At 69.0% G+C, this 55,203-nt stretch carries 57 protein-coding genes (1 of these 57 only partly in view); 32 read left to right on the forward strand and 25 right to left on the reverse strand.

The window, feature by feature from the left end; all coding sequences use genetic code 11:
• The first annotated feature begins 244 nt into the window (after positions 1-244).
• Positions 245-853, forward strand: coding sequence for a nucleotidyltransferase family protein (locus AC1DW3_RS20235; RefSeq protein WP_477934229.1), 609 nt, complete (start codon positions 245-247; stop codon positions 851-853).
• A 1-nt stretch (position 854) separates the two neighbouring features.
• Here AC1DW3_RS20235 and AC1DW3_RS20240 read toward each other — a convergent pair whose 3' ends face one another.
• Positions 855-1,478, reverse strand: a complete 624-nt coding sequence (locus tag AC1DW3_RS20240) for a gamma-glutamylcyclotransferase (RefSeq protein ID WP_477934231.1) — start codon at positions 1,476-1,478, stop codon at positions 855-857.
• Between the two features lie 128 nt (positions 1,479-1,606).
• On the opposite strand from AC1DW3_RS20240, the gene edd reads away from it, so the two are divergent.
• The 3 genes from edd to AC1DW3_RS20255 all read left to right on the forward strand — a co-directional run bounded on the left by edd (position 1,607) and on the right by AC1DW3_RS20255 (position 4,770).
• Positions 1,607-3,436 (forward strand): phosphogluconate dehydratase, encoded by a 1,830-nt coding sequence (gene edd, locus AC1DW3_RS20245; protein WP_477934233.1) that lies wholly within the window; start codon positions 1,607-1,609, stop codon positions 3,434-3,436.
• Positions 3,437-3,604: 168 nt separating this feature from the next.
• Entirely contained in the window at positions 3,605-4,228 is a 624-nt protein-coding gene (gene eda, locus AC1DW3_RS20250) for a bifunctional 4-hydroxy-2-oxoglutarate aldolase/2-dehydro-3-deoxy-phosphogluconate aldolase (protein WP_477934234.1), read from the forward strand.
• On the forward strand, positions 4,225-4,770 hold the full coding sequence (locus AC1DW3_RS20255) for an MOSC domain-containing protein (protein WP_477934236.1): 546 nt from the start codon (positions 4,225-4,227) through the stop codon (positions 4,768-4,770). The genes eda and AC1DW3_RS20255 overlap by 4 nt, the downstream gene beginning before the upstream one ends.
• Here AC1DW3_RS20255 and AC1DW3_RS20260 read toward each other — a convergent pair.
• Positions 4,767-5,321 (reverse strand): PaaI family thioesterase, encoded by a 555-nt coding sequence (locus AC1DW3_RS20260; RefSeq protein ID WP_477934238.1) that lies wholly within the window; start codon positions 5,319-5,321, stop codon positions 4,767-4,769. The two genes, AC1DW3_RS20255 and AC1DW3_RS20260, sit on opposite strands and share 4 nt — an antisense overlap.
• Before the next feature lie 68 nt (positions 5,322-5,389).
• Positions 5,390-5,806 carry a hypothetical protein gene (locus AC1DW3_RS20265; protein WP_477934240.1) on the reverse strand — a complete coding sequence of 139 codons (417 nt, stop codon included), beginning with the start codon at positions 5,804-5,806 and terminating at the stop codon, positions 5,390-5,392.
• Positions 5,807-5,893: 87 nt separating this feature from the next.
• Here AC1DW3_RS20265 and AC1DW3_RS20270 point away from each other — a divergent pair, with 87 nt between their 5' ends.
• The 4 genes from AC1DW3_RS20270 (at position 5,894) to AC1DW3_RS20285 (ending at position 8,200) form a co-directional block, all read left to right on the forward strand.
• A complete protein-coding gene (locus tag AC1DW3_RS20270) occupies positions 5,894-6,622 on the forward strand; it encodes a helix-turn-helix transcriptional regulator (protein WP_477934242.1) in 729 nt (242 codons plus the stop codon).
• Between the two features lie 188 nt (positions 6,623-6,810).
• Positions 6,811-7,164 (forward strand): hypothetical protein, encoded by a 354-nt coding sequence (locus AC1DW3_RS20275; RefSeq protein WP_477934244.1) that lies wholly within the window; start codon positions 6,811-6,813, stop codon positions 7,162-7,164.
• 119 nt (positions 7,165-7,283) lie between these two features.
• The gene (locus tag AC1DW3_RS20280; RefSeq protein WP_477934245.1) at positions 7,284-7,931 is read left to right on the forward strand and encodes a CatA-like O-acetyltransferase; all 648 of its coding nucleotides are present in this window, start codon (positions 7,284-7,286) and stop codon (positions 7,929-7,931) included.
• A gap of 59 nt (positions 7,932-7,990) precedes the next feature.
• Positions 7,991-8,200, forward strand: coding sequence for a DUF4287 domain-containing protein (locus tag AC1DW3_RS20285; protein ID WP_477934247.1), 210 nt, complete (start codon positions 7,991-7,993; stop codon positions 8,198-8,200).
• 9 nt (positions 8,201-8,209) lie between these two features.
• On the opposite strand, the gene xth is transcribed toward AC1DW3_RS20285, so the two are convergent.
• Both xth and AC1DW3_RS20295 read right to left on the reverse strand, forming a co-directional pair.
• Positions 8,210-8,980, reverse strand: a complete 771-nt coding sequence (xth, locus tag AC1DW3_RS20290) for an exodeoxyribonuclease III (RefSeq protein ID WP_477934249.1) — start codon at positions 8,978-8,980, stop codon at positions 8,210-8,212.
• A 10-nt stretch (positions 8,981-8,990) separates the two neighbouring features.
• Positions 8,991-9,893 carry a LysR family transcriptional regulator gene (locus AC1DW3_RS20295; protein WP_477934251.1) on the reverse strand — a complete coding sequence of 301 codons (903 nt, stop codon included), beginning with the start codon at positions 9,891-9,893 and terminating at the stop codon, positions 8,991-8,993.
• 78 nt (positions 9,894-9,971) lie between these two features.
• On the opposite strand from AC1DW3_RS20295, the gene AC1DW3_RS20300 reads away from it, so the two are divergent.
• Positions 9,972-10,982, forward strand: a complete 1,011-nt coding sequence (locus tag AC1DW3_RS20300; protein WP_477934253.1) for a zinc-dependent alcohol dehydrogenase family protein — start codon at positions 9,972-9,974, stop codon at positions 10,980-10,982.
• A gap of 3 nt (positions 10,983-10,985) precedes the next feature.
• Here the strand turns inward: AC1DW3_RS20300 and AC1DW3_RS20305 are convergent, their stop codons facing one another.
• The 8 genes from AC1DW3_RS20305 to AC1DW3_RS20340 form a co-directional block, all read right to left on the reverse strand.
• A complete protein-coding gene (locus AC1DW3_RS20305) occupies positions 10,986-11,753 on the reverse strand; it encodes an SDR family NAD(P)-dependent oxidoreductase (protein WP_477934255.1) in 768 nt (255 codons plus the stop codon).
• Between the two features lie 74 nt (positions 11,754-11,827).
• Positions 11,828-13,249 carry a dihydrolipoyl dehydrogenase gene (locus tag AC1DW3_RS20310; RefSeq protein ID WP_477934257.1) on the reverse strand — a complete coding sequence of 474 codons (1,422 nt, stop codon included), beginning with the start codon at positions 13,247-13,249 and terminating at the stop codon, positions 11,828-11,830.
• Positions 13,246-13,461 (reverse strand): helix-turn-helix domain-containing protein, encoded by a 216-nt coding sequence (locus tag AC1DW3_RS20315; protein ID WP_477934259.1) that lies wholly within the window; start codon positions 13,459-13,461, stop codon positions 13,246-13,248. The genes AC1DW3_RS20310 and AC1DW3_RS20315 overlap by 4 nt, the downstream gene beginning before the upstream one ends.
• Before the next feature lie 332 nt (positions 13,462-13,793).
• Positions 13,794-14,843, reverse strand: a complete 1,050-nt coding sequence (locus AC1DW3_RS20320; RefSeq protein WP_477934261.1) for an NAD(P)-dependent alcohol dehydrogenase — start codon at positions 14,841-14,843, stop codon at positions 13,794-13,796.
• A 1-nt stretch (position 14,844) separates the two neighbouring features.
• A complete protein-coding gene (locus AC1DW3_RS20325) occupies positions 14,845-15,882 on the reverse strand; it encodes an amidohydrolase family protein (protein ID WP_477934263.1) in 1,038 nt (345 codons plus the stop codon).
• Positions 15,883-15,901: 19 nt separating this feature from the next.
• Complete coding sequence (locus AC1DW3_RS20330; RefSeq protein WP_477934265.1) at positions 15,902-16,597, reverse strand: type 1 glutamine amidotransferase domain-containing protein; 696 nt, start codon at positions 16,595-16,597, stop codon at positions 15,902-15,904.
• Positions 16,598-16,612: 15 nt separating this feature from the next.
• Positions 16,613-17,524: an alpha/beta hydrolase gene (locus AC1DW3_RS20335; protein WP_477934267.1), complete on the reverse strand. Its 912-nt coding sequence runs from the start codon at positions 17,522-17,524 to the stop codon at positions 16,613-16,615.
• A 31-nt stretch (positions 17,525-17,555) separates the two neighbouring features.
• Positions 17,556-17,855, reverse strand: a complete 300-nt coding sequence (locus tag AC1DW3_RS20340; RefSeq protein WP_477934269.1) for a superoxide dismutase — start codon at positions 17,853-17,855, stop codon at positions 17,556-17,558.
• 136 nt (positions 17,856-17,991) lie between these two features.
• Between AC1DW3_RS20340 and AC1DW3_RS20345 the strand changes: the two genes are divergently transcribed.
• From AC1DW3_RS20345 to AC1DW3_RS20360, 4 genes are all read left to right on the forward strand, one after another.
• Positions 17,992-18,900: a LysR family transcriptional regulator gene (locus AC1DW3_RS20345; protein WP_477934270.1), complete on the forward strand. Its 909-nt coding sequence runs from the start codon at positions 17,992-17,994 to the stop codon at positions 18,898-18,900.
• Between the two features lie 126 nt (positions 18,901-19,026).
• Positions 19,027-20,301 carry a low temperature requirement protein A gene (locus tag AC1DW3_RS20350; RefSeq protein ID WP_477934272.1) on the forward strand — a complete coding sequence of 425 codons (1,275 nt, stop codon included), beginning with the start codon at positions 19,027-19,029 and terminating at the stop codon, positions 20,299-20,301.
• 37 nt (positions 20,302-20,338) lie between these two features.
• A complete protein-coding gene (locus AC1DW3_RS20355; RefSeq protein ID WP_477934274.1) occupies positions 20,339-20,755 on the forward strand; it encodes a putative quinol monooxygenase in 417 nt (138 codons plus the stop codon).
• A 243-nt stretch (positions 20,756-20,998) separates the two neighbouring features.
• The gene (locus tag AC1DW3_RS20360; RefSeq protein WP_477934276.1) at positions 20,999-21,445 is read left to right on the forward strand and encodes a GntR family transcriptional regulator; all 447 of its coding nucleotides are present in this window, start codon (positions 20,999-21,001) and stop codon (positions 21,443-21,445) included.
• Between the two features lie 113 nt (positions 21,446-21,558).
• Here the strand turns inward: AC1DW3_RS20360 and AC1DW3_RS20365 are convergent, their stop codons facing one another.
• The 12 genes from AC1DW3_RS20365 to AC1DW3_RS20420 form a co-directional block, all read right to left on the reverse strand.
• A complete protein-coding gene (locus AC1DW3_RS20365) occupies positions 21,559-22,512 on the reverse strand; it encodes a LysR family transcriptional regulator (RefSeq protein ID WP_477934278.1) in 954 nt (317 codons plus the stop codon).
• The gene (locus AC1DW3_RS20370; RefSeq protein ID WP_477934280.1) at positions 22,509-23,279 is read right to left on the reverse strand and encodes an SDR family oxidoreductase; all 771 of its coding nucleotides are present in this window, start codon (positions 23,277-23,279) and stop codon (positions 22,509-22,511) included. Before AC1DW3_RS20370 ends, AC1DW3_RS20365 begins: the two co-directional genes overlap by 4 nt.
• A complete protein-coding gene (locus AC1DW3_RS20375; protein ID WP_477934282.1) occupies positions 23,276-24,436 on the reverse strand; it encodes a glycosyl hydrolase 53 family protein in 1,161 nt (386 codons plus the stop codon). Before AC1DW3_RS20375 ends, AC1DW3_RS20370 begins: the two co-directional genes overlap by 4 nt.
• Positions 24,429-25,409: an L-arabinose ABC transporter permease AraH gene (araH, locus tag AC1DW3_RS20380; protein WP_477934284.1), complete on the reverse strand. Its 981-nt coding sequence runs from the start codon at positions 25,407-25,409 to the stop codon at positions 24,429-24,431. The genes AC1DW3_RS20375 and araH overlap by 8 nt, the downstream gene beginning before the upstream one ends.
• A gap of 2 nt (positions 25,410-25,411) precedes the next feature.
• A complete protein-coding gene (gene araG, locus AC1DW3_RS20385; RefSeq protein ID WP_477934286.1) occupies positions 25,412-26,926 on the reverse strand; it encodes an L-arabinose ABC transporter ATP-binding protein AraG in 1,515 nt (504 codons plus the stop codon).
• Positions 26,923-27,897: an arabinose ABC transporter substrate-binding protein gene (locus AC1DW3_RS20390; protein ID WP_477934368.1), complete on the reverse strand. Its 975-nt coding sequence runs from the start codon at positions 27,895-27,897 to the stop codon at positions 26,923-26,925. Before AC1DW3_RS20390 ends, araG begins: the two co-directional genes overlap by 4 nt.
• Positions 27,898-27,917: 20 nt before the next feature.
• Entirely contained in the window at positions 27,918-28,808 is an 891-nt protein-coding gene (locus tag AC1DW3_RS20395) for an SMP-30/gluconolactonase/LRE family protein (RefSeq protein WP_477934288.1), read from the reverse strand.
• A complete protein-coding gene (locus AC1DW3_RS20400) occupies positions 28,805-31,201 on the reverse strand; it encodes a beta-galactosidase (RefSeq protein WP_477934290.1) in 2,397 nt (798 codons plus the stop codon). The genes AC1DW3_RS20395 and AC1DW3_RS20400 overlap by 4 nt, the downstream gene beginning before the upstream one ends.
• A gap of 42 nt (positions 31,202-31,243) precedes the next feature.
• A complete protein-coding gene (locus AC1DW3_RS20405) occupies positions 31,244-31,861 on the reverse strand; it encodes a 2-dehydro-3-deoxy-6-phosphogalactonate aldolase (RefSeq protein WP_477934370.1) in 618 nt (205 codons plus the stop codon).
• Position 31,862: 1 nt separating this feature from the next.
• Positions 31,863-32,762: a 2-dehydro-3-deoxygalactonokinase gene (locus tag AC1DW3_RS20410; protein ID WP_477934292.1), complete on the reverse strand. Its 900-nt coding sequence runs from the start codon at positions 32,760-32,762 to the stop codon at positions 31,863-31,865.
• Positions 32,756-33,904 (reverse strand): galactonate dehydratase, encoded by a 1,149-nt coding sequence (gene dgoD, locus AC1DW3_RS20415; RefSeq protein WP_477934294.1) that lies wholly within the window; start codon positions 33,902-33,904, stop codon positions 32,756-32,758. The genes AC1DW3_RS20410 and dgoD overlap by 7 nt, the downstream gene beginning before the upstream one ends.
• Positions 33,905-34,299: 395 nt before the next feature.
• Positions 34,300-35,676 (reverse strand): hypothetical protein, encoded by a 1,377-nt coding sequence (locus tag AC1DW3_RS20420; RefSeq protein WP_477934296.1) that lies wholly within the window; start codon positions 35,674-35,676, stop codon positions 34,300-34,302.
• A 573-nt stretch (positions 35,677-36,249) separates the two neighbouring features.
• Between AC1DW3_RS20420 and AC1DW3_RS20425 the strand changes: the two genes are divergently transcribed.
• The 19 genes from AC1DW3_RS20425 to AC1DW3_RS20515 all read left to right on the forward strand — a co-directional run.
• Positions 36,250-36,540, forward strand: a complete 291-nt coding sequence (locus AC1DW3_RS20425) for a hypothetical protein (RefSeq protein WP_477934298.1) — start codon at positions 36,250-36,252, stop codon at positions 36,538-36,540.
• Between the two features lie 27 nt (positions 36,541-36,567).
• On the forward strand, positions 36,568-37,662 hold the full coding sequence (locus AC1DW3_RS20430; protein WP_477934300.1) for an OmpA family protein: 1,095 nt from the start codon (positions 36,568-36,570) through the stop codon (positions 37,660-37,662).
• Between the two features lie 220 nt (positions 37,663-37,882).
• Positions 37,883-38,887 (forward strand): sigma-54 interaction domain-containing protein, encoded by a 1,005-nt coding sequence (locus AC1DW3_RS20435; protein WP_477934302.1) that lies wholly within the window; start codon positions 37,883-37,885, stop codon positions 38,885-38,887.
• 161 nt (positions 38,888-39,048) lie between these two features.
• Positions 39,049-39,360, forward strand: a complete 312-nt coding sequence (locus AC1DW3_RS20440; RefSeq protein ID WP_477934304.1) for a DUF3467 domain-containing protein — start codon at positions 39,049-39,051, stop codon at positions 39,358-39,360.
• Position 39,361: 1 nt separating this feature from the next.
• The gene (locus tag AC1DW3_RS20445) at positions 39,362-39,952 is read left to right on the forward strand and encodes a Pvc16 family protein (RefSeq protein WP_477934306.1); all 591 of its coding nucleotides are present in this window, start codon (positions 39,362-39,364) and stop codon (positions 39,950-39,952) included.
• Positions 39,949-40,719 (forward strand): hypothetical protein, encoded by a 771-nt coding sequence (locus AC1DW3_RS20450; protein WP_477934308.1) that lies wholly within the window; start codon positions 39,949-39,951, stop codon positions 40,717-40,719. Before AC1DW3_RS20445 ends, AC1DW3_RS20450 begins: the two co-directional genes overlap by 4 nt.
• A 31-nt stretch (positions 40,720-40,750) precedes the next feature.
• Entirely contained in the window at positions 40,751-42,619 is a 1,869-nt protein-coding gene (locus tag AC1DW3_RS20455; RefSeq protein WP_477934310.1) for a phage tail sheath family protein, read from the forward strand.
• A gap of 20 nt (positions 42,620-42,639) precedes the next feature.
• On the forward strand, positions 42,640-43,083 hold the full coding sequence (locus AC1DW3_RS20460; RefSeq protein ID WP_056197049.1) for a phage tail protein: 444 nt from the start codon (positions 42,640-42,642) through the stop codon (positions 43,081-43,083).
• A gap of 13 nt (positions 43,084-43,096) precedes the next feature.
• On the forward strand, positions 43,097-44,590 hold the full coding sequence (locus AC1DW3_RS20465) for a hypothetical protein (protein ID WP_477934312.1): 1,494 nt from the start codon (positions 43,097-43,099) through the stop codon (positions 44,588-44,590).
• The gene (locus AC1DW3_RS20470) at positions 44,587-45,066 is read left to right on the forward strand and encodes a phage tail protein (RefSeq protein WP_056197047.1); all 480 of its coding nucleotides are present in this window, start codon (positions 44,587-44,589) and stop codon (positions 45,064-45,066) included. Before AC1DW3_RS20465 ends, AC1DW3_RS20470 begins: the two co-directional genes overlap by 4 nt.
• Positions 45,063-46,007: a CIS tube protein gene (locus AC1DW3_RS20475; protein ID WP_477934315.1), complete on the forward strand. Its 945-nt coding sequence runs from the start codon at positions 45,063-45,065 to the stop codon at positions 46,005-46,007. Before AC1DW3_RS20470 ends, AC1DW3_RS20475 begins: the two co-directional genes overlap by 4 nt.
• A gap of 14 nt (positions 46,008-46,021) precedes the next feature.
• On the forward strand, positions 46,022-46,213 hold the full coding sequence (locus tag AC1DW3_RS20480) for a hypothetical protein (RefSeq protein WP_457322840.1): 192 nt from the start codon (positions 46,022-46,024) through the stop codon (positions 46,211-46,213).
• Between the two features lie 12 nt (positions 46,214-46,225).
• Entirely contained in the window at positions 46,226-47,320 is a 1,095-nt protein-coding gene (locus tag AC1DW3_RS20485) for a phage late control D family protein (protein WP_477934317.1), read from the forward strand.
• Between the two features lies 1 nt (position 47,321).
• The gene (locus tag AC1DW3_RS20490; RefSeq protein WP_477934319.1) at positions 47,322-48,035 is read left to right on the forward strand and encodes a phage baseplate assembly protein V; all 714 of its coding nucleotides are present in this window, start codon (positions 47,322-47,324) and stop codon (positions 48,033-48,035) included.
• A gap of 20 nt (positions 48,036-48,055) precedes the next feature.
• Positions 48,056-49,651, forward strand: a complete 1,596-nt coding sequence (locus AC1DW3_RS20495; protein ID WP_477934321.1) for a hypothetical protein — start codon at positions 48,056-48,058, stop codon at positions 49,649-49,651.
• 9 nt (positions 49,652-49,660) lie between these two features.
• Entirely contained in the window at positions 49,661-50,065 is a 405-nt protein-coding gene (locus AC1DW3_RS20500) for a GPW/gp25 family protein (RefSeq protein ID WP_477934323.1), read from the forward strand.
• Positions 50,066-50,070: 5 nt separating this feature from the next.
• Positions 50,071-52,344 carry a putative baseplate assembly protein gene (locus tag AC1DW3_RS20505; protein ID WP_477934325.1) on the forward strand — a complete coding sequence of 758 codons (2,274 nt, stop codon included), beginning with the start codon at positions 50,071-50,073 and terminating at the stop codon, positions 52,342-52,344.
• A gap of 83 nt (positions 52,345-52,427) precedes the next feature.
• Positions 52,428-54,977: a phage tail protein gene (locus AC1DW3_RS20510; protein WP_477934327.1), complete on the forward strand. Its 2,550-nt coding sequence runs from the start codon at positions 52,428-52,430 to the stop codon at positions 54,975-54,977.
• 20 nt (positions 54,978-54,997) lie between these two features.
• A protein-coding gene (locus AC1DW3_RS20515) for a hypothetical protein (protein ID WP_477934329.1) crosses the window boundary here: on the forward strand, positions 54,998-55,203 show its 5' portion. The gene runs 106 nt beyond the window's last position; 206 of the gene's 312 nt are visible here — the first part of the coding sequence; its start codon is at positions 54,998-55,000; the stop codon falls past the right edge of the window.

Consider the following 55,203-nt stretch of genomic DNA (forward strand, 5'->3'; position numbering starts at 1 on the left):
GGGTGATTCGTCGTTGCCTGCTCGTTGTGTAGGCCCGCCACACGCCTCGCAGGCGCCTTGCCTCACCCCGCAACTCGCCCCGGCGCGGGCCAAACGCCAGGCCTGAAGACCTCCCTACGTATGCAGACCTTCCCTTAAGTGAACGTCCCAGTTTCAAGCGCGGTGCCACTGGGCATGCTTGTGGCACTGCAGCAAACGGCACAGACCGTTGCGCGGCGAGTGGGTTTGGAAGGACAAATAGCAAATGACAAAGCGACGCCCCGCCGTCGTCGTGCTGGCCGCAGGTCGCGGCTCACGCTTCCGCGGTTCGGGCCACAAGCTCGAGCAGCATCTGGGCAACACGCCCGGCGGAGATACCTTGCTGGCGCGCAGCCTTCGCCACGCCATCGCGACGCAACTGCCAGTCGTGGTCGTGACGACGACGGCGCTGGCGCCCGCCGTTCACAAGCTGATCGCGGCGCGTGACGTCGTGACCCTGCCGGATCGCGATGCCCAGGGCCGGCCCCAGCCCATAGGCATGGGCCATTCCATCGTCGCCGGCGTCAGTGCGACGGGCGATGCCGATGGCTGGCTCATCCTGCCGGCCGACATGCCGCTGGTGCAGCCGGCCACCATCATGGCCGTGGCCCAAGGCCTGGAGCGCTACCCCGTCTGCTACGCCCAGTACCGCGGCATCCAGGGCCACCCGGTCGGCTTCGGCACCGAGCTCTATTCCGAACTGATGGCCCTGCAGGGCGACGAAGGCGCGCGGCGCATCGTCGCGCGCTATGCGGCGCAGCCGATCGCCGTCGACGACCCCGGCGTGCATGTCGACGTCGACACCGAGGAAGACCTCGCCCGGCTGCGCGGCTGATTCAAAGCGGCGCGCACAAGCCGTGCTGAGCCGCCAGGTGGGCTTGGCGTTCCAGCTCCATGTCCCGGATGCCGTGCTCGCGCAAACCCTGAACGGTGCGCAGCAGATAGTCCAGCGTCGTGCCATAGCGGCCGCTGGCGTGCTGAAAAATGTGCAGCAGCTCGGGCTCATGCAGCGGCCCGGTCCAGTTCGGGCTCTGGCGCGACAGCGTGAAGGCCAGCGCGCGCAAGCGGCCGGAGGGCGTGTCGCAGTTCAGCCAGCGCGGTTCGTAGACACCGTTGGGCATCTCGCGTGCCCACAGCCGTGGCAGCACCTCCTCGCCCACCGCCCGTGGGATGCGGTAGACCAGGCCGCGGCAGCTGCCGCCCGAGATCAAGGCCAGCACCAGGCCGGGCTCCTGAGGCGAGCCCCGGTTCACCCGCGAGCGCATGCGCAGCACGCGATGAAAGCCGAGCACCCGTGCCGCCAGCGCCTCGGCATACTCGAACTCGGGGCGCCAGATCAGCGAGCCGTAGGCGAACAGCAGCAGGTCCTCGCCGCTGGCCCGCCACTCGGCCGTCGTCCGCTGCAGCAAATGGGCGCTGCGCGCCGGGCCATGGGGAATATGGATTGCCTGTGACGCCATTGCCTCCATCTTGTCACGGCGAGACTTGTTTCACTGGTACCCAGCCCGTAACCCGCGCGGCCCTGGAGACAAGTAATATGGTTACCTAAATTCCCAAGGGCCGGTTACGAGAGCCGCAGGAGACCCGCATGCACGACACACTCATCCAAGTTACAGAACGAATCCGCGAACGCAGCGCCAAGCTGCGAGGCGACTACCTGGCCCGCATCGCCAAGATGAGCGGCCGCCAGCGCGGCTTCGAGCGCATGGGCTGCGCCAACGTCGCCCACGCGGTCGCGGCGCTGCCGTCCAACGACAAGCTGCGCATCGTCGCCGAGAAGGCGCCCCACCTGGGCGTCGTCACGGCCTACAACGACATGCTGTCGGCTCACCAGCCCTATGAGGGCTATCCGGAGCAGATTCGCGCCGAGGCGCACCGCCTGGGCGCCACGGTGCAGGTCGCCGGCGGCGTGCCGGCGATGTGCGACGGCGTCACGCAAGGCCTGCCGGGCATGGAGCTGAGCCTGTTCTCGCGCGACACCATCGCGATGAGCACGGCCATCGCGCTGACCCACGATGTCTTCGACGCGGCCCTGCTGCTGGGCATCTGCGACAAGATCGTGCCGGGCCTGCTGATCGGTGCGCTGCACTTCGGCCATCTGCCCTGCGTCTTCGTGCCGGCCGGCCCGATGAGCTCCGGCATCTCCAACAGCGACAAGGCCAAGGTCCGCGAGCTCTACGCCCAGGGCAAGGTCGGCCGCGACGAGCTGCTGAAGAGCGAGCAGGCCGCCTATCACGGCGCCGGCACCTGCACCTTCTACGGCACCGCCAACAGCAACCAGATGCTGCTCGAAGCCATGGGCCTGCACACGCCCGGCAGCGCCTTCGTGCATCCGCACGACGACCTGCGCACGGCGCTGACGCGCGAGGCCGTCGGCACGGCACTGAACATCAGCGGACGCATTCAAGGTCACGCCGCCAAGCCTATCGGCCATGTCGTCGACGAACGCTGCATCGTCAATGCGATGGCAGCCTTGCTGGCCACCGGCGGCTCGACCAACCACCTGATCCACTGGGTCGCCGTGGCCCGCTCGGCAGGCATCCTGATCAACTGGACCGACTTCTCCGACCTGTCCGCCGTCGTGCCCCTGCTGGCCCGCGTCTACCCCAACGGCAGTGCCGACGTGAACCAGTTCCAGGCCGCAGGTGGCCCCGGCTTCGTCATCCGCGAGCTGATGGACGCCGGCCTGATGCACGAGGACGTGCTGAGCGTCGCCGGCGACAGCCTGCGCCCCTATGCCTTCGTGCCGCGCGCGGTGGGGCAGGGCGGCGAAGTCGTGCGCGAGGCGCTGCCGGCCGCGAGTGGCGACGACGCTGTCGTGCGCACGGCCGAGGCGCCCTTCAGCGCGACCGGCGGCCTCAAGCTGCTGGACGGCAACCTGGGTCGCGCCGTCATCAAGGTCTCGGCCGTGCCCGAGGACCGCCACACGGTCGAGGCGCCTTGCCGCATCTTCACGACGCAGGAGGCCATGCTGACCGCGTTCAAGAACGGTGAACTGGAGMGCGACGTCATCGTCGTCGTGCGCTTCCAGGGCCCGCACGCCAACGGCATGCCCGAGCTGCACAAGCTGACGCCGCCGCTGGCCGTGCTGCAGGGCAAGGGCTTCAAGGTCGCACTCGTCACCGACGGCCGCATGAGCGGTGCCTCGGGCAAGGTGCCCGCGGCCATCCACGTCAGCCCCGAGGCGCTGGCCGGTGGCCCGCTGGCCAGGCTGCGCGACGGCGACGTCGTGCGCGTCTGCGCGCTGACCGGCACGCTGGCCGCCCTGGTCAGTGATGCCGACTGGGCGGCCCGCAAGGTCGCTACCCTGGATCCCGACGAGGCCGACGTCAACGCCCATGGCCTGGGCCGCGAACTCTTCGCCGGCCTGCGCCGCAATGTTCTGAGCGCCGAAGAGGGCGCTGTCACCTGGTTGTGAGAATGAGGCCCCTCGCCCAGTCTTGCGGCGCTGAACGCGCGCCAACCTGGTCGGTCCCCCGAGGGGACGCCGAAGCTTCCGGCATTGAGCCGCAAGCTTCGCCAAGCGGGCCGGCTCGGGAGCGGCCCAGCGCTCGGCCCAAATACCCCGGTCTCATGGAGAACTCAAATGATTGACACGCTCAGCCTGGCCAGCCACGGCCCCGTCATTCCCGTCATCGTCATCCAGCGCCTGGAAGACGCCGTGCCGCTGGCCGAAGCCCTGGTGGCCGGCGGCGTGCGCGTGCTCGAAGTGACGCTGCGCACCCCCGTTGCCCTGCAGGCCATGGAAGCCATGGCCAGGGTGCCTGGCGCCATCGTCGGCGCCGGCACGCTGCGCAGCCCGATCGACGTGACCAACGCGAAGAACGCCGGCTGCCAGTTCGGCGTCAGCCCGGGCTATACCGATGCGCTGGCTGCCGCCTGCAAGGCCGCGGGCCTGCCGCTGCTGCCCGGCGTGTCGACGGCCTCCGAAGTCATGCAGGCCAATGCTGCCGGCTTCGGTTTCCTGAAGCTCTTCCCGGCCGTCGCCGTCGGCGGCGTCAACCTGCTGAAGTCGCTGGCCGGGCCCTTCCCGGATGTGGCCTTCTGCCCGACCGGCGGCATCTCGCTGGAGACGGCGCCGCAGTTCCTGAAGCTGCCCAACGTCAAGGTCTGCGGCGGGTCGTGGTTGACGCCGCAGGACGCGGTGGACGCCAAGGACTGGGCGCGCATCACCAGGCTGGCTTCGGAAGCCGCGGCGCTGCGCGCATGACGGCCGCTGTCGTCGCCTCGGTCTGGGCCAGCGCGACGCACAGTTTTTCCAAGTTCGAGCAGGCTGAACTGCGCGTCGTCCAAGGTCAGGGCGTCGAAGACGATGCCCACTGCGGCGTGACCGTCAAGCACCGCTCGCGCGTAGCCGTGGACCCGACCCAGCCCAATCTGCGCCAGGTCCACCTGATCCAGGGCGAGCTCTTCGACGAGCTGGCGGCTCAGAGCTTCGGTGTTCAGCCCGGCCAGTTGGGCGAGAACATCACGACGCGCGGCATCGACCTGCTTGCACTGCCGCGCGACACCGAACTGCGCATCGGCGCCGATGTCGTGCTGCGCGTGACCGGCCTGCGCAACCCCTGCCCGCAGATCGAGAACTTCGAGACCGGCCTGCTGAAGGCTGTCGTCGGCAAGGATGCCGACGGCGAGGTCGTGCGCAAGGCCGGTGTCATGAGCATCGTGCTGGCCGGCGGCCTCGTGAAGCCAGGCGACGGCATCGCGGTGCGGCTGCCGCCGCTGCCGCATGTCAGGCTGGAACGCGTCTAGGCCGACGGCAGATCGAACAGCAGGCAGGTCGTCGACGCATGCGCGTAGAGCTTGCCGTCATGGCCGACGAGCTCGGCCTCGGCCGTCGTCACCTGACGACCGCGGTGCACCACATGGCCGATGGCCCGCACCAGCGGCACCTTGTCGCTCAAGGCCCGCACCAGGTTGACCTTGAACTCCAGCGTCGTGTAGCCACGGCCCACCGGCAGGGTCGTGTGCACCGAGCAGCCCAGAGCCGAGTCCAGCAGCGTCGCGAACCACCCGCCATGCACACCGCCCAGCGGGTTGTAGTGCTTGAACTGCGGCCGCCCCTGGAAAACGGCCTCGCCATCGGCCACCGAGATCAGCAGGAAATCCAGCGTGCGGCTGATCGGCGGCGGCGGCCCCTCGCCGGCCAGCATGGCCTGCATCTGCTGCAAGCCCGTCTTGCCGGCCAGCATCGCGCGTGATGCAAGGCCGGGCTCCTGCTGCTGGCGGGCCCGCGCGGCGGCCTCGTCGGCCTGCCATCTTTCAAGGATGGCAAGGCTGTCATCGGGGGAGGGAGAACTCATGGCGGCGGTTTCAAGCGATGAAGCCGCCCATTCTGCGCAAAGGCCTTGCCCTGCGCTGTCACCGGTGTTCAGGCTGCCAGGCGCTGGGCGGGTGCGGCGCCGCGGCGGGCCGGCTCGTCGAGCCTCAGCGTGTCCAGCACCGGCCCCTGCCAGGGCAGCAGATAGACCAGGGTCGCCAGCGTCGCGCGGCGGCGCGACGACAGCAGCGGGCGGCCGCGTTCGTTCAGCAGCAGCACATTGGAGCGCACGTTGAGCGGGTCGGCCTGCGCGATGGTGCCTTCGCTGATCTCGACCCAGTCCCATTCCACCCACGCACAGACGTCGGCATAGCAGCGCTCCCAGCGCGTCGAACCGCTGAGGCGGCACTCGCCGCCGCGCTGGCGATGCACCTGGGTCCGGGCATGACGCACGTCCTGGGCGGCGCTGGACAGGGCGCCCACGGGCCAGCAGACACTGCCTTCGGGCAACTGGATCAGGGTTGACATAGACGGCTCCTCTCTGTCGTGTGATTCGAACGGGAGCGCAGTCTCTGGTCAGCGTCGGTGCCGAACAAGCTGGCAGACTTGGCAGGTATGGGCAAGCCCGAAATCAACTATCAGCAGCTGATTGACGTCGGTCTCAGTCAGGACTTCGCGAGCTTCGAGCGGCGTCTTGTCGAGACGGCGGATGCCATGGGGTTTCCCATCATCTCGGGCATGCTGATGCGTGGCGTCCTGAAGGACGACACCATGCAGATCACCACCTATGGCAACACGCCTGCGGGCCATCTGGAAGCCGCCAAGGACAAGAACGACGCCCTCAGGGACCCCGTGGTGGAGCACCTGATGACGCAAACCGTGCCGGTGGTCTACGACCAGGCCACCTATGTCTCGGCGGGCGTCGGCGAGCTGTGGGAGATGCAGGCGCCCTACGGCTACAGGACCGGCATTGCCGTCAAGCTGCACCTGCCCGGCGACAAGCACTTCGTGCTCGGCGTGGACAGGGACGAAGCCTTGCCCAAGGCCGGGGGGCAGTTGATGCAGATGGTTGCCGGTTTGCAACTGCTGGCAACACACGCGCTGACTGCAGCGGACCGACTGCTGGGCCCCAAGCTCAGCACGGCGGATCTGCCCAAGCTGACCAAGCGCGAACTGGACGTGCTGAGCTGGACGGCGCAGGGCAAGACGGCCTGGGAAGTCAGCGTCATCCTGGGCATGAGCGAGAAGACGGTGAACTTCCATCTCGGCAACGCGATGCGCAAGCTGGGCGTGACATCCAAGCACCAGGCGGTGCTCAAGTGCGTGGCCGCCGGTGTGCTGTGACGGGTACAACCTAGCAAACTTGCTAGGTTTCTAGGGGGATGAAAACGGAGACAGTCCGGGTCAGCGAATTGCTGACCTCATCTCACCGGAGTACCCATGGAAATCATCGACTTCATTCTTGACATCCTGGGTGTGCCCCGCTTCGGCGGCTGAGCGGAAACCCGCACTGCACCGGCCGCATCGAGACGATGAATTACCAGGGCGACCAGCTCCAGAATCCGAGCTCCGCGCCCTTGGTCAATCCGGCAAAGTCCCTGCGTTCCAACCCAGTGCCCACCACCCCAGTCAGCGTGTCGATCTCCGCCGAAACCTATGCCCGGTTGCTGAGCCTGGCCGACCAGGCCCCGCTCGAATGCCTGCCGCTGACGTCGCGCACGCTGGCATGCGCCAAGACGCTGGGCTACAACCAGATCGGCCAGATCCGCAGCGCACCCAACAGCCGTCTTTTCGCCGATCTCGGCGAAGACCGCGCCGAGGAGCTCCGGCGCGCCCTCTATGACTTCGGCATGCGTCCGTCCCAGTTGGGTGAACTGAGCGACTGACGCGCCCCCCGATCAACTCCTTCGAGCCCGCCTGCTTCGGCAGACCGGGCTCATTTTTTCGCCTCGAAGTTCGAGGGCGGGCGGCCCCCGGCATGCGAGCATGTCGGCCGAGGCAAATCATGCAAGACCGCGACATCCCGCTCGACTCCTGGCCGCGCCGCGCCGCGCTGGCGCATTTCCGCACCATGGCCCAGCCGGCCTTCAGCATCACCGCACCGGTCGACGTGACCGGCCTGCGCGAACGCGCCGCCCGGCACGGCGCCACGCCCTGGCTGGCCTATCACCATGCCGCGCTGGAGGCCGCCAACGGCATCGATGCGATGCGCCAGACCCTCATCGACGAGGGCCGCGGCGTCCGCGAGTTCGGCGTCATCCATGCCAGCACGACGGTGCTGCGTGACGATGGCAGCTTCGGCTTCCTCACGTTGCCGCGCGATGCCTCGCTGGCGGCGTTCGCGGCCCGGGCCAGGCCGAACCTGGAGCGTGTGCGTCAGGCCAGCGGCGACCTGTTCGCGGCCGACGATCCGGGCGACGTGCGCGAAGAGACGCTGGTGCACATGACCGCGCTGCCCTGGATGGCCTTCACCGCCTTCACCCATGCGCGCGGTGTGGGCGACGACAGGCCCAAGGTGGCCTTTGGCCGTTTCAAGGAGGAGGGTGGCCGGCTGCTGATGCCCGTCGCCATCGACGTGCACCACGCGCTGTGCGATGGCGTGCATGTGGGCCGCTTCTTCGAGCGGCTGCAGGCCAGCCTGGACGCGATCTGACGACGTTGTCGAATCCGCGTCCCGTCGATCGTCGTCTGAGAGGCAACGAAAGGAACCCCATGCCCGCCGAAGAGAAAGTCAAAGGCCCAGCGTCCTACTCCCCGTCCATCGAGAAGAAGTACGGCCAGCCCATCGCCCACTGGGAGCAGGTCATCGCCAAGGCGGGGCCGCTCAAGCACATGGAGCTGGTCAACAAGCTCAAGGCCGAGCACGAGATGGGCCACGGCCACGCCAACGCGTTGGTGGCCTACTTCCTGGCCAAGAAGTAACGCGCCGGCTCAGCCGTCGATCGTCACGATCACCGGCGCGTGATCGCTGGGCCGCTCGTTCTTGCGCGGCAGCTTGTCGATCTCGCAGGCCGTCACGCGGCCTTTGAGTGCCTCGCTGACGAGGATGTGGTCGATGCGCAGTCCCTGGTTCTTGCGGAAGGCCAGGTTGCGGTAATCCCACCAGCTCCAGCTCTTGGGCGGCTGCTCGAAGAGGCGGAAGGCGTCGGTCAGGCCGAGATTGATGAGCTGCTGGAAGTGCTCGCGCTCTTGCGGCGTGCAGTGGATCTGGCCGGCCCAGGCGATGGGATCGTAGACGTCGCGGTCCTCGGGGGCGATGTTGAAGTCGCCCATCAGCACCAGCTCGGGGTGCTGCTTCATCTCCTCGATCAGCCAGCCGCGCAGGCCTGTCAGCCAGTTCATCTTGTAGGTGAACTTGTCGCTGTCCGGGGCCTGGCCGTTGGGGAAATAACCGCCGATGACGCGCACGCCACCCACCGTGCCGGCGATGACGCGGGCCTGCTCGTCGGCAAAGCCGGTGATGTTCTTGACGACGTCGTCAGCGCGTTCGCGGCTGATCAGCGCGACACCGTTGTAGGTCTTCTGGCCGAACCATTGCACCTGCCAGCCGGCCTCGCCGATTTCCATGGTCGGGAACTTGTCGTCGGTGAGCTTGGTTTCCTGCAGCACCAGCGCATCGACGGGGTGGGCGGCCAGCCAGTCCAGCACCTGGGGCAGGCGGACGGCGAGGGAGTTGACGTTCCAGGTGGCGAACTTCTTCATCGCGAGGGTCTCAGGGCTTGGGGTTGGCGGGCATTGTGACCGGCGCAAGCTGGGCCACGACATGGGCGACAAGCTGTTGCAGGCGCCCGAGCCGACGCAGATCGCGGTGATAGCCGAGATAGACCTCGCGGCTGGGCGGTGCCTCGGGCAGGGTGGCGCGCACCAGGCCCGGGTGGGCGTCGCCGAGAGGGCAGGGCAGTACCGTCCAACCGCGGCCGGCGGCGCACAGCGCGGCCTGCACCTCCCGGTTGTTGCTGCGCATGGCGACGCGGGCCTGCGGCAGCACGCGCTGCAGCCATTGCACATCGGGCATCTCGGCAAAGGCGGCGTCCATCGTGATCAGTTCGGTGCCGCTGCCATCGCCCCAAATCGGTGGCGTCTCGCCCGCGGCGCCGTAGAGCGCGTAGTCGAGCGTCATCAGCCGCCGTTGCACGACCTCGGCGCCCTCGAAGGGCCGGATGCGGAACACCAGGTCGGCCTCGCGGCGGGCGAGGTTGAAGAGGCGCGAGTCGGTGATCAGCTCGATGACGACCCGCGGATGGCGCGCCTGGAAACTCGCGAGCACCGGCGCCAGCACATGCACGCCGAACCAGTCGGACGACGACACGCGGATCAGGCCTTCCAGCTCGGCCTCCTGGCCCGCCAGCCGGCGCTCGAAAGCCAGGGCCTCGTCCTCCATGCGCTCGGCATGGGCCAGCACCTCGGCGCCGGCATCGGTCGTCACGAAACCCGCCGGGCCGCGCTGGAACAGCGGCGTGCCCAGCCTCCCCTCGAAGGCCTTGAGCCGCCGGCCCATGGTGGGCTGGGATTGGCCCAGCGCCCGCGCCGCACCGCCCAGCGAGCCGGCGCGTGCGACAGCGAGAAAGACCTTGATGTCATCCCAGTCCATGCCGGTGAGCATACGAAATTGCATGACCGACCTGCAGACTCGTTGGTTTTCATTCGTTGTCGCATGAACAAAACTCCTCTCATCAACCACCCAGGAGTCCTCATGAACCGACTTGCCCCCGCGATGCGCGCCCTGCGCGTGAACCAAGCCGGCGGCGATTTCGTCGCCGTCGACATGCCGCTGCCGGAGCCCGCCGCAGGCCAGGTGCTGGTGCGCATCCATGCCAGCGGCGTCAACCCGCTGGACACCAAGATCCGCGCCGGCCAGGCCGCCCATGCGCGCCAGCCGCTGCCGGCGGTGCTCGGCATCGACATGGCCGGTGTCATCGAAAAGGTGGGCTCGGGCGTGACGGGCTGGCAGCCGGGCGACGCGGTCTACGCCATGGCCGGTGGCATCGGTGGCTTGCAGGGGACCTTGGCCGAGTTCATCGCTGTCGACGCCCGCCTGCTGGCGCGCAAGCCCACACGGCTGTCGATGCGCGAGGCTGCCGCGCTGCCGCTGGCCATCATCACGGCCTGGGAAGGGCTGGTGGACCGCGCCCAGGTGCAGGCCGGCCAGAAGGTGCTGGTGCAGGGCGGCGCCGGCGGCGTCGGCCATGCGGCCGTGCAACTGGCGCACGCGCGTGGCGCCGAGGTGTTCGCAACCGTCGCGGCCGAGGACTTCGAGCTTGTGCGTTCCTGGGGCGCCACGCCCATCGACTTCCGCAGCGAGACGGTGGCGGACTATGTCGGCCAGCACACAGCCGGCCGGGGCTTCGACGTCGTCTTCGATGCCGTCGGCGGCGCGGTGCTGGACGCGTCATTCAGCGCCGCGCGGCACTATGGCGGCCATGTTGTCAGCATCCTGGGCTGGGGCACGCACAGCCTGGCGCCGCTGTCCTTCCGGGCGGCGACCTACTCGGGCGTGTTCACGCTGCTGCCGCTGTTGAGCGGCGAGGGCCGCGAGGCACACGGCCGCATCCTGGCCGAGGCCGCGGCACTGGTGGACGCCGGCCTGCTGACGCCGCGCGTGGATGCGCGCCGCTTCACGCTGGCCTCGGCCGGCGAGGCCCATGGCCTCGTCGCGACCGGGCAGGCGCGGGGCAAGGTCGTCGTCGACGTGCTGGCGGGCTGAGCCTCAGCGGCAGGTGTAGCCGCCGTCCACGACCAGTTCGCTGCCGGTGACGAACTTGCTTTCGTCGCTGGCCAGGTAGACACAGGCCCAGCCGATGTCGTCGGCATCGCCCATATGGCCCAGCGGGTGCAGGGCGGCCGTTGCGGCCTTGGCGGCGGCCGGGTCCACCTGGGTCTTCAGGAAACCGTCGACCATGGGCGTCCAGATGAAGCCGGGGTGGACGCTGTTCACGCGGATGCGGTCGGCGGCGTAGAGCAGGGCGTCGGTCTTGGTCATCATGCGCACGGCGCCCTTGCTGGCGTGGTAGGGCGGCACGTCCGGCGCGCTGACGAGGCCGTAGATGCTGGACAGGTTGACGATGCTGCCGCCGCCCGCCTCGCGCATCTGCGCGATGACATGCTTGGTGCCGAGGAAGACGCCGCGCACATTGACCGCCATCACGCGCTCGAACTCCTCCACGCTGAGCTCGTGCGTGGGCTTGTTGGGCCCGGCGATGCCGGCGTTGTTGACGAGCACCGAGATCGGCCCGAAGCGCTGCCCCACCGCGCCAAAGACGCGCCTGACCTGGGCCTCGTCGCTGACGTCCAGATGCCAGTAGGCGGCCTGGCCACCGCGGGCCAGTATCGCCACGGCGACCGCCTCGCCGCGCTCGTCATCGAGGTCGGTGACCGCCACCCTGGCGCCCTCGGCCGCCATCAACCGGCRGATCGCCTCGCCAATGCCCATCGCGCCGCCGGTCACGACCACCACCTTGCCCTTGAGCCTGTCCATGCCGATCTCCTGAAGCTTGCCCTTCAATGTCGCGCCGCAAGCCAGCGCGAGGCTTGAGATCGATCAAGTCAGGTTCAGTTGCCCACCTCGGCCGAGGTGTCGCAGTCCAGGCAGTCCTCGATGGGCGGCGGCGGCAGGTGCAGGTCACTGCTGAGCTGGCGCAGCGCGGTGCGCAGGCCTTCCTCGACGACCGGGTGATAGAAGGGGCAGTCCAGCATGTCCTGCACCGTATCGCCGCGCTGCACGCTCCAGGCCAGCAAATGGCCGAGGTGTTCCGCTGCCGGGCCGATCATCTCCGCACCCAGCAGCCGGCCCGTGCCGCGCTCGGCGTAGACGTGCAGGCCGCCACGGTTGACGAGCATGACGCGGCTGCGGCCCTGGTCGGCAAAGCTGACGCGGCCGGTGTCGAACTCGCGGCCCGTGGCCAGCAGCTCGGCGTGGCTGGCACCGGCAATGGCGATCTGCGGCTCGCTGAAGACGATGGCCAGCGGTGCGCGGCGCGGGCGGCGGTGCACATCGGGCCAGCGCGCCGCGTTGTCGCCGGCGATGCGACCGGCGTCGGCAGCCTCGTGCAGCAGCGGCCGGTCGTTGGTCACGTCGCCGGCGATGAAGACCGGCATGCCGCCCCATTGGCTGGTGTGGCGGTCGATCTCAGGATGGCCTTCGGCGTCGCGCGGCAGGTTCAGCGTCTCCAGCCCCAGGTCGTCGAGATTGGCCTGGCGCCCGGCCGTGCAGAGCAGGGCCTCGAAGCGCTCGCCGCCGATGAGGACCTGGTCGCCTTCCAGCACCGGGTCCAGGTTGGCGGCATTCAGCGTCAGCGGCAGGTCTGCGGCAAACAGTTGCTGGGCCAGGGCCTGCAGTTCGGGGTCGGTCAGCGGGCCGACGCGGTTGCCGCGCGCGAACAGGCGCACGCGCACGCCCAGCTTGTGCAGGGCCAGGGCCAGCTCCAGGCCGATGACGCCGGCACCGACGACGGCGAGCGACTTCGGCAGATCGACCCAGTCGAACACGTCGTCATTGACGAGGAGTTTGGCGCCCAGGCGCTCGCGCCAGCCCGCCGGGACAAAGGGCCGCGAACCGGTCGCGATGACGACACGCTTGGCCGTGACACGCTGGCCGTCGACGTCCAGGGTGTTCGGCCCCATGAAGCGCGCTCGACCGAACAGCCGCGTCGCCTCGGGCCAGCCATTGATGGTCTCCAGCACAAAGCCGACGAAGCGGTCGCGCTCGCTGCGCACGCGCTGCATGACGGCACGGCCATCGATGCGCGGCGCCTCGGCCTGCACGCCGAAGCGGTGCGCCTCGCGCACGGTCTGCGCCGCCTCGGCCGCGGCGATCAGCAGCTTGCTCGGCATGCAACCGACCCGGGCGCAGGTCGTGCCGTAGTGGGCCGCCTCGATGAGCAGCACCTTGTCGGTGTGCACGCGTGCCGCGCGGTAGGCGGCCATGCCGGCCGTGCCGGCGCCGATGATGGCCACGTCGCATTGAAGGGTCATGGCAGGGGCTTTCTGAAGGTTTGCGAGGGCAGCTCGCCGAAGAGTTCGCGGTAGCGCGAGCCGAAATGGCTCAGCTGCCCGAAGCCGGCGTCGCCTGCAGCCTGGGACACGCTGAGCTTGGCGGTCAGTGTCGCCAGAAGCCGGCGACGCACGGCGTTGAGCCTGAGGCTGCGCAGATGGAAGTCGTTGAACACGTCGAGGCGGATCGCCATGCGGGATAGGATAGCCGTCGGGCCTTGGCCCCGCGGCCCCACGTTTTGCCGATTTGGGCTAGCGCGTGCCCTGGGTCCTGTAGCGTCACGCCGCTGTTGCAGGGCTTTGCCGACGTGCTGAACCAGGTCGCCGCCCAGGGCTATGCGCGCTGGGAGGTGGGTGGCACGCTGAGTGTCTTCGGCAGGCACTTCGCGCCCTTCGGCTTGCTGGCTCAGGTGGACGAGGTCGTGCGCCCGCCATGTCGACGACCGCGGCTTCGACTGCGAGGGGAACCGGCCGACGAAACTGCAGATCCCGCTGGCGGGCAAGCCTTGATCAGCCCGGCATGCTCTCAGCGTTGCAAGGACGCCATGTCGATGACGAAGCGGTACTTCACGTCGCTCTTCAGCATGCGTTCAAAAGCGACATCGATCTGCTGCATGGAGATCAGCTCGATATCAGAAGTGATGCCGTGCTGGGCGCAGAAGTCCAGCATCTGCTGTGTCTCCGCGATGCCGCCGATGAAGGAGCCCGCGACGGCGCGGCGGCCGTAGACGAGGGGCGAGGTGTCGAAGGCCTCGTCCAGCGGCCCCATGTAACCGACCAGAACCAGGGCGCCGTTGAAGCGCAGCGTCGGCAGGTAGACGGCGAGCGGGTGGACGTAGGGCACCGTATCCAGGATCAGGTCGAAGCGGCCGGCCAACGCGGCCATCTGCGCGCCGTCGGTCGAGACAACAACATGGTCGGCGCCCAGGCGCCGCGCGTCTTCTTCCTTACCCGGTGAACGGGTGAACAGCGTGACCTCGGCGCCGAGGCCCTTGGCCAGCTTGAGCGCCATGTGGCCCAGGCCGCCAAGGCCGACGACGGCCACCTGGCTGCCCGGGCCGATGTTCCAGCGGCGCAGCGGCGACCAGGTGGTGATGCCTGCGCACAGCAGCGGCGCGGCGCCGGCCAGGTCAAGGCCGGCGGGCACGTTCAGCACGAAACGGTCCGACACGACGATGCGCTCGGAGTAGCCGCCGAAGGTGCGGCTGCCGTCGTGACGATCGGTGCTGCCGTAGGTGAAGGTCGGGCCTTGCGCGCAGTGTTCCTCGTGGTCGCTGTCGCAAGCCAGGCAACGGCGGCAGGAGTCCACCATGCAGCCAACGCCGACGGTGTCGCCGGGCTTGACGCGGGTGACGCTGGCGCCGACGCGCGAGACGCGGCCGATGATCTCGTGGCCGGGCACGAGGGGGTAGGTCGTGAAGCCGCGGTGGTTGCGTGCCAGGTGCAGGTCGGTGTGGCAGACGCCGCAGTACAGGATGTCGATGACCACGTCATCGGGCCGTGGCTCGCGCCGCTCGAAGGCGAACGGCGCCAGGGGTTCGGTGGCGGAATGCGCTGCGTAGCCGAGTACGTTCAATTCAGGTCCCCAAACCGAGCAATCTCTCGGCGTTGCCGTGGGCGATGAGGGCCTTGTCCGTGTCGCCGACCGGCAGGCCCTCGATGAAGTCGCGCGCGCCGTGCAGGCTCTGGTAGGGGTAGTCGATGGAGTACAGGATGCGCTCCGCGCCCATCAGCGCATGGATGAACCGGAAGTGCGGCAAGGTGAGCATGCCGCTGGGCGACACATGGACATGCTCGCGGTAGGTCTGCACGATGGGGCGCTTCAGGCCGGAGGCTTGTTGAGGGATGGCGTCCTCCAGCCTTTGCAGGAAGAAGGGCACCATCTCGCCCCAGTGGCCGCTGATGACCTGCAAGCCGGGGTAGCGGTCGAACACGCCGGCCAGCAGCATGCGCACGACCTGGATGCCGGCCTCGTTGTGCCAACCCCAGGCAAACATCGACAGGCGTGCGCTGAGCTCGCGCTCGAGGCCGCCGTAGTACGGCGCCTGCACGGCCGGCAGCGGCAGGCCGGGGTGAACGTACAGCGGTACGTTCAGTTCATCGAAGGCGGCGAGGATGGGCGCGTAGCGCGGGTCATCCAGGAAGGTCTCGCCGGGGCGCCCGTTGATGAGGGCCCCCTTGAGGCCCAGTTCCTTCACGGCCCGCTCCAGCTCACGCGCGGCGGCCTCGGGCGCCTGCCAGGGCAGTGTGGCGAACCCGGCGAATCGCGAAGGGTGGGCCTGCGCGGCCGTGGCCAGCTTGTCGTTGGCGGCGCGGTTCAGATCTATGGCCTGCGCGGCCGGCAGCAGCTGCGGGAAGCCGCCGTAGGAGAGGACTTGCATGGCTATGCCTGCCGCATCCATGTCGGCCAGGCGGGCCGCACCCATGTCCAGCGCCTTGCGCGCCGACTCGCTGGGTGCGACGACATGCGGGCGGCCGGGGGCGGCCACCTGTTGGCCGTCGATGACGCGGCTGCCCCAATCGGGCAGATACGGTGCCTGGGCACGCACGAGGCTTTGCGACGCCGCGCCGATGGCGGGGTCGAGCACATGCTCTTCGACGCAGATCAGCTTCATGCCGTGCCCCGGCGGCCGATCACGCCAGCAGCGCGTCGCGCAGGGCTTCGCCGAGGCTGGCGGCGGACTGCGGGTTCTGGCCCGTGATCAACCGGCCGTCGACCACCACCTTGTTGGACCAGTTGGGCGAGTCCTGGTGCAACGCGCCGCGCTCGTTGAGCGTGGAGGCCAGCAGGAAGGGCACGACGTGGGTGGACTGGACTTCCTCTTCCTCGCCATCGGTGAAGGCCGCCACACGCTTGCCCGCCACCAGCAGGCTGCCGTCGGCACGGCGCGCATTGACCAGGGCCGCCGGGCCGTGGCACACGGCGCTGACGATGCCGCCCGCCGCGTCGATCTCGCGGATGACCTTCTGCGCGCCGGCGCTGTCGGGGAAGTCCCACATCGTGCCGTGGCCGCCCGCGAACATGACCGCCGAGTAGCGCGCGGGGTCGACGTCATCGATGCGCAGCGTGTTGGCAATGGCGTGGCGGAATTCGGCATCCGCCCAATAGCGGGCGATCACCGGGTCCTTCATGTCCTCCAGCCCGTCGAGCGGCGCCGCGCCGCCCTGGATGGAGGCGATCTCGACGCGGATGCCGGCTTGCTGCAGCTTCTCCAGCGGGTGGGTGACCTCCGCCAGATTGAAGCCGGTGGGGATGCCCGTCGCCCCCTTGACCGGGTTGCTGGTGACGACGAAGAGGATGGGCTTGAGTTCAGAGGCTTGTTGGTTCATGGGCGATGGCTGTGATCACAGGTTGCTGAAGAAGGGGACGAGCTTGGCGATCGCCTGATCCACGTATTCGGGCCGGTCGTAGAGCGCGACGTGGGTGGCACCTTCGATGACGAACAGTTCTTTCGGGCCTTTCGACAGTGCGAACGCCTGCTCGCTGTAGACCTTGGTGTCGGCGATGCTCCCGGCAATCAGCAGCAGCGGCTGGGTCAGCAGATCCGGAATCAGGTGGAAGACCGTGAAGGCCAGCATCTTGTCGAGGCTGGTCATCAGGAAACGGCCCTTGGAGTTGGGGTGCTGGCCCCGCGGTGTGCGGTAGTAGTCGTAGGCTTCCCGAAGAAAGGTCGGCGTGTCGTCGTCGATGTCTTCCAGCTGCTCGGGAACAAACGGGGCGTAAAGGGGTTCTGCACCCCTGGCTTCCGCCGTGCGCTGCTGCGCCGTCGCTTCCAACGTTCCAATCAAGGCGGCAACGGGGATGGGGTTGCCGACAACGGTCCTGGCTGCCTCGCCCATCGGCGTGGCGCTGACGACGCCCACCGCCTTGAATCGGCGCTCCGACTGGGCGACGGCGAGCGCGTAGCCGCCGCCGGCGCACACACCGAAGACCCCCATGCGCTCCACGTCGACGTAGGGAAGCGTCGAGAGAAAGTCCGCGGCGGCGCGGGCATCTTCCACGCGCACCGATGGGTCCTCCAGCAGGCGGGGCTCGCCGCCGCTCGCGCCCTGGTAGGAGGCGTCGAAGACGATGACGACGAAGCCATTTGCCGCCAGCCGCTTGGCATACAGGCCTATCGTCTGTTCCTTCACGCCGCCGGCGGGGTGAATGCCGACGAGGGCGGGGTATTGCCTGTCTTCCCGGAAGTCGTCCGGCAGATGAAGGTGCCCTGCGAGCTGGATCGCTCGATTCGCAAACGAGATGGCTTGGACCATGCAGAACCTCCTGAAAGCAGTGCTTGAAGGGTCAGGCGTTGCCGGCGGCGAAAAGCATTTCCCAGTTCAGGAACGGGCCCAGCGGGATGACATCCCAGCCGATGAGGCCGGCCTTGGCCAACGGGAACTCGTCCAGGGCCTTCCTGGCGGATTCCACGGACTCGGCCTCGGCGAGGATGGCAACGCCCGGGCGGTCCTGGCGGAAATAGATGTCACGGACGATGCCGTTCTTGTAGAGCTGCCAGCCGTGGCGGGCCTCGTCCTGCAAATGGGGTTGGTACTGTTCCAACGTGGCGCCGGGCTGGGGAATGTCGAGACAAAGCAGTTTCATGCGGTGGTTCCTTGTGTAAGAACGGATCAGGTGGGTCCCGTCGGCGGGACGCATTGCGGCATGCTACGGTCGCCTTGAATTCGCCAGTGGCGCATTAACTTCTTGGTTATGATTCCCTAAATTCGACAATAGAACGATGCTGGACAGACTCGACGGCGTGGCGGTTTTTGTGGAAACGGTGGATGCCGGTGGCTTTGCGCGCGCCGCGGAGCGGCTGGCGTTGACGCGTTCCGCAGTGGCCAAGGCCATTGCACGGCTCGAAACCCGGCTGGGCGTGCGGCTCTTTCACCGCACGACGCGGGCGCTGAGCCTGACCGAAGACGGCCAGATCTATTACGAGCGCTGCGTTCGTGCCATGGATGAGCTTCGCTCGGCGGAGGCGCTGCTTGAATCCGGGCGGCATGAGGTCAGCGGGCGGCTGCGGGTCGCGATGCCCGTGCTGTTCGGTCGGCTTTGCGTGGCACCCATCCTGCTGGAGCTGGCGCGCGAACACCCGAAACTGGAACTCGACCTGTGCTTCAGCGACCGCCCTACGGACATCGTTGCCGAGCGCATCGATCTCGCGATCCGCAACGGCAAGTTGGGGCCGGCGACGGGGCAGCTGCGCAGTCGCCGGCTGAGCAGCCAGAAAAAGGTGTTGTGCGCCTCGCCGCACTACCTCGCGGCGCGCGGCCATCCCGCCGACACCCAGTCGTTCGATGGGCATGACGCCCTGCTGTACTGGCGGGCCGACTATGTGCAGCCCTGGACCCTGCCGGACGTCGAAGGCAAGTTGATCGAGGTCACCTTGAGTTCCCGTTTCCGTTTTGATGACCTTGCGGTCGTCGCCGACGCGGCTGCGGCCGGGCTCGGGATCGCATGGCTGCCGCATTGGCTCGTTCGGGACAGTCTGCAAGACGGTAGCCTCGTCGCGCTCTTCGAGGAGCGCCCGCATGCGTCGGTTGAATGCCATGCGCTTTGGCCGGTCAGCCAGCACATGCCCTTGCGTCTGCGCCTGGCGATCGACACGCTGGTGTCCAGGCTTCCGGGCGCCGTCGAACGCTAGCGCCTCTTGAGCGTTTGAAGGTCCAGACCTTGTAGACGTGGCGGCGCATCAGCCGCGACCTCCTTTCTCCAATGGACTCCCGAGCGGCCACCTAGGATCTTTGGTCTGCTGAGGTCGCCCGTTGACATGAGTTCCGAGCCAGACGCCGTTCCATCGAAACAGCCGCCGATCGCGCTGCCGCCGCCGCTGGCGCTGAGGCACCGCATGCAAGGCCGGGACACGCACGAGTCTCACCGCGCCTCCACGCCGCTGGAACTGCTCTTCGACCTGACGGCCGTCGTCGCGGTGGCAGCCGCTGCCTCGCGGCTGCATCACGGCTTGATCAGTTCCGACATCGGCGAGGCAAGCCTCTCCTTCGCCCAGTCGTTCTTTGCGATCTGGTGGCCGTGGATGAGCTACACCTGGTTCGCCAGTGCCTACGACACCGACGACCTGCCGTTTCGCTTTGCAACGCTGGTCCAGATGATCGGCGTGCTGCTGATCGCGGCCGGCATCCCGCAGGCCGTCGACGGTGGTGCCGCGGGTGGCGTCGGCTTCTTCCTGATGCGCGCTGTGTTGGTTGCCCAATGGTGGCGTGCATCCCTGGAACATCCCGAGCGCCGCGGCACCTGTCGCCGCTACGCCGTCGCCATCGCCTTGATCCAGGTGCTGTGGGTCGCGCGGGTGATGCTGTTGCCGGCCGACTGGCTGTTTCCGACGTTTTGTGTCCTGGTGGCGCTGGAACTCGCCGTCCCTGTCTGGGCAGCCCGCGCCGGCGAAACACCCTGGCATCCGCACCATGTCGCCGAGCGCTATGGTCTGTTCACCATCATCCTTCTCGGTGAATGCATGATGGCCGCCGCGAACGCCTTGGCGGGCGTGCTGGCCGTGCAGGGCTGGTCTCTCGATCTGGCCGCTGTCGCCCTCGGCATCGTGGGACTGATCATGGGGCTCTGGTGGGCCTACTTCCTGGTGCCATTCGCGCAGGTGCTGCACCACCGCCGCGAGCGCGGTTTCGTCTGGGGCTACGGCCACGCCATCGTCTTCGCCGCCTTGGCGATCCTGGGTGGCGTGCTGGAGGTCGTCGTCGACGCGCTGAGTAGTTCAGAGGCCCAGCCCCAGGCCGAGCTGGCTTCGCATGAACACGTCGGCCCCGTTTTCGCGATCAGCCTGGTCGCAGGCACGGTGATCCTGTTTCTGTCCACGCTCTGGTGGTTGGGTGGGTGGACAACGAGGCGAGACGCCCGCACGCCCATCTACCTGCTGCCCGTCCTCCTCACGTCGATCTCGGCAGCCGCCCTGGTCTCGCAGGGCCTTGCGCTTGCCTGGGGGTTGCTGCTGCTGGCTACCGGGCCGGCCATGATGCTCACCTGGATCACGCGCGACCGCCGGTTGCGACCTGAACGATTCGCGGTGCGCTGAACGCGCAGGCAGAACGCCGACAGAAGGAATGGACGCCGTGTGGAATTTCAAGCCGTCACTCATGAGCACGCGGGCCGTCGCCATTGCCGTCGCATCGACACTCTTCATGCTGGTCCTTTCAGGCAGCGCCAACGCCGTGGAGTCAAAGATGCCCTTCATCAGAATCGCCGAGCTTGAGATTGATTCGGCGCAACTCGAGGCCTTCAAGGAAGCCCTCGCGGAGGGCGTCAAAGCTGCAGTGCGGACCGAGCCGAAGGTCCTGGCCCTCTACGCCGTGGCTGAACGGGAGCGGCCCACCCACATACACGTCTTCGAGATCTACGCAGACGAAGAAGCCTACGCACAGCACATCCAGACCGCGCACTTCAGGAAGTTCTTTGAAACGACCTTGCCCATGGTGGTGTCTCGCCGCTTGATCGACACGGTGCCGGTTGTGCTCGGAGCCAAGCCATAGTGGTGGCGCTGCCGACGGGAATGAGGCCACTGCGCATTGGCGAATTTGGCTCTCACTGGTTCGGAAGCAACCACCCCATTGACGGATCCTGAGCCAGCACCAAATGGAAGTTGCCAGTGCGACAGCACTCAACGCCCATCATGGCTTTCAGGAGTTCCCAGTGACGCCAGCTTCTCTCGACGCCCATCTGCCCGGGCGGCATCCGGCGCGAGCCGGTTCAAGCGGCGGCGGGTTGGAGCCGCGATGAGTTCCGCATGGCGTGCCGAACGGCCCATCTTCCAGCAGGTCGCCGACCAGATCGCTCACCAATTGCTTGAGGGCCATTTCGATGACCGCGAGTTCCCAGCGGTGAGCGAACTGGCCCGCCACTTTCTGGTGAACCCGTTGGTGGTGGCTCGCGCGCTCGCTCGCCTGGCGAGCGAGGGCGTGGTCGAGATGCTGCCCAACGAGGGCTACCGTCTGGCTGCAGGGGCGAAGTCACGGCTGCTGCGCAGCGAGCGAGAGCGCGTGCTCGATGAGGAGTGGCCCGCACTTCAGGCGAAGCTGAAGCGGCTCGGCCTATCGACCGCCGATCTGGGCGGCCTCAGTCGTTGGGGTAGGGAAGCAGCCGGCGCTCCGGGTCTCGCTCACGACCCCGACGGCACAGCCCCAGCCAGATCTGCCGGGCCAGCTTCGGCTGGCTCGCCATGAGCCGGGAACTGACCGGCGCATAGAGCGCCAGTTCTTCCAGCGGCGGAGCCAGCTCGACAACTACTATGGGCGACGACGGCCGGCAATTCGCGCAGCTGGCGGCTGCTGCAGCGTCACTTGCTGTGCAGCCCGCGCCGCGCGGCTTCCTCGCGCAGGCAGGCCAGCATCAGCTCGGCGCCGGGCGACAGCTGGTGGCCGCGGCGGGTGACGATGCCGTAGGCGTCCATGCGCAGGCCGAGGTCGAAGTTGAGCACCGTCAAGAGGCCGGCCTCCAGGTAGGGGCGCACCAGCTCCTCGGGCAGGGCCGACACCATGTCGGACTGGCTCAGCAGGCTGGTCACGACGGGCAGGGACAGCGTCTCGACGGTCTCCTGCGGCTGGTCCAGGCCGGCGGACAGGAAGAGGGCGGTCAGGCGGTCGCGCAGGATGCTGCCGCCGGGCGGCAATATCCAGCTCTGGCGCGCCAGTTCGGGCAGGCTCAAATCGCTGCGGCCCGCCAGCGGGTGGTCGGCGCGCACGACGAGGCTGTGGGGCTCGTCCGTCAGCGGCTCGAAGCTCAGCTGGGCGGCGGACTCGCTGTCCAGCACGCGGCCGATGACGAGGTCCAGCTCGCCGCTCTGCAGGTGCTGGATCATCGGTTTGCTGGTGTCCACCGTGATGGCCACGTGCACGCGCGGCTGGCGGGCCTTCAGCAGCACGATGGCGGCGGGCAAGAGCGTCGTCGAAGGCGTCAGCACCGCCCCGACGGCGACGCGAYCGGACAGGCCCGACAGCAGCTCCATGACCTCCTGGTGGCCGGCGTCCAGTTCAGCCAGGGCTGCACCGGCGCGGCGGATCATGACCTCGCCATACCAGGTCGGCGCCACGCCGCGCGGCAGGCGCTCGAAGAGCTTGACGCCCAGCGCGTGTTCAAGATCAGCCAGCAGCTTGGACGCGGCCGGCTGGGTCAGATTGGCCGCCTGGGCCGCATGCAGGATCGAACCGTGCCGCCCCAGTTCCACCAGCAAGACAAGCTGGCGAGTTTTCAGGTGGGAGCGGACGAAGCGGTCCGAACGGGGATCTGTCATTCGTGATAGAGCTGCGAACGGCCGCCATCGATGAGGATGTCGGTGGCGTTGATGAAGCGGGCTTCATCGCTGGCGAGGAAGAGGGCAGTGTAGGCAACCTCGATGGGCTCGCCGATGCGCTTGGGCGGCAGCAACTCGATCTGGCGCCTGGCGTCCTCGGGCGAGTTGGCCAGCCATTCGACGACGCGCTCGGACAGGATCAGCCCCGGCGAAATCGAGTTGACCCGCACATTGCGCGCCGCGTACTGGATGCCCAGCGCCTTGGTCATGCCGATCAGCGCATGCTTGGCGACCGGGTAGGGGAAGGCGTTGGGGATGATGCGGTGGCCGTGGACGGAGGCGACGTTGACGATGCTGCCGCCGCCTTGCTCCAGCATGCCGGGCAGCACGGCGCGGCTGCAGTGCATGGCGCCGTCCAGGTCCACGGCGAAGCAACGCTGCCATTGCGCCGTCGTCATCGCCAGCGGCTCGCTGAAGACGTCCATGCCGGCGTTGTTGATCAGCACATTGATGGTGCCGAAGCGCTCGGCGCCGCGTGCAGCCATGGCGCGCACTGCGGCTTCGTCGGCGATGTCGGTGGCGATGAAAAGCGCGTTGTCGTCGCCCAGTTCCTGTACCAACGCAGCGCCCAGCGCCTCGTCGGCCGCCAGGCCGTTGAGGATGACCTTGGCGCCCTCGGCGACGAAGAGGCGGGCGACGGCCTTGCCGATGCCCTGGGTGGATCCGGTCACCAGCGCGACCTTGCCTTGCAGACGAAGAGAACTCATTGGGTGTAGCGCTTCCAGATGTCGAGCACGGGCAGGGCCCGGCCCTGGAAGTCGAAAAGGGTGGTGTTGGAGACGACGTTGGGGCCGGGCTCGCCGGAGCCTTCCTTCAGCGCCCAGCCGACCTTGCGGTTGGCGATCATGATGGGGTCCCAATAGAGAACGCCCAGCACGCGCGGCGCGGCCTTGCAGGCGCCGAGCAGCTCGGCCATGAAGTCGCGTTGGCCCTCGGGGCTGCTCATGCGGGCCGGGTAGGGGCCGTTGTGCTCGAGCTGGCCGGGCCAGCCGTCGTGGCGCTTGGGCGCGAAGTTGAAGCCGGCCTCCATGACGAGCAGATCGCTGTCGTAGCGGGTCGTGACGGCTGCGCAGAAGCTGACGAGCTGGCTGACGTTCTTCTTCGTCCAGAAGGGGTAGTAGGACGCGCCGATGACGTCCCACTTCACGCCTTGCTCGCGCGCGTGGTCGAACCAGTCGCGGTACTTGGCTTCGTTGCCGCCGTCGTCCAGGTGCAGCACGATCTTCGCGGCCGGGTGGGCGGCCTTCACGCCAGCGTGGCCGGCCTTCAGCAGCGCACCGAGCTGCTTCCAGTTGTCGGTGCGGCCCCAGGGATAGAGCGTGCCCGCCTCGATCTCGTTGCCCAGCGACACGAACTCGGGCGACGTGCCCTGGTCCACCATGGCCTTCACGACCTCGCGGCTGCGCGCCTCGACCAGGGCCAGCAGACGCTCGAAGCGCGCGGCATCGTCGGGCAGCTTGCTCAGCTCGCGGCGCCAGGCATGGGGCGGGTCCTGGGTCTTGGAATTGGTCCAGAAGTCGCTGTAGTGCAGCGTCAGCTGGATCTGCATGCCCTGCGCCTTGGCGCGGCGGGCCAGGGCCAGCACGTCGGGCAGGTCCATGGAGCCCTCGGGCCAGTACCAGCCGTCGGCGCCCGTGCCCGGGCCGGTGTGGTCGTAGAGGCGGATGCGGACGATGTTGTGGCCGTAGCGCTTCAGCAGGGCCAGGCAGTCGCCCGGCTGGCCATCGCGGTCGCGGTAGACGGCACCGGCGCGTTCCATCCAGGTCAGCGCGGAGATGTCGCCGCCGGCCAGGAAGGGCGTGGTGGCATGCGCCGGCAGCGCGCTCGCGAGCGCGGAGGCCAGCAGCGTGCGCCGATCAAGCACGGCGCTCGCCCCGGGTCTTCAGCTGGTCCAGCAGCACCGCGGCCAGCAGGATCAGGCCACGGACGAGGTACTGATAGAACGCGTCGACGTTCAATAGGTTCATCACGTTCTCGACCGTGCCCATGATGAGCACGCCGATGACGACACCGAAGATGCGCGCCTTGCCGCCCTGCAGCGACACGCCGCCCAGCACGCAGGCCGAGATCACGTCCAGCTCGAAGCCGGTGGCGGCATTGGGCTGGCCGCTGGTGATGCGGGCCGACAGGATCAGCCCAGCCAGCGCCGTGACGACGCCCTGCAGCAGGAAGATCCACACGCGCAGCCTCTCGACCTTCACGCCGGCCAGCCGCGCGGCCTCGGGGTTGCCGCCGATGGCCAGCGTGTTGCGGCCGAACACCGTGTGGTTGAGCAGCACGCCGAAGATGAGGAAGCACAGGGCCGTCATCCAGATCGGCAGCGGCAGGCCGAAGAAGGCCGTGTCACCGAAGGAGATGAAGCCCTCGTCGGCAATGCCCACGGCCTGGCCTTGCGAGGCGATGAAGGCCAGGCCCCGCACCATCAGCATGGTGGCCAGCGTGGCGATCAGCGCGTTGACGCGCAGGTAGGCGATCAGCACGCCATTGCCCGCGCCGATCAGAGCGCCGGCCAGCAGCCCGCCACCGATGGCCAGGCCGATGCTGCCGGTGCGCTCCAGCACCATGGCACCGAGCACGCCCGCGAAGGCGATGGTCGAGCCGACGGACAGGTCGAAGTCCCGCGAGGCCAGGCACAGCATCATGGTGCAGGCCACCATGCCGATCTGGGCGACCGACAGCAAGAGGCCGACGATATTGGCCGAGGAGAAGAAGTTCTCCACCGAGAAGGCCAGCACGACGAAGAGCAGGGCATAGCCCAACGTCATGCTGTGTTCCTTGAGCAGGGCGCGGGACGTGGTGGACATGGCGGGGCGGGTTGTGAGAGTGGTCGTGTTCATGCTCAGTGCAGAGGCGCGGCAGGCGCTCCGTCCGGAAGGGCCAGGGCGAGCGCGGCGGTCTCGCTGGCTTGTTCGCGCGACAGCTCGCCGCTGATGCGGCCGTCGCGCATGACGATGAGGCGGTCGGTGATGCCCAGCACCTCGGGCAGTTCGCTGGAGATGACGATGACGCAGCAGCCCGAAGCGGCCACGTCGTGGATGATCTTGTAGATCTCGTTCTTGGCGCCCACGTCGATGCCGCGCGTCGGCTCGTCGAGGATGAGCACCTTCAGCCCCGGCTCGGCCAGCCAGCGCGCGAGGATGACCTTCTGCTGGTTGCCGCCCGACAACAGGCGGATCTCCTGCTCGCGGCTGGGCGTCTTGATGCGCAGCTTCTGGATGAAGTCGTCGGCGCGCTGGGCCTCCTGGCCGTGGCGCAGGAAGATGCCACCCGCGAGGCCATGGCGGCGGCAGCTGATGTTGATGTTCTCGGCCACCGACGAGTGCGCCAGGATGCCCTGCTCCTTGCGGTCCTCGGGGCAGAGCACGATGCCAGCCGCGATGGCCGCCGACGGGCCGGCCGCGGAGACGGTCTTGCCGTCCAGCAGCACTTCGCCGCCACGGCGCGCATCGGCACCGTAGAGCAGGCGCATCAGCTCGCTGCGGCCGGCGCCCACCAGGCCGAAGAAACCCAGCACCTCGCCGCCGCGCATCGCGAAGCTCAGCGGCTCGGGCAGGCGGGCACTGTGCAGGCCCCGCGCCTCCAGCCGCATGGGGCCTTGCTGGCGCGTGCGGTAGTCGTAGATGTCCTGCAGCTCGCGGCCGACCATGTCGGCGATCAGTCGTTCGCGCGGCACCTCGGCCATCACCTCGTGCGTGACGATCTTGCGGCCGTCGCGGAAGATGGTGCAGGCGTCGCAGAGCTCGTACAGCTCTTCCAGCCGGTGCGAGATGTAGATCAGCGTGCGGCCCTCGGCGCGCAGGCGCTTCACCAGCCTGAACAGGATCTCGGTCTCGCGGTGCGACAGGCTGCTGGTGGGCTCGTCGAAGGCGATGACCTTGGCGTCCTGCATGACGGCCTTGCAGATCTCCACCATCTGGCGCTGGGCGATGGACAGCTCGGACAGGCGTGCGGCCGGGTCCAGGTCCACACCAATCGCGGCCAACTGCTCGGCAACCAGCCGGCGTGCGGCCTTGTGGTCGACCAGGCCGAAGCGTGTCGGCAGCCGGCCCAGCAGCACGTTCTCGGCCACCGTCAGCTCGGCCACGTACTGCAGCTCCTGGTGGATGATGGCCACGCCGGCGGCAATGGCGTCGCCGGCTGAACCGAAGTGGCGCTCCTGGCCCTCCAGCAGCAGGCGGCCGCCGTCGGGCTTGTACTGGCCGCCGAGGATCTTCAGCAGCGTGCTCTTGCCCGCGCCGTTCTCACCGAGCAGGCCCATGACCTGACCGGCGCGCGCCTCGAAGCTCACCCCGTTCAGCGCCTTGACGCCGGGGAAATGCTTGCTGATGTTGTCGAACTGCAGGGACGACATCACAAACCCATTTGCTTGCGCAGCTCGGCCTGGTTCTGGCGCGTCATCAGCGTGCCGGCCGTCAGCGTGACGGGGGCGGGCGCCTTGCCGGCCGTGGCCCACTCGTAGACGGCAACGGCGGTTTCGTAGCCATGGCGCTTGGGGCTGATCAGCACCGTGCCGTAGAAGGCGGTGGGCGTGGGCTTGGTGAATTCGTTGAGTGCCGTCTGGCTGCCACCGATGCCGATGGCCAGCATGGCGTCCTGCTTGATGCCGCGGCCTTCCGCGGCGCGCACGGCACCGAGGGCCGCTTCGTCGTTCAGGCCGAAGGCCACCCAGCGCTTGAACTTGGCGTTCTTCGTGAAGGCGATGTTGGCCGCGTTGAAGGCGCTCTCGGTGTCGGTCTTGGCCTGGGGGGCGTCGACGATGTTGGCGGCGGGCATGCCGGCCGCCTTGAGGGCTTCCACCGCGCCCATGGTGCGATCCCGGGCGGTGGGCAACTGGTCGAAGGCCACGCGCAGCACGCCGACTTCGTCGAGTTTCCAGCCGCGCGTCTTCATCTCGGCGAGCAGGCCCTGGCCGACCTGCTTGCCGATCTCCAAGCCCGAGATGCCCATGTGCGGGATGTCGGCGATGGGCTTGCCGGCGCCGTCGACGAGCTGGTCGTCCACCGACATGACCTTGAGGTTGTGGCGCTTGGCGGCACGGTTGACGGCCACGCCGAGCTTCACGTCCGGCGCGCAGATGACGAAGCCGACAGCCTTCTGGGCCGCCAGGTTGTCGATGGCGGCCATCATCTTTTCGCCGTTGGGGATGCCGATCTTCACCAGCGTGAAGCCCTTGTCCTTCGCCGCCTGTTCGGCAAACTTCCATTCGTCCTGGAACCAGGGTTCCTCCGCCTGCTTGACGAGGAAGCCGACCTTGACCGCCTCAGCCGCTTGCAGCGCGAAGGGTGTGGCCAGCAGGGCCAGAGCGAGGGCGGCGCGTCGTTGCATCTTCATGATCGTTGTCTCCTTCAGTCTTCGAATAACGAGTCTTCAACACCCAGAGCCGTGGGTAGGCGCAGGCCGAACAGGCTGCCGGACAGCGGTTGGGCGGCGAGCGCGTCGCGCCTCAGCTCGGCCCGGGCCGTGGTGAGCATCAATTGGTCCATGCCCTCGCCGCCGATGGCGGGGCAACTGGTGTGGGCGGCCGGGGCGGTCAGCACGCCCATCAGCTCACCCGCGGGGTCGTAGCGTGCCACACGGCCGGCACCCCATTGGGCGTTCCACAGGCAGCCCTCGGCGTCGATGACCGAGCCGTCGGGCCAGGCGTCCTTGCTGTCCATCTGCGTGAACAGGCGGATGTTGTCGACCTGGGCTTCCGCAGCGTCGTAGTCGCACTGCTGGATGCGCTGCGTCAGCGTGTCGCAGAAGTACATGGTTCGGCCGTCGAGGCTGAAGCAGATGCTGTTGGCGATGGCCACGGCCGGCAGCGCGAGCCGGCGCAGGCCGTGCTGCAGCGAGTATTGGTAGAAGCTGGCGATGGGCCGCTTCTCCTTGGCCTGGTTCATGGTGCCGAAAACGAAGTGGCCACTGCGGTCGGTGCGGCCGTCGTTGACGCGAGTGCGCGCCTCGGCGGCATCCACCGGCGCCAGCGTCTGCAAGCTGCCCAGCTCCAGCGCGTCGCTCACGGTCGCCAGGGCGATTCGCTTGGCCAGGCCGAGCAGCACCCGGCCGGAGCGGCAGTGGGCAAAGCTGCCCAGGCGGTCGGGCAGGCGGCAGGCCAGGGCTGCGGCATCGCCTGGGCGCCACGCGTTCAGCGTGGCGCCCTCGATGTCTGTCCACCACCAGCGCCCATCCCGCCACAGCAGGCCCTCGCCCAGCATGGCGTTGTGCGGCAGCACCAGGTCGAGAGGCTGATTCATGGCGTGATGGCGACGCGGCGGATGGGCAGCAGGCGGGCGCCGCGCAGCTCGGCGATCTGGGTCTGGCCGGCAGAGAAAGTCGGGCGGTGCGCGGCGTCGATGTAGATGGGCGCATCGGCGCGCAGCGGCAGCACGCTGAGCTGGAGTTCCTGGCCCGGCTTCAGCGCGAACTGGCGCAGGCCGATCTGCCAGCGCTGGCCGTTGTAGTACCAGTCGTCGAGCATGCGGGGGCCGGCAAAGACGCGGCCGATGTCGCCGACGAAGTCCAGCTCCAGCAGCACATCCTCGGCATCAGCCGCGAGCGGCTGAGGCAGCTTCAGCGACCAGGCCGCCGCGCTGGCAAAGGCTTCGGGAATCGGCTGCACGGCCGCCTTGGCCAGGCCGCCCTTCAGCACGGGCGGCGCCTTGCCGGCGGGGCGCGTGGCGGTGATCTGCAGCGTCGGCTCGCTCGCCTCGGGCTTGAACTCGAGGTGCTGCAGCGGGCCGTCCTGGCGCGTCTGCAAACCTGGCGCCCTGGGCTTGGCCAGCGCAGGGAAGACGGCCGCATGCAGGGGCTGCGTGGCCAGGCCGCGCAGTTGCAGCTTGCCATCGGCCACCCAGGCCTGCTGCTCGCTGAAGACGAGTCGGCGCTGGCCGGCGATGTCGAGGATCTGCAGCTGCGAAGCCTCCTCCTGCGACAGCAGCAGCACGCTGACCGCACGACCGCCGGCCTTGCCGAGGGTCAGCAACTGCCCGCCCTGGGACGACAGGGTCTTGACGCCGTCGGCCAGCGCGAACTCGGCCTGCACGCCCGGCGTCGGCGCAAACACATGGACGATGCCCTGTGCGCCCGCGTCCAGGCGCGCCACCGGTTGGGCCGTGGCGTAGCGCAGCTTCACACCGTCGAGATCGAGATTCAGCGGCCAGATGAAGTAGGCGCCGTTCGGGATGTCGACAGGCTGGCTGGGCAGCGTCAGCGTGCCGCCCGGCAACTGCACCTCGAAGCGCACACCGGTCTGGGCCGGCATGGCGTACTGGCGCACATGGTTGTTGAAGAACAGGAAGCCGCTGTCGCCCGATGCGCGCACCGACCAGCGCGGCGTCTGCAGGTCGGCCGGGTTGGCCGGCGTGCGCGCGGGCTGGCGCACCGTCATCGTTGCGAGCCGGGCGCCGTAATCGCGCAGGAAATAGTGGAAGGGGCGCAGCTTGGCCAGCACCGGGCGCTGCTGGCCGTCGGGGCCGAGCGGCGCCTGGAAGTCGTAGCTGATGCGCGGCGTGTCGTTGTAGCCGCCGCTCAGCGTGCTTTCCTCGAGGCCCGTGCCGCCCACGCCCACCGGGTTGCGGCCACCGTGGAACATGTAATAGCCGAACAGGTTGACGCCCGAGCCGAGCTGCACGGGCAGCATGGCGGCGATGTCGTCGGGCGACACCAGCGTGCGGCGGCGGTACATGGCCGGCAGGCCGGGGCCGTATTCGGCGCCGAGGAAGGGCACCTTGTCCTTGTCGGTCTCGGCGGTGCCGGGCGCGTGGGACTGGGTCTGCGCGCCGAGGTCGCCGCTGACGCGGGTGTCGAAGCGGAAGGCGTGCGTCTCTTTGGGTGGCAGCTCCTGGGTGCTGGTCGCCCAGGGCTCGTCCGGATAGCCGCCGAACACGGGCGTCACCTCGCCGGAGGGGTAGACCGTGCCGTCCCAGCCGGTGACGGTGTACAGCGGCACATCCATGCCGGCCTTCAGCGCCAGTTTCTTCAAGGCGCTGATGTGTTCCTCGCCACGGCCAGCGCCGCGGAGGTTGTATTCGTTCTCCAGCTGCACGCCGATGACCGGGCCGCCGTCCTTCCACAGCAGGCCCTTGATCTGCGCGCCGATCTCGGCGTACAGGCGCTCGACATGGCCCATGTATTCGGCGTCGTTGCCGCGCGTGGGCATCTTGTCGACAACCCAGTCGGGGATGCCGCCGTAGCGCGCCTCGCCATGCGCCCACGGTCCCAGCCGCACGACCACCTGCAGGCCCGCGGCCTGCGCCAGTTGCACGAAGCGGCGCAGGTCGTGGTTGCCCTTCCAGTTGAAGGCGCCGGGCTGCTCCTGGTGGTGATTCCAGAACACATAGCTGGCGACGATGTCGATGCCCGAGGCCTTCATCAGGCGCAGCTGCGCATCCCATTGCGACGCCGGCGCGCGGCTGAAGTGGTACTCGCCCATGACCGGCAGCCAGGGCTGGCCGTCGCGCAGCAAATACTGGCTGTTGACGGCCAGCGTCTGGCCCTTGGGCGTGCGCGCCGTGCCGAGCTGCAGATGGCCGGTCGTCGGCGCCGGCACGTCGGCGCGGGCGTCCAGCCTGAGCAGCGTGTCGGCGCCGGCGGCGGGGCCGAGCGCCGCCAGCAGCAGCGCCACGCTCAGCGTGCGGATGCGGTCCATGGGAGTCTCCGGTGTTGTTGTTCTGGTTTTTTGGGTCGCGCGTCAGTACGCGCGCCAGGCCTGCACGAAGGCTTTCGCCCGCGCGGCCACATCGGCGGCGCCCATGCCGGGGGCATAGAGAGCCGAGCCGAGGCCGAAGCCGGCAGCGCCCGCCTTGCGGAAGGGCGCCATCGTCTCGGGCGTGATGCCGCCCACGGGGAGCAGGCGAAACTCCTTGGGCAAGACGGCGCGCATGGCCTTGACGACCGGCGGCGTGACGAGTTCGGCCGGGAAGAGCTTGAGCGCGTCGGCGCCGGCCTGCAGCGCCGCAAAGGCCTCGGTCGGCGTCGCCGCACCGGGCACGCAAGCCAGGCCGCGCGCCTTGGCGACGCGGATGACGGCCACGTCGGCATGCGGCATGACGATGAGGCGGCCGCCGGCGATCTGCACGTCGCGCACCGCGTCGGCACTGAGCACGGTGCCGGCGCCGATCAGCGCATCGCCGGGCATGCGGCGCGCCAGGCGGGCGATGGAGTCCAGCGCCTGCGGCGAGTTCAGCGGCACTTCGATGACGCGAAAACCTTCGGCGTAGAGGCTGTCGGCGATGGCCTCGACCTCGTCGGGCTTCACGCCGCGCAGGATGGCCACGAGAGGGAGTTGTTGCAGTGCCGGGTCGAGCATGTCAGTCAAGCCCCATGGTTTGCGCCAGCTGCCAGAGGCCGGCGGGCGCGGTGTTGTCGAGTTGCAGCGGCGCTTCGATGCCGAAGCGGCTGAGGGCGAGGGCGTAGCGCTCGCACAGCGCCGGGTCGCCGATGAGGGCGAGGCCCTCGGGCTGGCCGGTCTTCAGTTCGCTGGCGATCTCGTGGCCGATCAGCAGGCCGGAGAGGTAGTCGGGCAGTTGCTCGGGCGGCAGACGCTTGAAGAGGCCGAGCGTGCGGACGGCAAACAGCTGGTGTCCCAGGCCACCGTCCTTGCGCGCAGCATCGACGCCGGCGAGGAAGGCCTGAGGGGAGGGCGGGGCGCCGCCGTCGGCCGGCATCAGCCGGGCCAGCACGGAATGCTGGCGCAGCAGCGCGTACAGCTCGCCGGTCATGTGGGTGGCAAAACCCGTCACCCGGCCGGCCTGGACACGCGCCCATTTGGAATGCGTGCCAGGCAGCACGAGGCAGGACTGCGCGGCCAGCTCGGGATGCAGGGCGAGGGCGCCGACGATCTGCGTCTCCTCGCCGCGCATGACGTCGGGCTGGCCATCGTCATGCATCAGGCCGGGCAGGATGGCGATGCGCTCGTCGAGCTTCAACGCATGCCGGACCAAGGCAGCGGCATCGGCCGGGCAGGGCGCATAGGGCGCCTCACGCCAGCCATGCTGGCTGCCAACCATGCCGCAGGCCAGCACGGGCAGGGCGGGCCAGTCCGCCGTGATGGCAGCGAAGGCCTGCGCGAAGGCCGCCTCACCCGACAGCGTCGAAGCGCCCTGCTCGGACTGACGCGAGGCCAGCATGGCGCCGTTGGCCCCGAGCAGGAAGGCGCGCAGCCGTGTGCTGCCCCAATCCAGCGCGATGAGGCGGCCGTCGTTCACCATTCGGCCACGCTGCCATCCGCGTGGCGCCACAGCGGGTTGCGCCAGTCGGGCGCGTTCTTGCTCGCCTCGATGACCTTGTCCTCATCGACCACCACACCCAGGCCGGGCTTGGTCAGCGGCTTCATGTAGCCGTTCTCGATGTGGAAGTCTTCCTTGTTCAGCACATAGTCCAGCAGCTCGCCACCCTGGTTGTAGTGGATGCCCATGCTCTGCTCCTGCAGCACGGCGTTGTGCGAGACGAAGTCCACGTGCAGGCAGGCCGCCAGCGCGATGGGCCCCAGCGGGCAATGCGGCGCGAAGGCCACGTCGTAGGCCTCGGCCATCGAGGCGATCTTCATGCACTCGGTGATGCCACCGGCATGCGACAGGTCGGGCTGCACGATGGACAGGCCGCCGGCCTGGAAGACGCGCTTGAACTCGAAGCGCGAATACATGCGCTCGCCGGCCGCCAGCGGGATGGCCGTGTGTTCGGCCAGGCGGGCATAGGTCTCGTCCTGCTCCGCAAGCACGGGCTCTTCGACGAACAGCGGGCGATAGGGCTCCAGCGCCTTCAGCATGACCTTGGCCATCGGCGCGCCGATGCGGCCATGGAAGTCGATGCCGAACTCGATGTCGTGGCCGAAGGCGTCGCGGATCTCGGCGATGCGGGCCACGGCCTCGTCCACCTTGCGGGCGCTGTCGATGAGGCCCATCTCCTCCGAGCCGTTCATCTTGAAGGTGTCGAACCCCCCTTCGCGCAGCCGCTTGATGTCGCGGATGACGTCGGCCGGGCGGTCGCCACCGACCCAGGAATAGACCTTCATCTTGTCGCGCACCAGGCCGCCCAGCAGTTCGTGGACGGGGGCGCCCAGCACCTTGCCCTTGATGTCCCACAGCGCCTGGTCGATGCCGGCGATGGCACTCATCAGGATGGCGCCACCGCGGTAGAAGCCGCCGCGGTACATGACCTGCCAGAGGTCATTGATGCGGGACGGGTCCTGGCCGACCAGATAGGGCTCGAACTCGTGCACGGCGGCTTCGACGCTGCGCGCCTTGCCCTCGATGACGGGCTCACCCCAGCCGCTGATGCCGGCGTCGGTGTCGATCTTCAGGAACATCCACCGCGGGGCGAGGCGGTAGGTCGTCAGCTTGGTGATTCGCATGGGCCGTGAGGGAGACAGGAACGGCCGTGAGCTTAGGAGGGGCTGCTAGTTCTGAAATATCGATTCTTTGCGGGCAGCTATATGGATTTCGTATTGCTGTGTCGGAGCCAGAAAAGCAAAAGGGCTGCAGAAGCAGCCCTTGAGACGGTGGTGAAGCGATTTCAGTCGCGCTTGGTGGTGACGTCAGCGAGTTGAGCGATGACGGCCACGGTGGACAGCGCCAGAGCAACGATGAGCAGTTCCATTTGTTTCCCTTTCTTTGTTGATGCAGCGCTATCTTAGGGTTTTTACTTGGTTGTCGCGGGTTAACCCTATGCATTGCCGGCATGGAACGATGCGGTACCGAGCCTGCGAGCACTGCGGCGGGGCTATTTCGTGCAAAACGGCCGCGCCTGCTACTGCCGGGGCAGGGCCTCGTTCAAGTTGCCCTTGCGCGCGGTCAGGGCCTTGTGCAGCGCCGAGGGCGCGGCCGTCTTGAGCGGGCAATTCGCCGTGTTGATCGGCGGCGACGCCTGCTTGCACACCGACGGTGTCGTGCCTTTCAGGTCGCCACGGGCGCAGGCCTGGCAAATCCGGGTGAAGGCGGTCTGCAACTGCAGCGAGTAATCCAGCGGCGCCGCGGGCAGGGGCGTGGTCTGGTCAGCCTGCGGGTTGATCAGGTGGCCGCTGGCCACGTTGACGAAATAGGGCGCGAACTTGGCCGTGATCTCGGCCGGCGTGAGGGAGTCCGTAGCCTTGACGCCGCGCGGTGGCGCACCGAGTTGCGCGTCGCGCGGGTATTGGGCGGAGGCATGGCAGGCCAGGCAGGCCGAGCGCCAGTTGTCAGCCGGGCCGTTGAGCCGGCCCTGGAAGCCAGGGTAGGGCCGTTGCGGCCAGCCGCTGCCGTTGGCCTGCCAGACCTTGCCGGCCAGCGCGTCGTTGAGCTTGGACTCTTGAACCGGTGCGAAGGCAGCCAGGGTGCTGGCCTGCACGCCGGGGTCATTGCCCCACATCAGGCCGACCGGCTCGAGGTTGTCGAACAGCTTGTCGCCCTTGGCCGGCCCGACCCAGACATAGGTCCCGAACACCCAGCTGGTTTGCGTGGCGCGGGGATCCCTGACCGCCACGTCGACCTGGATCAAGCGAAGGAGGGTGGACGTGCCCGCCGCCATGGCACGCACCGTCGGCGCGCCCGCCAGGTAGGCGACCTCGGACACCGGAGCATCCGTGAACAGGAACTTGAACGCCACCGTTTGCGGCTTGAACGTCCAGCGTGCGCCGCCTGGGAGCTGCGGCAGCTTGGGGTCGCAGGGGTCGCTGAAGATCTCCTTGAGCGACGCGGCACCTTCGGCGTTGTACCAACCGATCGCCAGCGTCTTGTGCCCGGCTTTCGACTTCGGCGACAGATCGCCGGGATCCGGCCCGCGCTCCGTCGTCATGCCGATCAACGGATCCCGGCCGGTGGCGGTGTAGTCCATCCACGGGGTGATCCACCACGGCGAGTTGGCCGGCATGGTGATCTTGTTGCCCTTGATCGCGATCCCCGAGGCCTTGACCTCGCCCATCACCGCCGCGATATAGCCGCGCCAGTCGCTCTCGAAGTCCATGCCCGCCGCCTGCCAGGCATGCTGTGTCGCGGGAACTGTGCTGGGCAGGTCGGTGCGCCACGGCAGCTTGATCTTCTTGGCCGTGGCGTCGTAGGCGCTGCTGGCCTTGTCGGGGAACCTGGAGCAGAACCCGGCCTGTGCTGCCGTCGCGATGCCAAGGAGTCCGGCCAACAAGATCGCGCGCATATCGCCTCCCTGTGGCCCGTGGCGGGCCGTGGCTGATTCGCGCTGAATCTATGCCTGGTGGTCTGTGCGGTCCAGGGTGACGGGCGGAACTCTCGTCTGAATTGATGAGCGGCAGCGGGCGACCTGTCGGCGCGCAAGCACGCACGACGACAGAGGGAAGGGCTTCTCGCCAAGTCCCCAATCTTGTGGATACAGCTTCGATCAACTTGGTGTGAGATGCGAGCTGAGGAGGCGCTCCCGCAGCGGGGTGGACGGATGGGCACAAAACTCAGTCTCACGGCCGAAGGCGTCCTGGTATTGGACGACGGGCGTCGGACCATCGAGCTGCAGCGAAGCCGCCTTTTCGCCATGGGTGGTCTCGACTTGCCTTTTGACAGGCGCCGCTTCAGATACCCGGGTGAAGCGACCTCGCCGCCGCCGCCGCCGCCACAGAACGCGCCAGCTCCTCAGCCCCCCGAGCAGTCGACCAGGCCGGGCCGGCCGCGAATTCCGTTGCCCTCGATGTTCAGATCCCCACTCGACTCGGGACTGGAACTTCCCAGTCGACTCGTCCACGTCGCGCGGTTGGATTTGATGGATCCGGAGCTCAAGGAGGCATGGGGCAAGTCCATTCGCAGGGCGGCACCTGTCGCGCGGTACGCCGCGCTATGGAGCGACCTGAACAGGTATTCGGCCAAAGCCGTTGCCGAGCATCTGACTAGCCAGACCGAACACGGGGTGCTCGCCAACGCGCACACGCTGAACGTTCTGCTGTTGAAGCAGGATCTGACTGCGCCCCTGGACCTGGGCGACGTGGCGAGCAGGGGGGCTGAGCTGAGCCCTGGCATCCAGACCGTGCAGCTCTACTACGTGCCGGGCACGTAGTCGGCGCGCTATCAAGGACCCGGCCCCATGAGTGACAACGTGGATGCATACGCGACGCCGCGGGCAAATCTCCGCGAGAACGTCAAGACGATGTCGACCATTCTCGCCGGGACGGCGGGCGCGGTCATCGCCGGCTCGCCGTTTTCAGGAATAGGCGCACTGGACCTGCTGTCGCTTCGATTCTTGGCGGCCGTCGTTGGCCTGGCGACGGTGGCGGTCTGTCTGTACATGGGGTGGAAGGAACTCACCTTCATGCTGCGGCCGGACCTGCTGAATCCGATCATCCTGCGCGACTCCTTCACCAACGAGCAGATTCAGCAGCTGGGTCTGCCACCCGCGGAGACGGAAGAGCTCCTCCATGTGAAGGCGGAGTTCGACCGGACGCGCAGCGACCTGCTGCCGGAGAAGATCAACTCCTACGAGGCTTTCGAGAAATACCTCGACGACGAGTGGCAGGAGATCGAAGACGCTGAAAAGGCGCTCGCGCAAAAGACGCTGGACGCGGCTGTGCTTGAAGCGCTTCGAAAGAAGTATGCGCAGTACGAGCAGAACCTGCGGGACATCGGCTTCTGGGCCACCGTGACCAGGCTGGCCGACAGAGTTGAACAGGGCCTGAAAAAGGTTCAGAACCTGGGCGCGGCAAGTCTGATCGCGCTGCTGGTATTCGCCTGGGCCGCCAACCCGCCAAAGAAGGACGACGGGCCGGCCAAGCCCCCGGTGGTCCAGGTTGCGGTGTCCTGCGCGTCCTGTCCCGCAGGCCAGCCCACGCCAGCAGCGCGCAAGGTCACCTTCGCGAACAACTCGCATGAACTGGACGGCGCGGCATATGCCGTACTGAACGAAGCCTCGACGACTCTTCGTCAGCAGCCGAGCATGGGCTTGCTGCTGCTGGCCCACACCGACATGGTGGCAGGCGGACAAGTCAACCGCGCGCTTGCCGCCAAGCGGGCTGCAGCAGTCCGGCGCGCACTTCAGGATCAGGGCGGCGTTGCCGCGGCCCGAGTGTTCGCCTCGGAACTGGCAAAGGCCGATCTGCCGGTCGTGACAGGCCCCGAAGTCGCCCAGCCGGAGAATAGAAGCGTCGAGTTGCTTTTCGTGCCGCTGCCTTTGCCGACACGCTGAACTTGCCGAAGTCCATGGCCTCCTATATGGCGACAATGTGCATTATGTTAAATAACAAATGCACGCCCCCCTAAGCTGTCTGCGAATTTCCGAGCGGTTAAGGATGACCTCTGCCGGGTTCCGGTCGTACAACCCCGGTTCGCTGCACGAAGCCATGACAGCCGCCACCGCAACGTGGCGACGTGGCAGGCAGCGAAGGAAGGCCTATCCCGTGACCTCAGTGAGCACGCCCAAGCAGTTGCCTGCCCTGGTGTCAGGACAGGCCGACGCTCGGCCGGCGCGTGCGCTGAAGGACGCCTTGGCCGGCATCGTCGGCCCGAGCCCGGCGCTGGCTGCGCTGCGTGCGCGGCTGCCGCTGCTGGCGCGCTCGCAATGCAGCGTGCTGATCACCGGTGAAACCGGCACCGGCAAGGACTGCGTCGCACGCGCCCTGCACGAACTCGGCGAGCGCCGTGCTGGCCCCATGGTCAGCATCAATTGCGCGGCGCTGCCTGACACGCTGCTGGACAGCGAACTCTTCGGCTACGAGCGCGGCGCCTTCACCGGCGCGCATGCGGCCTATCCCGGCAAGATTTCCCTGGCCAGCGGCGGCACGCTGTTCCTCGACGAGATTGGCGACATGCCCTTGCATGCCCAGGCCAAGCTGCTGCGTGTGCTCGAGACGCGCGAGGTCTTCCCGATCGGGGCGATGCGCAGCCGGCATGTGGACGTGCGCATCGTCGCGGCAACGCATTGCGCGCTGGAACAGGCGGTGCGCAAAGGCACGTTCCGGGCCGACCTGTTCTACCGGCTGAACGTGGCTCGCGTCGAGTTGCTGCCGCTGCGGCAGCGACCCGAAGACGTGGCGCCGCTGTTCGAGCATTTCGCGGGTCAATTGAACGACGCCGGCGGCGGCGCCGGCCCGGTGCGCGTGACGCCGGCGGCCATGGCCCTGATGCAGCAGCACGACTGGCCCGGCAATGCCCGCGAACTGCGCAACCTGGTCGAGGCGGCCGGACTGGTGTTCGACGGCCGTCCGCTGGACGCCGGCGAGCTGCCGCTGTCCTGCATCGAGGCGCACGACAGCAACGATGAATCGAGCCGCGTGATCGAAGCCCTCGAGCGCTGCGAATGGAACCGCACGCGAGCCGCGGAGATGCTGCAGTGGTCGCGCATGACGCTGTATCGCAAGATGAAGCAGTTCCACATCGCGCCGGAACCTGGCCGCAGCGCACGTGCGCCGTAACACCAGCCTGTGACACCGCAAGTGCCTGATTCGCCGAGGCTTTCCCGGCGCCGTGTCACATCCGCCTTGTGACACCGTTCACGCACGAAGACGCAAGTCGTTGATTCATAAGGGCCCACACGGGCCGCCCGACATGGCACGCCCCTTGCGGAACAGCGTGCATGAAGTCGCCAATCGACGTTCGACGTGACTGGGCCGCCGACGGTTGCCTCGTCGCGGCCGCCTCGGCCGGCTATCAATATGCCAACCAGTTCGAGGTCGGCTTCAGCCGCAACGAGGTGCTGCTGCGCATGGCCCAGGCCTATGACGGCGAGGCGCTGACGCATGGGATGCCGACCCGCGTGGTGATGACGCCGGCCTATGCCAAGGCGCTGCTGCAGCTGCTGTCGGAGTCCATGCAGCGCTACGAAGCCGAGTACGGCCCGGTGACGGCGGCCGGCAGCGGCGTCGTGCCCCAGGACTCCACCTACTGACATGGCCAACGAGTCCGCCCTCCTCTCCCTCGCCGAGTCGCTGGCGCAAAGGCTGGACAACGCCTGGACGCCCGCGCTGCGCCAGCGCCATGGCGACGTCTCCTTCCAGGCCGTCGGCAGCGGCGCCTTGCTGGCCGACCTCAACATACAGGGCGCGGTGCTGTCGGTCTGGCCCTATCGCGTCACCATCAACGAGCAGATGCGCAATCTGAGCGCGAGCGACGCACGCCGCACGCCTGGCCTGTCCAACCGCCCTCTTTCGCTGGACGTCCATCTGCTGCTGTCCATCTGGTCGGCCAACACCGCGCTGGAGCTGGCCGCGTTTGCCTGGGTGCTGCGCGAACTGCACCGCGAGCCCATCCTCGATGCGTCCACGCTGTCCAGCAACGGCGGCTGGTCTGCCGAGGAGGTCGTGCAGCTAATCCCCGCCGAGATCACGGTGGAAGACATGATGCGCGTCTGGGATGCCATCACGCCCAGCTACCGCCTCAGCGCGCCCTATGTGGCGCGCATCGTGCAGCTGGATGTCGAGGAGCCGGACGCCCTGCCCGTCGTGGCGCGGCGCTTCGACTATGGAGGCGTGCCCGCATGAGTGCCGTCTTCCACTCGATAGAGACCGACGTTCGCCGCGTCTGGGGCGCACTGCGCTTTGTCGACGCCATGTCCGGCCACACCATAGCGAGCCCGCTGCGGGTGGACCTGCCCGGCGCCCGGCTGCAGCGCAACCGCAGCGGCTTCTTCGTCGTGACGGCCCTGGACGACCTCGCCAACCGCGATGCCCGCCGCGACTACGAGAACGCCTTCGATCCCATCCCGCCTGCGCCGGCGCTGTCCCTGCCCGGCACGGTGAGCGATCCGGCCGGCCGCTATCTGGCGCGTCGCTTCACGCTGGACCTGCCGCGCTCACCGCTCGCTGCCGCTCCCGGGGCCACGCCCGCCCTCTTCGACGCGGCGCCGGTCACGCTCGATCCCTCCTCCGCCACCAGCCTGCTGCCCACCTGGGCCGCCCTGCGCCTGAGCGTGCGGCGCACCGGCGCTCCCGCGGCCCAGGCCGTCATCCGCGTGCAACGCGCCGGCAGTGACGCCGTGCTGGGCCGCGGCATGACGGACGCGCGCGGCGAGGCCCTGGTGGCCGTCGTCGGCGTCGCCCAGGTCACGCCGGGCGCCGACGAGCTGGTGGTCGAAACCGAGATCGCCGTCGACGTCATCGTCAGCGCAGAGACCGCGCTGGCCCCCGGCGCCCTCGTCGACCCCGATCTGCTGGCCGCACGCGTCCTGGGCGCGGGGCTCTCCCGATTGATCGTGCCGCGCAACCTCGCCAGCGGCCGCATCGAAGTGATGAACCTGACGCTCCCCTGAGTCCTGCTTGAACGATTGAAGGAGGCACACCATGCCCGAATACCTCGCCCCAGGCGTATACGTCGAAGAAACCAGTTTTCGTGCCAAGTCCATCGAGGGCGTGGGCACGAGCACGACGGCCTTCGCCGGGCCCACGCGCAAGGGCCCCATCGCCACGGCCGAGCTGCTGCCCGAGATTCTGACCAGCTTCGCCGACTTCGAGCGCATCTACGGCGGCACGGCCAATCTCGACCTGCAGGCCGACGCGATCAACTTCCTGGCGCATGCCGTGCGGGCCTATTTCAACGAGGGCGGTTCGCGGCTCTATGTGGCGCGCGTGTTCCTGGCGCGCGGCGCCAACGACTCCGGCCTGGCGAGTACCGCTGACCTGCGTCCGGCCGCCGTCTTGCCCGCCGTACTGCCGGCCGAGGACGACACCAACCGCATCCGCTTCGTCGCCCGCTTCCCGGGCGCCAGCGGCAACGGCGCCGTGCCCACGCGTGAGCAGCCCCAGCTGCGCGGCATCCAGACGCGCGAAATCATCGCGCCCGCCCCGCAGCGCGTGCTGGACAGCACGCCCATCGGCTCGCTGGCCCGCAGCGGCGTGGCCGCGCCTCACAGCTACTTCGTCAAGCGCGCCGATGGCTGGCATGCGCTGACCGACGCCGGCGATGGTGCCGTCACCGCACCCGACGCTGCCGCCCAGGCCGCCATCGCCGCCGCCGGCAACCAGGCCCAGCGCGACGCCGCGGCAGCCCTGCTCGCCTCCGTCTCGCTGATCACGCTGGCCGTCATTGCGACCGACGCCGATGGCGGCAGCCTGGCCATCGACGACCTCGGCTACGACCGCGGCCACCCACGCTGGCTCGGCACCGTGATGCCGCCGCAACCCAACCGGCGCGTCGACCAGATCGAGAACCTCTACGCCGCCAACCTCGGCAGCGCCGTCAACGCCTTCCAGCTGCTCGCCGCCTTGTTCCCGACCGCCGCCAACGCCACCGGCCGCCGCGGCTCCTTCGCGTTGACCGGCGGCAACGACGGCGCCGAGCCCATGGACGCCAGCTACATCGGCGCCTTCGCCGCCCTGGCCAAACTCGACGACATCGCCATCGTCGCTGCCCCCGGCTCCAGCGCCTATGCCGCGCGCGACGCCATCCGCAACTCGCTGATCACCCACGCCGAAGGCCGGCGCATGTACCGCATCGCCGTGCTCGACACCAACGCCGGCCTCAACGCCGGTGCCGCGCGCGAAGCCCGCGCCACCATCGACAGCAAATACGCCGCGATGTACTACCCCTGGGTCGTCATCGCCAACCCCAATGCGCGACCCGGCCGCGATGACATCCCGCGCGAGATCGCGCTGCCGCCTTCGGGTTTCGTCTGCGGCATCTACGCGCGCAACGACATCGAGCGCGGTGTCTTCAAGGCACCCGCCAACGAGATCGTGCGCGGCGCGCTGCGCTTCGAGCGCGACGTCAGCTTCGGCGAGCAGGAGGTGCTGAACCCGCTCGGCGTCAACTGCCTGCGCTACTTCCCGGGCCGCGGCTATCGCGTCTGGGGCGCCCGCACGGCCAGCAGCGACCCCGAATGGAAATACGTCAATGTGCGGCGTTACTTCAACTACCTGGAAGCCTCCATCGACCGCAGCACCCAGTGGGCCGTGTTCGAGCCCAATGGCGAGCGCCTGTGGGCCAACATCCGCGAAACCATCGCGCAGTTCCTCTACAACGAATGGCGCAATGGCGCCCTGCTGGGCGGCAAGGCCGAGGAGGCCTATTTCGTGCGCTGCGACCGCTCGACGATGACGCAGAACGACCTGGACAACGGCCGCCTGGTCTGCCAGATCGGCGTGGCGGCACTCAAGCCCGCCGAGTTCGTGATCTTCCGCATCGGCCAGAAGACCGCCGACTCGCGTGATTGACCAGCAGCAGGAGCACTTCCATGGCACGCAAAGTCCCCTACGGCGCCTTCAACTTCCTCGTCAACTTCGACGGCGCGGAAGCCTTCGGCGGCTTCTCCGACGTCTCCGGCCTCGGCTCCGAAATCACCGTGGCCGAGTACCGCTACGGCAACGACGCCGAGAACCATGTGCGCAAGATCCCCGGCGTCCACAAGGTCGGCGACGTCACGCTCAAGCGCGGCATCATCAGCTCCAAGTCGCTGTGGGACTGGGTCAAGGAGACCCGCACCACCGGCGTCAATGCGCAGAAGAACATCTCCATCACCCTGCTCGACGAGGCCCGCAACCCGGTGCAGGTCTGGCTGCTGCGCAACGCCATCCCGCTCAAGTACACCGGCCCGACGCTGGCCGCCAAGGGCGGCGGCGACGTCGCCATGGAAGAGCTGGTGCTGTCGTCCGAAGGCCTGGAGATCGAGGCCGCGTGAGCGGGCCGCTTCCATGTACGGACTGAGCTTCGAGTCGACCCGCCCTGTCGAGCGCCCGCATCCGGCCCGCGCCGACATCGCGCTGTTCGTGGGCTGGACGACGCGCCGCGCCGGCGTGGCGCTGCCGCGCACGGTGTCGGACTGGCTCAACGCCAGGGGCTTCAAGGACGCCGCCGTGCGCGAGACCCTGCTCGGCATGCCGGCGCCCATCGACACCTGGGACGCCTTCGACAGCCTGTTCGACTGGCATGCCCGCGCCGTGCAGGGCCGCAGCGAACTCGCCGACGACTGGCTGGGCCTGGCGGTGCGCGACTTCTTCGCCAACGGCGGGCGCAAGGCCTATGTGCTCTGCCTGGGTCTGCCTTGGCCGCTGGGCTCGACACCCGCCGTGACGCTGTTCGACGCGCTGGACGTCGCCATGCAGCAGGCCTGGACGCTGGAGGACGTCAGCTTCGTGCTGGCGCCCGACCTGCCCGAGCTGCACGCGAATCTGAACCAGCCTCCCATCCCCGGCGACCCAGGCGTGGCTGCCGTCGTGCCCGAAGTCTTTGTCGAATGCGGCACGCCCACCTTCGCCACGCCGCCGACCAACGGCGTGCGGCAACTTGCGGCGCCGCGGCTGTCCGACGCGGCCTTCGAACTCTGGAACAGCAATGTGCTGAGGCTGCGCAACACGCTCGCGCGACAGCGCCGCGACCTGATGCTGCTCGTCGCCGCGCCGCTGGCCGCCCGCGACACCCAGGCCGCGCGCCAGCTCAGCGCCGCCATCACGCTGCAGACCAGCATGGTGGAGTGCGCCACGCCCTGGCTGCTGCCACTGCGCGAGGTGCGCACACCCGAAGGCCTGATCCCGCCCGATGGCGCGCTGGCCGGCCTGATCGCCGCTTCGGTGCTGGCCAATGGCCCGGTACGGCCGGCGGCAGGCCAGGCGCCCATGGGCGTGCTGGCCGTCGTGCCCCAGCCGCGCGACGAGGAGCTGCGCTCGCCCCCGCGCGGCCAGTTCGCCGGCTATCTGTCCAACCTCGACAGCCGCCGCAGCGGCTGGCCGCTGTCCGAAACCTTCGCGCTGTTCGGTCCCACAGCCAACGGCATCCGCCTGCTCAGCGATCCGTCGTTGAGCGCCGTGCGTGAATGGCGCAGCGCCGGCGTCGTGCGCCTGCTGGGCCAGTTGCTGCGCACGGCCCGCATGGTCGGCGCGACGCTCGTCTTCGAGACCTCCGGCGAAGCGCTGTGGGCGCGGGTGCGCAGCCGTTTCGAGGACATGCTGGCCAGCTACTGGCAGGCCGGCGCCCTGCGCGGTAGCAGCGCGTCCGAAGCCTTCACGGTGCGCTGCGACCGCAGCGTGATGACGCAGAGCGACCTCGACGCCGGCCGCGTCATCGTGCTGGTGCAGTTCGCGCCGCAAGCCGCCATCGAGCACATCCGCATCGAGCTGGCTCTGGCCGAGGACGGCAGCGTCAACTGGCAGGACGCCGAACCCCTCGCCCACACCGCGGAGGCCGCATGAGCGCCGATGCACGGGGCGCCCCGATCGGCGTGTTCAATTTTCATGTGTCCTTCAGCCGCGACCCGGTAGACGGCAGCGGCGGCGACGACGCGACGCTCTGCCAGGGCGCCTTCAGCGAGCTGACCGGCCTCGAAGCCACCATGGAGCCGCGCAGCATCCGCGAAGGCGGCCGCAACTGGGGCAGCGTGCAGCGCCCCGGCGGCGTCAACTTCGCCACCGTCGTGCTCAAGCGCGGCATCACCCGCTCGCGCGACCTCTGGCAGTGGTTCGAGCTGCTGGGCCAGGGCGGCTATGTGAACCGCCTCAAGGCCGAGATCGAGATCCGCAGCACGACCGGCGAGCGCGTCATGGGTTGGACCCTGCGCCGCGCCATGCCCGTCAAGTTCAAGGCCGCCGACCTCAATGCGCGCGGCACCGACGTGGGCGTGGAAGAGCTGCACATCGTCCACGAAGGACTGGAGCACTCGACATCATGACTGCTCCCAATGTCGTGAAGGCCAAGATCGTCCTGCAAAGGAATGGGCAGGACATCGACACCGTCGAGGTGCACTTCAACCCGGTGTCGCTGCAGGTCGAGATCACCAACTCCACCAGCCCGCAGAGCGGCAGTGGCAGCACCACGCAGACGGCCACCCAGTCCAGCGCCAAGCTCGGCCTGGACCTGCTCTTCGACACCACCCACACCGGCGAAGACGTTCGCACCATCACGCGCCGCCTGCGCGCCGCCGTGCGCTCGCCGGATGCCACCGGCACCCAGAGCGCCGAGTCCAGCGCCGCCTTCACGCCGCCGACGCTGCGCTTCGAGTGGGGCACCTTCACCTTCACCGGCATCTCGGACAGCTACCGCGAGACGCTGGACTTCTTCTCACCCGAGGGCGTGCCGCTGCGCTCCAGCGTCGCCCTGGCCCTGAAGGAGCAGCCCAACGAGTTCAGCGCCCTGGAGCGCGACAACCCGGCCGCCGCCAACGCATCGCGCGCCCGCAGCAGCGCCTTCGAGGTGGCGGGCGGGCTGGGTGGCGCGGCCGGCATCGCGGGCCTGGGTGGCGACCTGCGCGCCGCCCGCGCCATCGCCAGCATGAATGGTGAGGCCAGCCTGCGCTTCTCGGCGGGCGCGACGCTTGCGGTGGGCGCCAAGGTCGAGCTCAAGGCCGCGGTGTCATTCGCCGGTGGTGCAGGTGTGGGCATCGGTGCCGGCGTGGGTGCAGGAATCGGCGCGGGTGCCGGCATTGGCCTCTCCGCCTCCGCACCGACGCTGCGTTTCGACGCCGGTCGCCTCGCCCCGCCACCAGCGGCCCAGCAACTCGCCACCGACGTCGGCGCCGGCTTCAGCATCGACGGCCGCGCCCTGCCCGCCGGTGCGGCCGGCCTGCGCGCCAACGTCGGCCAGGCCCCGCGCGCCTTGCGCTTCGACGACTGAAATGGAGCACCGACATGCCCGTCTTCATCGATGAAATCGTCGTCGACGTTCCGCCGCCGGAGAGCACCGCCGGCCAGCAGTCGCGCGACGCCCAGGGTGCGGCCAACGCCACGCCCACGCCGGCCTGGACGCCCGAATTCGCCCACATGCTGGACCAGCAACTCAGCGTCGCCCTCGAGCGCCGCGCGCGCCTGCTGGCCGACTAGGACAAACCGGTCATGCCTCCCGAAACCACCGAACGCCCCGTCTCCTCGCGCACCGCCTACAGCGCGCGGCCGACGCTGCGCGTGGACGGCCAGGCCCTGCCCGCGCTGGACGACCTCGTGCGCACCTTCGCCGTCACCGAGGCCGAGGGCGGCATGAGCAGCTTGTCTCTGGGCATGGGCAACTGGGGCATGGTGGACGGCAGCCTGGGCCTGGTCTTCGACGCCGGCAGCCCGATCAAGCTCGGCGCCCGTGTGCAGCTCTATGCCGGCGAGACCTCCGGCCCCACCGAGATCTTCGATGGCCAGATCCACGCCATCGAAGCCAGCGGCTCGGTCGGCGCGCCGCCGAGCCTGCTGGTGTTGGCCGAGGACAAGCTTTTCGCCGCCCGCATGAAGCGCCGCAGCAAGAGCCATGTGGATTCGAGCCTGGAAGACGTCGTGCGGGCCATTGCTGGCGACCACGGCCTCACCGTCGACGCCAGCGGCCTGCCCGGCGGCACTGGCCTGTGGGTGCAGCTGAACGAAAGCGACCTGTCCTTTTTGCGTCGCCTGCTGGGCCGTTGCGATTGCGAGATGCAGGTCGTCGGCAGCACGCTGCAGGTGCGCAGCAGCGCCGACATGGACCGCGGCACGCTGGACCTGACGCTCTACAGCCAGCTGCAGGAGGTGCGCGTCATCGCCGACCTGTCCAGCCAGGTCACCGAGGTCATGGCCCGCGGCTTCGACCCGGCCGCCGGCAACGGCTTCACCAAGACCAGCACCGGCGCTCAACCCGGGCCGGGAAGCGGCCGCACGGGCGCCTCGCTGTTGTCCGAGATCGGCATCGAGCGCAGTGAGAACCTCGGCGCCCTGCCCTGCCGCAACGACACCGAAGCCCAGGCCCTGGCCGACGCCGCCTTCGACCAGCGCGCCCGCCAGTTCGTGCGCCTGCACGGCCGCACCGAGGGCAATGCCGGCCTGCGCGTGGGCAGCCGCGTGAACCTGCACGGCGTCGGCCGGCGCTTCGACAACTGCTATGCCGTGGTGGAAGCGCGCCACCGCTTCGACCCCACCAGTGGCTATGTGACCGAGTTCGTCGCCCAGTCGGCCTTCATCGCCGACAACTGATATGGACCGCGCTCCCTTCAGTTTCGCCCCCGCCGGCAACCCGCCGGCCCTCGGCCCGGCCTGGCTGGGCGGCGGCGTCTTCATGGCCGACGTGACCGACATCAAGGATCCCGACAACCGTGGCCGCGTCAAGGTGCGCGTCCATGGCGTCGACGAGCAAAGCGGCGACGCCGAGATCTGGGCCATGCTGGTGGCTCCCTTCGCCGGCGACAACCGCGGCTCCTGGTGGGTGCCCGACGTCGGCGACCTCGTGGCCGTGGCCTTCGTGCAGGGCGACGCACGCATGCCCATCGTGCTGGGCGGCCTGTGGCATGGCGCCGCTTCGCCGCCCGAGAGCATGGACGGCGCTGGCAACAACTTCCTGAAGGTGCTGCGCTCGCGCAATGGCGTGAAGGTCACCCTCGACGACCAGGATGGCCAGGAAAAGCTCATCCTCGAAACCCCGGGCGGCCAGAAGCTGACGCTGAAGGACGGCCCCGGTTCCTGCGAGCTCGTCGACTCCAACGGCAACAGCATCAAGCTCGAGAGCAGCGGCATCACCGTCACCGCTTCGGCCACCGTCACCGTCAATGCGGCGACGGTCAAGGTCAGCGCCGGCATGGTCAACGTGGATGCCGGCATGTCCAAGTTCAGCGGCGTGGTCCAGTGCGACACGCTGATCACCAACGCCGTCGTGTCGTCGAGCTACACGCCCGGCGCCGGGAACATTTGGTGAGGCCGGCAATGGCAGCCGTCATGGACCCCCACCCCCATCACGCCGTCGCCGTGGGCGGGCCGTCGCGCCAGCGCCCGCATGCGCCGGCCGTCCTCGTCGACATCGAGGCCGGAGACTTCGTCGCTGCGCTCAGCGACGCGATCACCTCAACCACGTGGCCCCGCTTTGGCTGGCCGGCCTCGCTGTCCATCGCGCGGCTGCCAGACCAGGGCGCCCCGCGCGCGTTGTTCCAGCCCATCCACCGCCGCTTCAACCTGATCCTGTTCGACACCCACTGCGAAGTCTTCGGCTCGCCGCGCCTGGACCCGAAGAAGATCGAGTCCAGCGGCTTTGTCGTGCGCCGCTGGGCCGGGCCCGAGGACATCAACACCCAGGCCCTGGCCGACCCGCACAACTGGCAGGCCTGGCAGGCCGAGGGCTGGCGCAGCCTGCCCAGCGCCGCCGCCTTCGACGCCGATCCCGACCCGGCACGTCGCCCCACGCCGCGCACCGGCAACCCGGGCGTCGATGCCCGCCTGGCGGCCCTGCGCGCCGTGCATCCGGCCGAGGCCGTGAACCCGCTGCATGCGCTGATGCCCGAGGTCTGCAACGCCGCCCGGCGCAGCCTGCTCTATGGCCTCGTGCCCACCAGCGAGGCCCTGCGCAAGCCCAACAACGCCGCCGTGGATTACAGCGCCGTGCGCACGCCGGGCTCGCCCGCGCGCGACAGCTTCATGGCCCATCTGTCGCCCTATCTGTCCCGCGCCAGCATCCGCCCCCTGCCCGGCGCAGGCACCCGCTTCGACGCCACCTGGCTGAACGGCAGCGACCCGGTGGACGCGAGTGAGCCCGACAGCGGCGACAGCGCCGCCATGCGCGAGCAGTTCGCCGCCTTCATCCGCCAACTGGCCTTCGAGTTCGACATCAACGGCCGCGGCACCAGCCTGCTGCTGCTGCTCGACGAGCTGCTCATCGGTCGCAACATCACGACCTTCGGCGTCACGACCCGCGTCGCCATCGGCGGCGCGGCCTTCCTGCAGGCCTGCGTGCACGTCGCCACCGACGTTGACGCCGGCGGCGTCGACATCCCCGATGACTTCGGCCCCGTGCCCGACGGCTGGCTGGACCGCTTCACCAACGCCGCCCTGACCGTGCTCGAAGGCCGCGCCGCCGAAGCGCGCACGCTGGAGGGCCGCTTTGACGACGCCGAGGCGCTTTACGCCATCCGCGCCTTCGTGCGCGTGCGCGGCGAGCCTGGTTGCCCGACCCGGCTGGTCTGGAGCGACATGACGCCGCTCTACCGCGTGGCACCCTGGTTCGCCTCCACCGGCACGCCGCAGGCTCGCATCGCCCTGCCCGCCTTCGACCGTGCTTCGCTGGCTGCCATGAAGCCCAACGTCGCCTTCGACGTGCCGCCCGGCCTGGCCAATCTGCTGATGCGCAACAAGCCCGAGGACTTCATGAAGAAGCCCAAGGCCGGCAGCGAGATCGGCCTCGGTTGGCTGTGCTCCTTCTCGATTCCCATCATCACGATCTGCGCCTTCATCCTGCTCAATGTCGTGCTGTCCCTGCTCAACCTCGTGTTCTTCTGGTTGCCGCTGGTGAAGATCTGCCTGCCCGTGCCCAAGAAGAAATAGAGAACAGCCATGGCCCGCAAGCTCGCCCCCGAACTCTCCCGGCCCATCGGTTTCCCGCTGCTCGGCCGGCCCGACGCCGACGGTCGCTGGGCCTGGCCGGGCCTGGCCCGCAGCGTGGCCGACGGCCTGCGCTGCGTGCTCGCCACGCGGCCCGGCGAGCTGCTGATGCACCCTGACTTCGGTGCCGGCGTGCAGGACTTCCTGAACCAGCCCAACAACCTCACCGTGCGCGCCCGCCTGCACGAGCGCATCGGTGGCGCCATCACCCGCCTCGAGCCGCGCGCCCAGGTGGAACGCATCGACGTGGACGAAGACCCGGAAGACCCGCGCGTCGTCCACATCGCCGTGCACTACCGCTTGCGCCGCACCGGTGAGCCGCAGCGCATGGCGCTGGCCTTGACCTTGGGGAGCTGATCACGATGCCGCTGCCCATCCCTCTGCTGGACGACCGCCGCGCCGACGACCTCGTCGCCGACCTGCTGGCCCGCATCCCTGCGCACACGCCGGAGTGGACCGACCCGCGCGTGGGCGACCCCGGCCGCACGCTGATCGAGCTGTTCGCCTTCCTCGGCGACGCCCTGCTCTACCGCGCCAACCAGGTTCCGGAGCTGCAGCGCCGCGTCTTCCTGAACCTGTTGGGCATGGGCCTCAAGCCCGCCCGCATGGCCCGCGGCCTGGTCACGCTGCGCCTGCCCGATGAAGCCCGCGAGGCGCTGGACCTGCGCGAGCGCGCCACCATCAGCCGCCCGGTGCCCTTCGAAACGGCCCAGGAGATCAGCGTCGCGCCGGTCACCGGCGAGGTCTACCTCAAGCAGCGCGTCACGGCCGACGACCACCCCGAGCTGGCCGACACCCTGGCCCAGCTCGGCGCCCTCTACGGCGGCCGCACGCTGGACGCCTACCAGACCCAGCCGCTGTTCGCCGATGGCGCCGTGGACGCCGGTGTGGACATCATCGCCAACAGCGTCGACGGCTGCCTGTGGATCGCGCTGCTGGCGCCCAAGCCGGCGCGCGGCGAGTCGCTCACCACGCTGCGCCAGCGCTGCGCCCAGCAGCTGGCCCGCAACACGGCGGGTGCCGCGCGCCTGCTCAATATCGGCCTGATGCCGGCGCTGACCGTGCCCGACGACCAGGAACTCGTCGGCGAACGCGAGCGCATCGGCGTCAGCTGGGAGATCTCCGTCGGCGGTGCCCGCGCGACCGACTACCAGACCCTCGACCCCTCAGGCAACGACACCACCGACGGCCTGCGCCGCGCCGGCGTCGTGCGCGTGCTGATGCCCGGCCCCGAGTTGATCGGCGTCGGCGACTCGGCCCGCGGCATCGATGCCGTCTCCGGCGTGGACGAAGAGCCACCGCGCCTGGACGACCCCGACCGCGCCCAGCGCCTCGTCGCCTGGCTGCGCATGAAGCCTGCCGCCGGCGTGCAGCGCCTGCTGCTGAGCTGGGCCGGCCTGCACGCCGTGCAGATCGAACAGGGCGTGACCAGCCAGGGCCTCGTCGTCGCCCAGACTTCCGGCCGCCCCGGCGAAGTCATTGCCCTGCCGGTGCGCAATGTGCTGCCCGACAGCCTGCAGCTCGAGATCGCCGAACCTGGCATGCAGTACGCGGCCTGGACGCGCGTCGACGACCTGGCCCTGGTGTCTCACCGCGCCGAAGTGGCCCGCGATGCCCGCGCCTACGAGTTGGACGCCGAGTCCGGCCAGGTGCGCCTGGGCGATGGCATGCGCGGCCGTCTGCCGCCGGCGGGCTCGCGCGTGCGCATCGTGTCGGCCCGCTCCGGCGGCGGCCGTGCCGGCAATCTCGCAGCCGGCACGCTGAAGGACATCGTCGCCAACAGCATCAACGCCAGCGGCCTGCCCGGCGCCGTGATCAACACGCTGAAACTGTCGCAGCCGGTCGCCACCCAGGGCGGCGAGGACGCCGAGGACGTCGACGCCGCCCAGCAGCGCATCCCCGCCATGCTGCGCCACCGCGAGCGCGCCGTCACGGCCGACGACTACGCCAGCCTGGCCCGCGAGACGCCGGGCATGGACATAGCCCGCGTCGAGGTGCTGCCGCGCTTTGCACCGCGCACGCGGGCCTTCGGCATCCCCGGTGTCGTCGCCGTCATGGTGCTGCCGGGCACGACCAGCGGCGAGGTCGGCACCGCGCCCAACCCGCGCGCCGACCGGCCGCTGATCGAGGCCGTCCACGCCTGGCTGGAACCGCGCCGGCCGCTGGCGACCGAGCTCAACGTCATCGGCTGCGAGTACGTGCCGCTGTCCGTCTCCGTCGCCGTGGGCCTGCGCGACGGCGCGCCGCGCGAGGAGACGCTGGCGGCGGTGCGCGGGGTGATCCGGCGCCTGCTGTGGCCGCTCGCTCCCGGTGGCTTCGACGGCAATGGCTGGCCGCTGGGACGCGCCTTGGCCGATCGTGAGCTGGAAGTCGAAGCCGCCCGCGTGCCCGGCGTGGCGACGGTCGCCGGCGTCAACCTCTTCACCGGTGGCCCCGGCGCCTGGGCCCTCGCCGGCCGGGATGGCAACGGCCTGCAGCGGGTCGCCCTTGCGCCCTGGCAACTGCCCGAGTTGATGCAGGTGCTGGTGGAAGTGGGCAACGCGCCAGCCACCCGCGTTGGGCCGGATGCGGCCTCCGGCAGCGGCGCCAACGGCAGCAGCCGCGTCGCCGTGCCCGTCATCGTGGACCTCTGCTGAGATGAACAAGCCCCCACGCTCACTTCGCTCGCTGCCCCCCGAGGGGGCGCGTCAGTGCCTTCGGGCGGCCGGGCGGTACTGACATGGACGCCAACTCGCAACGCTTCTGGCTCTGGTCCCGTCCCGAGGACTGGGCGTTGGCCGAAGGCTGCGCCATCGCGCCGCGCGACGCCGAGCATGGCGGCGTGGAGCAAGTGCTGTCCCTGGCCTCGGAGCTGGGCGTGGCACCCATGATCGATGGCGTTTCGCGCGTCACCAGCGCCGAGACCGAGCTGGYCATGCTGCCGCTGCTGCGCGACCGCTTCGGCAGCTACGCCCGCTGGGACCCGCGGCCGACACCCGAGGGCCCGGGCGGCTCGCTGGTGGGCTTTGGCGCCTTCCCAGGCGAAGTGCCGCGCTACGCGACCTCGGCGCCCGGTGCGCCCACGGCGATGGCCCTCGATGCCGATGACCGCATCGTCTTCGCCTTCGTCGACCGCGTCGAACTCTTCGACCTGCGCGACCGCCACGAGCCGGTGCGCCTGGAGCTGCCGCCGCTGTTCACGCCCCAGGCCGTCGCCTGTGACGCCCAGGGCGGGCGCTGGCTGCTGGACCGCGGCAACCGGCGCCTCGCCGTGCTGGCCGGCACGCCTTTCCCCGAACGCGGCGACGTGGTGCGCGATGCCGGCACCTTCCGCCCTCAGCCCGAGAACGCCGACGACGCGCGCCTCGAGCTGCTGCCCGAGGCCCTGCTCGATGCCGCCCTGCGCCCCATCGCGCTGGCCGCCAGCCCGCAAGGCCGGCTCGCGGTCATCGCCTGGGGTCCGGATGGCGAGCTGAACCTGATCGTCATCGACGGCGAAGCGCGCAAGAGCGCCATCCTCGAGGGCGCTGCCTACGCCCACGCCATTGCCTGGCTGGACGAGGCCGACGTCGCCCTGCGCGTGTCCGACCTGGCCGAGGCCCTGGTCTATCCGGCGGACGCAGCGCCGCGGCAGAAGCCCCTGGGTCGCCGCTACCCCAGTGCCGACGCGGCGCCTGGCGGCTTTGTCGCCTCGCAGGACTGGCCGCCGCATCTGCCTCTGATGCGTCCGCAGGACGTGCCCGGGGCCGCGGAAAACGCGTCCTTCAGCCGCACCCTCGTGCCGCTGTCCTGGCGCGGCTTTGCTGCCAGCGGCATGGCCGAAGGCCACACGGTCGACACGCAATCCATCGACCTGGTCTGGCACCGCCTCTACGTCGAAGCCGTCATCCCGCCCGGCTGCGGCGTGCGGGTGGAGTTGCGCGCCTCGGACGAGAACGGTTTCAGCGGCGCCTGGTGGCCGCACTGGTTCGGCGACGCCAGCGCCTTGCAGGCCGACCTGCAAGCCGGCACACCGCGCGCCGCCTGGCTGGCCTGCCCGAGCGAACTGCCCCATCACGCCAGCCTGCTCGGCTGCGCGCCGCTGGCGAATCGCGTCGGCCTGTTCGGCGCCCTGGTGCAGCGCGCCGGCATGCAGCTGCGCGAACTGCGCGGCCGCCGCCTGCAACTGCGCCTGACCCTCTACGGCAACGGCCGCGCCACGCCGCAGGTGGCGGCCGTGCGGGTCTGGGGCGACCGCTTCTCCTATCTGCGCCGCTACCTGCCCGAGCTCTACCGGGACGACCCCGTCTTCGACCGGACTGCAAGCGGCGACGCGACGCGCCACGACTTCCTGGAGCGCTTCATCGGCCTGTTCGAAAGCGTGCTCACGCCGATGGAAGACCAGGTCGCCGACGCCCGCGTGCTGACGGCACCCGCGAGCGCGCCGCCCGATGCACTGGACTGGCTGGCCCGCTGGACCGGCGAGCGCTTCCCGTCCCGCCTGCCGACCGCGCAAAAGCGCGCCTGGCTGGCCAATGCGCCGCTGCTGCGCCGGCTGCGCGGAACGCGGGGTGGCCTGGCCCTGGCGCTGGACATCGCCACCGACGGCGCGGTGAGCCTGGGCCGCATCATCGTGCTGGAAGACTTCCGCCTGCGCCGCACGCTCGCCACGCTGCTGGGCATAGACCTGGAGCGCAGCGACGACCCGCTGCTGCCCGGCCTCGTCGTCTCCGGCAATTCCTTCGTCGGCGACACGCTGACGCTGGGCGACGCAGACGACGACCAGGCGCGCCGCGAGTTCCTGGCCCTGTTCGGCGAGGAGATTGACTCCGAGGCCGAGCGCGAGACCGTGGCCAGCGTCTACGAGCGCACCGCCCATCGCGCCACCATCCTCGTTCACGAGGGGCTGGACGAAGACCTGATCGCCATGGTGCGCAACCTCGCCGAAGAGATCGCACCGGCCCATGTCCTCGTCAAGGTGATGGCCGCCCGCGAGCCCTTCATGGTCGGCATCGCGGCCCTGGTCGGTGTGGACAGCTATCTGCGCGCGCCGGTGCCGCTGGAAGTGGCGCGCATCAACCGCAGCGGCGTTGGCCGCGGCGACCGTATCACCGGCGGCGGCGCGCTGGACTGGCGGCTGGACGACAGCAGCGGCCTCGTCGCCTTCGACGGCGCACCCAAGGCCCATCTGGACGCCGTCGCCATCGCCAGCCCCGGCGGCAATCTGCTGCTCGACGGCCGCCGCTCCGAACCCCCGCCCGACGGCGTGATCGCGCGCTGGCGCTTCACGCGACTTCCCGATCCCGAGTAGACCTACCAAGGAGTGCCACCATGGCCAAGTTCGAAATCAATGTCCCCTTCGAAACCGACCAGCCGACCGTCGTCGTCGAGGTCGACCCGCGCAGCCCGCTGGCCCGCGGTCGGCACAAGTTCCAGCTCGAGGTCATCGACGACTCCGGCAATGTGTCCCTGCCCGACACCGTCGACGTCATCGTCGCCGACCGCGAGCGCCCCACCGCCGTGCTGGCCGGCCCGCA

The organism is Roseateles sp. P2_H4 (genome assembly GCF_056403315.1).

Bases quoted from the DNA above. Each gene is read 5' to 3' on its own strand.
- AC1DW3_RS20310 (WP_477934257.1), bottom strand. From the start codon at position 13,249: ATGACCCTTCAATGCGACGTGGCCATCATCGGCGCCGGCACGGCCGGC.
- AC1DW3_RS20280 (WP_477934245.1), top strand. From the start codon at position 7,284: ATGCAAGACCGCGACATCCCGCTCGACTCCTGGCCGCGCCGCGCCGCG.
- AC1DW3_RS20350 (WP_477934272.1), top strand. From the start codon at position 19,027: ATGAGTTCCGAGCCAGACGCCGTTCCATCGAAACAGCCGCCGATCGCG.
- AC1DW3_RS20405 (WP_477934370.1), bottom strand. From the start codon at position 31,861: ATGCTCGACCCGGCACTGCAACAACTCCCTCTCGTGGCCATCCTGCGC.
- AC1DW3_RS20445 (WP_477934306.1), top strand. From the start codon at position 39,362: ATGGCCAACGAGTCCGCCCTCCTCTCCCTCGCCGAGTCGCTGGCGCAA.
- AC1DW3_RS20465 (WP_477934312.1), top strand. From the start codon at position 43,097: ATGTACGGACTGAGCTTCGAGTCGACCCGCCCTGTCGAGCGCCCGCAT.
- AC1DW3_RS20430 (WP_477934300.1), top strand. From the start codon at position 36,568: ATGAGTGACAACGTGGATGCATACGCGACGCCGCGGGCAAATCTCCGC.
- AC1DW3_RS20330 (WP_477934265.1), bottom strand. From the start codon at position 16,597: ATGAACCAACAAGCCTCTGAACTCAAGCCCATCCTCTTCGTCGTCACC.
- AC1DW3_RS20240 (WP_477934231.1), bottom strand. From the start codon at position 1,478: ATGGCGTCACAGGCAATCCATATTCCCCATGGCCCGGCGCGCAGCGCC.
- AC1DW3_RS20265 (WP_477934240.1), bottom strand. From the start codon at position 5,806: ATGTCAACCCTGATCCAGTTGCCCGAAGGCAGTGTCTGCTGGCCCGTG.
- xth (WP_477934249.1), bottom strand. From the start codon at position 8,980: ATGAAGAAGTTCGCCACCTGGAACGTCAACTCCCTCGCCGTCCGCCTG.
- AC1DW3_RS20440 (WP_477934304.1), top strand. From the start codon at position 39,049: ATGAAGTCGCCAATCGACGTTCGACGTGACTGGGCCGCCGACGGTTGC.
- AC1DW3_RS20410 (WP_477934292.1), bottom strand. From the start codon at position 32,762: ATGGTGAACGACGGCCGCCTCATCGCGCTGGATTGGGGCAGCACACGG.
- AC1DW3_RS20260 (WP_477934238.1), bottom strand. From the start codon at position 5,321: ATGAGTTCTCCCTCCCCCGATGACAGCCTTGCCATCCTTGAAAGATGG.
- AC1DW3_RS20500 (WP_477934323.1), top strand. From the start codon at position 49,661: ATGGCCCGCAAGCTCGCCCCCGAACTCTCCCGGCCCATCGGTTTCCCG.
- AC1DW3_RS20480 (WP_457322840.1), top strand. From the start codon at position 46,022: ATGCCCGTCTTCATCGATGAAATCGTCGTCGACGTTCCGCCGCCGGAG.
- AC1DW3_RS20285 (WP_477934247.1), top strand. From the start codon at position 7,991: ATGCCCGCCGAAGAGAAAGTCAAAGGCCCAGCGTCCTACTCCCCGTCC.
- AC1DW3_RS20450 (WP_477934308.1), top strand. From the start codon at position 39,949: ATGAGTGCCGTCTTCCACTCGATAGAGACCGACGTTCGCCGCGTCTGG.
- AC1DW3_RS20460 (WP_056197049.1), top strand. From the start codon at position 42,640: ATGGCACGCAAAGTCCCCTACGGCGCCTTCAACTTCCTCGTCAACTTC.
- AC1DW3_RS20325 (WP_477934263.1), bottom strand. From the start codon at position 15,882: ATGAAGCTGATCTGCGTCGAAGAGCATGTGCTCGACCCCGCCATCGGC.
- araH (WP_477934284.1), bottom strand. From the start codon at position 25,409: ATGAACACGACCACTCTCACAACCCGCCCCGCCATGTCCACCACGTCC.
- AC1DW3_RS20370 (WP_477934280.1), bottom strand. From the start codon at position 23,279: ATGAGTTCTCTTCGTCTGCAAGGCAAGGTCGCGCTGGTGACCGGATCC.
- AC1DW3_RS20455 (WP_477934310.1), top strand. From the start codon at position 40,751: ATGCCCGAATACCTCGCCCCAGGCGTATACGTCGAAGAAACCAGTTTT.
- AC1DW3_RS20505 (WP_477934325.1), top strand. From the start codon at position 50,071: ATGCCGCTGCCCATCCCTCTGCTGGACGACCGCCGCGCCGACGACCTC.
- AC1DW3_RS20345 (WP_477934270.1), top strand. From the start codon at position 17,992: ATGCTGGACAGACTCGACGGCGTGGCGGTTTTTGTGGAAACGGTGGAT.
- AC1DW3_RS20400 (WP_477934290.1), bottom strand. From the start codon at position 31,201: ATGGACCGCATCCGCACGCTGAGCGTGGCGCTGCTGCTGGCGGCGCTC.
- AC1DW3_RS20255 (WP_477934236.1), top strand. From the start codon at position 4,225: ATGACGGCCGCTGTCGTCGCCTCGGTCTGGGCCAGCGCGACGCACAGT.
- AC1DW3_RS20490 (WP_477934319.1), top strand. From the start codon at position 47,322: ATGGACCGCGCTCCCTTCAGTTTCGCCCCCGCCGGCAACCCGCCGGCC.
- AC1DW3_RS20235 (WP_477934229.1), top strand. From the start codon at position 245: ATGACAAAGCGACGCCCCGCCGTCGTCGTGCTGGCCGCAGGTCGCGGC.
- AC1DW3_RS20395 (WP_477934288.1), bottom strand. From the start codon at position 28,808: ATGAATCAGCCTCTCGACCTGGTGCTGCCGCACAACGCCATGCTGGGC.
- AC1DW3_RS20315 (WP_477934259.1), bottom strand. From the start codon at position 13,461: ATGGCGATCCGCCTCGACGTGTTCAACGACTTCCATCTGCGCAGCCTC.
- AC1DW3_RS20425 (WP_477934298.1), top strand. From the start codon at position 36,250: ATGGATCCGGAGCTCAAGGAGGCATGGGGCAAGTCCATTCGCAGGGCG.
- AC1DW3_RS20275 (WP_477934244.1), top strand. From the start codon at position 6,811: ATGAATTACCAGGGCGACCAGCTCCAGAATCCGAGCTCCGCGCCCTTG.
- AC1DW3_RS20390 (WP_477934368.1), bottom strand. From the start codon at position 27,897: ATGCAACGACGCGCCGCCCTCGCTCTGGCCCTGCTGGCCACACCCTTC.
- AC1DW3_RS20300 (WP_477934253.1), top strand. From the start codon at position 9,972: ATGAACCGACTTGCCCCCGCGATGCGCGCCCTGCGCGTGAACCAAGCC.
- dgoD (WP_477934294.1), bottom strand. From the start codon at position 33,904: ATGCGAATCACCAAGCTGACGACCTACCGCCTCGCCCCGCGGTGGATG.
- AC1DW3_RS20360 (WP_477934276.1), top strand. From the start codon at position 20,999: ATGAGTTCCGCATGGCGTGCCGAACGGCCCATCTTCCAGCAGGTCGCC.
- AC1DW3_RS20295 (WP_477934251.1), bottom strand. From the start codon at position 9,893: ATGCAATTTCGTATGCTCACCGGCATGGACTGGGATGACATCAAGGTC.
- AC1DW3_RS20485 (WP_477934317.1), top strand. From the start codon at position 46,226: ATGCCTCCCGAAACCACCGAACGCCCCGTCTCCTCGCGCACCGCCTAC.
- AC1DW3_RS20495 (WP_477934321.1), top strand. From the start codon at position 48,056: ATGGACCCCCACCCCCATCACGCCGTCGCCGTGGGCGGGCCGTCGCGC.
- AC1DW3_RS20475 (WP_477934315.1), top strand. From the start codon at position 45,063: ATGACTGCTCCCAATGTCGTGAAGGCCAAGATCGTCCTGCAAAGGAAT.
- AC1DW3_RS20335 (WP_477934267.1), bottom strand. From the start codon at position 17,524: ATGGTCCAAGCCATCTCGTTTGCGAATCGAGCGATCCAGCTCGCAGGG.
- AC1DW3_RS20270 (WP_477934242.1), top strand. From the start codon at position 5,894: ATGGGCAAGCCCGAAATCAACTATCAGCAGCTGATTGACGTCGGTCTC.
- AC1DW3_RS20470 (WP_056197047.1), top strand. From the start codon at position 44,587: ATGAGCGCCGATGCACGGGGCGCCCCGATCGGCGTGTTCAATTTTCAT.
- AC1DW3_RS20420 (WP_477934296.1), bottom strand. From the start codon at position 35,676: ATGCGCGCGATCTTGTTGGCCGGACTCCTTGGCATCGCGACGGCAGCA.
- eda (WP_477934234.1), top strand. From the start codon at position 3,605: ATGATTGACACGCTCAGCCTGGCCAGCCACGGCCCCGTCATTCCCGTC.
- AC1DW3_RS20340 (WP_477934269.1), bottom strand. From the start codon at position 17,855: ATGAAACTGCTTTGTCTCGACATTCCCCAGCCCGGCGCCACGTTGGAA.